Below are 57,671 nucleotides of genomic sequence, written 5' to 3' on the forward strand. Positions count from 1 at the left end.
AGAGCCTGAACATCTCTATCTTACATGGAAAGGTGATTTTTGGGTATAACCCTTTTGACCACCACCCGCATAGCAGGTGGTTTATTGTTTCGCCCGCTTTGCGTGCTCAACAGACTAAAGTCTAAAAAAAAACAGTTCAATGCTCTATTCGCATTGAACTGAATAAGACCAGGCACTCTTCAGCGCTTAGTCTCGCTTGCATCAGTCGATAATTTTTAGTAACAGACTAACGTTTTTTTAATTTTCTCAATCATACTGATCGGACTTTCTATACTTCCAGACTGACACCACTTCCCTGCGGATCCCGGGTAATAACGATCTTCTTGTCGATCTTTTCTTTGAGTTCATCCAGATGGGAAATGATTCCCACCAGGCGGTTTCCTTCTGTCAGGCCGGCCAGAATCTCCATTGCTTTTTCAAGGGATTCGCTGTCCAGGGAGCCGAATCCTTCGTCGATAAACATGGTGTCCAGCTGAACCCCGCCGGCGAAACTCTGGACGATATCAGAAAGGCCCAGGGCAAGCGCCAATGATGCCTTGAACGATTCGCCACCGGACAGGGATTTCACACTTCTTCTTTTTAACGTCCACTTGTCCTCGACATCGATCTCGAGGCCGGATTTGCTCTGGTTGTTGGCGCCGCCGTCTTTTCTCACCAGCGAATACCGGTTGTCTGTCATTGTCCCGAACCGTTTGTTGGCCTCTAAAAGCACCATGTCAAAATAGACACCCTGGACGTATTGCTCAAACGGCAGCTTCTGTTTTCCTCTCAAATCGCCATTGGCTGTATCCGACAGCCTTTTCATTTCGCCAAAGGCGCCTTCCGTTTCTGCCCTTTCTTGCTGCTTTGTTTTCAGGGATGCCAGAATTCCTTCGTTATTCTGGATAACATGTCCGCTTTTTTCCAGTTTATCCTGTATTTGTACCTGCTGTTGCTTCAGCGCTTTCTGATCCTCTTCCAGCGCGGCAATATCCACTTCGGCGCTGCCGTTGATCTGATCTTTCAGGTTTTGAATAGCCTGATTCACCCTGGTGCGTGCTTCGTGATATTGGCTGATCTCCGCTTCGATTCGGTTGATATCATCCGCCGCCAGAATCGCCTTTTCGAAATCGTTCAGATCAGCAAAGCCGCAGCTGGTCAAGCGCGTTTCCAATGCCTCTCTGGCAGCTTCCAGCAACCGGTTCGTTTCTTTTAATCGGTCAGTATCTGCCTTTGCCAGCGCCGATGCTTTGCCGATGCTGTCGCAGACCGACTGATATGCCTGTTGCGCCGCTTCCAATTGATCCTTCATTTTTTGAAGCGCGTCTTGCTTTTGCCCGATTGTCTGTTCGGCGGTCTTTTTGTTTTCATATTTCAGGTTTTCTTGCAGTCCCCTGATCTGGGTGTGCAGCGACGAAACCGCGATGTCGATTCGGGATAATTCTTCTCGGATCGTGTTTACTGCGGCTTCATCCCGATCGTTGCTTTTCTGCAACTTACTCTGTTCTTTCTCCAGATCCTGTTTTTGGGTGCAAAGATCCGTTGCTTTTTTGAGTTTCTTATCGGCCGATGCGATTGTTTTTTGCAATTCGGTTGCCCGGGTTGCAATCATCGTTTCAAGTTCGGACAGTTTTGACGGGATCTCAAGCTTCAATTTCCCGGCGTCTGTTTTAAGCTGTTCCACTTTTCCCTGGTATTCTGTCATTGCGTTATGGCTGGCAACACTGGATTCCTGCCATGCTTCTCTGATTTTTTCCAGTTCTTTTTTATCTTGATTGAGCTTTTCCTGGGACGGCGCAGCAACTGATAGTTGCGCCACATTCGGATGTACAAGTGATCCGCATACGGGGCAGGGGGCATTCTCAGTCAGCTTTTGCGCCAGAATGCCGGCCTGTTCCCCGTAAAAGAGACTTTCTGAACGATCATACGCCTGTTTGAACTGGTTGTACGTTTCTTCCTTATTCACAAAGTCCTTTTTAGTGGTCTTTTGTTTCTTTGAAAGATCGCGGCAGTTTCGCGTCAAATCGTCCAGTTCACCCAGCTTATCTTTTTCTTCCGTCAGCCCTTTTATTTCGTGTTCAAACCCGAGTTTTCTGGTTTCAATGTCTTGCAACTGTTTGAGTTGTTCACAAACAGCCTCCCGCCGTTCTTTATTGGCCTTTAACGAAGCGCTGATTTTAAGGTATTTTTCATCGGCTGCTTTTCTTTTATCTTCAAACCTTTTCAGCTCGGTATTGCTGTTTTCCAGGTTCTCGTAATCCGGCAGGCTTTTTTTAAGTGTCTGTATTTCCGTCGCCAACGCTTCCCGCTGCGGTTCTTCGCTTTTTTGCCGGTCCAATGCCTTTTCCCGATCCTGCTTTATCAGAGTATCGGCAATTATTTTTTCCTGATTTTCTTTAATGCTGCGGTCAAAATCCCGGCCCTGTTTTTCCAGTCGGATCCATTCATCGTGATGCGGTTTTACCTGATAAACCGCCCTTTTACCCAATTCCAGTTTTGTTTTTAAAGCTTCCACCACCTCGGCTTGGCTTGCAAGTTCCGCTGATCGTTCGGTCTCTATTTTAAGACTTCGGATCCACGCATTGATCTGTTTTCCCGTGGTAATTTTCTGGATTTGCTCATTGATCTGCTCGGAAATCCGCTTAACTTCTTCCGACTGCCCCTGTTTTTCCGCTTTGCCATTTGCGACGAGTGTCTCCAGCAGCAGAATGAGCTCAGATAAGCCATTGACGTTGTTTTTCAAATCCTGATACGCCGCATAGTTTTCATCTTCGGCAGCGCAGATAATCCCGTCATTGTACTGAATGATTGCCGCGTTGATCGCCTCCAGCTGCTTGCCCAGGCCGAGCATCTGGTTTTTCAGTTCGCGCTGAATTTTTTCATAAAGCTCAGTCCCGAAAACTTTTCTGAAAATCTCGCCTCTTTCTTTGCTGTCGGCAAACAGCAGTTTTAAGAATTCCCCCTGGGCGATCATCGAAATCTGCTTGAACTGTCGGTGATTGATGCCGAGGATGTCATTTACTTTCTCGGTCACTTCTTTCGTTCCCGCCACGATGCCGCCGTTTGGCAGCAAAATTTCAGCATCCGCATTCTGCGTGGTCGTTTTGCCGGAGTCGCCGCGTTTTACCGGGCGATTATATTTGGGATTTCGCCTGATTTCATAACGCTCGCCCCGATCTTCAAAAATAAGTTTCACGAAAGTCGGCGTTTCCGGCTTGGCAAAATCGCTTCTCAACATGTCTGCGCCGCGGTTCTCGCCACTGACTTCGCCAAACAACGCAAAAGAAATGCCGTCGAAAATCGTCGTTTTCCCGGCGCCGGTCTCCCCGGTTATTAAAAATAATCCGCTGCCATCGAAAGCATCAAAATCAATTTCGACTTCCTGCGAATAGGGGCAGAACGCGCTCATCGTCAGTTTTTTCGGTTTCACAGGCTTCTCCCCTCCATCCGCTCGGCAATTTCGGCAAACAGATTGCTCTGACTCTCTGTCATTTCGATATTATTCTGGTTGACGTAAAAATCGCCAAACAGTTCCAGTGGTGATTTCTGTTTCAAATCTTCCCCGGTCAGTTGGTTCAGATTCAAATTCTCCTGGGTACGCCGGTTGTCAAAATCGAGCAGCATCACAAACGGATAGATCTCGCGAACCTTGCCGATCGCATCGATAATTTCGTCTTCGTCGGTCAGAATGACATGGACATAACAGTCCGCGGATACCGTCTTCAGCGTCTTGCCAGCCATCAGTTCACTCAGTGAACAGCGAATCTCTTTCATGTCTCTCAGCGGATGCAGCTCGATCTGTTTATATGTGAGGTTTCCCTTTTCCTTCAGCTCGATGATGGTGACTGATTTTTTATGCCGGCACTCTGAAAATGAATATTTCAACGGCGACCCGCTGTAACGGACGGTCTCCCGGCCCATCTGCTGTGGCCCGTGGATATGACCCAACGCCACGTAATCAAACCCCGCAAAGGCGGAAACATCCACGTTGTCCATGCCGCCCAGTGACTTGCTTTCCGAATCCGAGCGTTCCGGCGCATTACCGCCGGCGGTAACGAACTGGTGGGCCACCAGAATATTTCTTTCTTCAAAATTTACTGCCGTTTTAGCTAATGCTGCTCTGACGCATTCATCAAAAGAGACACTTTCGATTGAAAGTTTTCGGTTTACAAGCGCCGGTTTTAAATATGGCATCAGGTAAATATGGATTTTTCCATCGTCATCATCCATGGTCACGGCTTTAATTTCTCCATCAAATTGACCGGCAATATGGACCTTGTGTTTTCCCATGATCCGGCTGCCGAAATCCAATCGCTCCGGACTGTCGTGGTTGCCGCTGATGATAAACAGAGGGATATCTTTTGAAGACAGCTCCGTAATGAAATCATCAAAGACGTCCACCGCCTCGGCCGACGGAACCGTTTTATCGTAAATGTCGCCCGCAATGATAACGCCGTTCACTTCCTGTTCTGTTGCGATCTCAATGATCTCACTTAAGATAACCTTTTGGTCTTCCAGCATCGAAAACTCGTTGACGCGTTTTCCAATATGCAGATCCGAAATATGCATGAATTTCATGATTGTCCTTTCTCTGTTGCAATTTTTCAATCTAGAAAAATAAATAAAAAAAAGCACCCTTCTCAAGGTGCTGATTGTATAATATAAAAAAATGGTCGGAGTGAGAGGATTTGAACCTCCGGCCTCATGGTCCCGAACCATGCGCTCTACCAAGCTGAGCCACACCCCGTTATTTTATATCGGCTGCAGTTTCGATTGCAATTCCGACTCATCTATTGTAAACTATAATTAAAAAAATATCAATCCCTTTGGAGGAAAAAAATTATGCACAAAAATAATAAATGGTTTCGTATTGGCGCCCTGGTTCTGGTCGGTGTAATTACAATCAGTATGCTTGCATTATATGCACTCTAAATGAACATTCGGATTATCTCTGTCGGGAAAATCAAAGAGAAATATCTTGAAGCGGCGATTAACGAGTATTCAAAGCGCTTAAGCGCCTATTGCCGGCTGGAAATAATTGCCGTCAAGGATGAAAAGATTCCTGAAAAATCAAGTGAAGCCCAGCTAAACAAGGCTCTGGAATTGGAAGGGAAACGGATTCTTCCCTATATTCGGGAAGATGATATTTTAATCACCCTTGAAATCCGCGGAAAACAGATGGATTCGGTCTCTTTCGCCAAAAAAATCGAGAACTATGGTATTCAGGGGAAAAGCCAGTTCACCTTTGTCATTGGCGGCTCCATCGGGCTCTCTCCCGATATTACCAGCCGCTCTAACTGGCAACTGTCTTTTTCAGAAATGACTTTTCCCCATCAGCTCTTTCGCGTTCTGCTGTTGGAACAAATCTATCGCGCATTCAAAATCATTCGTGGTGAAACCTATCATAAATAGACGTTTCACTTAGAAGTTGTCATAAAGCTCTACCTGTAGGGCGTTTGCAAAACTCCGATGTGATCGTCCGTTGCTGCTATTATCCATGACACGCATGAGATCGGACACTCTAACGAGTGTTCGCCTCAACGCGCATCATAGGATAATGAGCAGCCTCGGACAATTATTGAGATTTTAGTGAAACTATGAATGCGTTTCAAATATTTTTGCAAAAGCCCTTTCCTTAAATTAATTACAAATTCAAAATATAAAGAGGTAAAATATGCCAGATTATGTAGTAAAAGCCACCGCGGGAAACGGGCAGATCCGCGTATTTGCTGCCACAACCCGGGGCATTGTGGAAACTGCCCACACCCTTCATCAGACCAGTCCCGTTGTGACGCAAGCCCTGGGACGGCTTCTCACGGCCGGATCACTGATGGGTTCAATGATGAAAAATGCCGATGAAGTGATGACTTTAAAAATAGCCGGCGATGGACCGCTGAGCGGTCTGTTGGTTACTGCCGATGCCAAAGGCGATGTTAAGGGTTATCCGTATATCAGTGATTTAGCTGATTCATCCGCATCACCGATGTCTGTTTCAGAGGCGATCGGCAAAGGCGCCATCAATATCATGAAAGACATCGGCCTGAAAGAGCCCTACGTCGGTTATGCGCCGCTGGTAAGCGGCGAAATAGCCGAAGACTTAACCTATTATTATGCGCAGTCGGAACAGATTCCCACGTCGATTTCCCTGGGTGTTCTTTTAAATGAAGATGGTTCCGTTAAGCAGGCCGGGGGTTTTATTATTCAACTGATGCCGGACACGGATGATGAGACGATTGACGCCCTTGAACTGGCGCTGTCAAACACGCCTTCCATGACAAAACTCCTGGATGCCGGAAAATCACCGGAAGCAATTATCGAAGCGCTCTTTAAAAACATCGGCTTGAAAATCTCGCAAACCCAGGAGATTCGTTTTTTCTGTGATTGTTCCCGGGACCGTGTCATGAAAGCCCTGTCCGCCATCGGCAAAGCTGATCTGCTCGATATCATTGCCGATCAGGAGGATGTCGAAGTCAATTGTGATTTCTGCCGGGAGAAATATCATTTTTCGGCCGCTGATCTGCAGTCAATCATCGATCTGATTTCAGAGAAAGACATATAAGCGATAACAAAACGAACGTGAGCTTCGCTGCCGGTTTGCGCGAACCAATTTGTACACTGTACGGCGGACAGTCTATCGACTGTTCGCCTACACGTTACCAAATTGGTTGCGAAACCGGCCGTGAAGCAACTTCTGTTAGTATTTTAGCGTTACGTCTATTCCCTAGATAAATCAAGTAAAGAAAGAGGAATAAAATGCCGTTGACAAAACGTTCCAGTGGCGTTCTGATGCATATTTCATCGCTTCCGGGTGATTATGGCATCGGGACATTAGGTGAAGAAGCTCGAAATTTTATTGATCTTCTCGTTAATATGAATTGTACTTACTGGCAAATCCTTCCGACCGGACCAATCGACGACTGCTATTCACCATATAAAAGCACTTCTGCTTTTGCCGGCAATCCGCTCTTGATTGATCCGGCGCTTTTTTTTCAATGGGGTTTGTTATCAACAGAAGAGTTGCAAAACTGCCAGTCGGTTGATTTACCTTATTCCGTCAATTATCACGGTCTTATAAAAAATCGGGAAGCCATCTTCAAGCTCGCTTACGCTCGTCTGAAACCTGAACAGCATAAAAAAATCAGAAGTTATTGTGAAGCCAACGAAGCGTGGCTTCCCGATTTTTCTCTTTACACGGCGCTTGCCGATTTTTTTTCTGAAAACGATTGGACAAAATGGCCGGACCGCGATCTGGTGCTGCGCAAGCCATCGGCCCTTGCTGCTGCCCGGCTAAAATTAAGGGAAGCCATTAATTATCATACTTTTCTCCAGTACGTCTATGCCGAACAGTGGGGCACCCTGAAAGACTATGCCAGCTCAAAGGGGATAAGCATCATCGGCGACCTCCCCATCTATGTCGCGCATGAAAGCGCCGATGTCTGGAGTCATCCTGAACTTTTCCAATTGGACCCCAACGGACGTCCCCTTGCAGTGGCCGGGGTTCCGCCGGACTATTTCTCAAAAAACGGTCAGCTGTGGGGCAATCCACTTTATCGCTGGGACACCATGAAACAAAACGGCTACGCCTGGTGGATGAATCGCATAAAATGCGCATTCTCCGCTTTTGACTACATCCGGATTGATCATTTTCGCGCTTTTTCCGCCTACTGGTCGGTCCCCGCCTCTGAAACCACGGCGATCAAGGGGCGCTGGATCCCCGGTCCGGGGATTGATTTTTTCAAGGCCCTAACTCACCTCTGCCCCCATCCCCCCATTATTGCGGAAGATCTGGGCCTGCAGGATGACGCACTTACCCAGCTGCTTGACCAGACCGGTTTTCCCGGTATGCGGATCATGGCATTCGCCTTTATCGATGATGAAGACAACATCCATCTGCCCCATAACTACAAACCAAACATGGTTGCCTATTCCGGCACGCATGACAACAATCCCCTGTTCAGTTCGATCATCGAGTATACCCCGGAGCAACGAGATTACGCCTTTCGCTATTGCGGCTACACCGATCAATGGGAAAACCAATGGCAGACTGGCGGATTTCAGAGCCCCTCATGCCGGGCATTGATTCGCACGCTCTGGCAAAGTGTCGCCAATCTGGTGATTCTCCCCATCCAGGATATTTGCGGATTCGGCAAAGACACCCGCATGAATGAGCCGGGAACCACCGGTGGCAATTGGACATTTCGGATGACCCGCAAAAACATGTCGCTGATCGATGTCAACTGGATGCAAAAATTGAATGAAACCTACAAACGCAGCTAACAAATTCCCGTTCAAACACCTGTCTGTCTCTGGTAATCAAAATACAGGTAAAATATGGACAAGTGTCCGTAGTCTTCAAACATTTTTTCAATATAACCTTGCAATGAAAGATTGTATTTTGGTATAATAGCAACAGGTAAAAATTAGGAATGAAAAAAAGGAGGAATTTACCATGAAAAAAGCATTATCATTGCTGTTATGTCTGGCACTCGTTGCTACCATGACTGCAGGCTGTTCTGGATCATCTAGCAAATCAGACAGCGACGTTATCAAAGTAGGTGTATTTGAACCATTAACCGGTGCAAATGCTTCCGGCGGAGAATTGGAACTTGAAGGGGTTCAGTTGGCTAACAAAGCCCGCCCTGAAGTATTAGGAAAGAAAGTTGAGCTTGTCACTGCTGATAATAAATCAGACAAGGCTGAAGCGACAACTGCTGCCGCTCGTTTAATTGAGAAAGACAAAGTTTGTGCCATCCTGGGTTCTTGGGGATCTTCGCTTTCCATGGCTGCCGGCGACCTTGTAAAATCAAACAAAGTACCAGCTATTGCTCTTTCTGCAACCAACCCACAGGTTACATTAGGAAATGACTACTATTTCCGTGTTTGTTTCCTTGATCCTTTCCAGGGAACAGTAATGGCCAACTATGCTGCCAAAACTTTGGGTGCTAAAAAAGTTGCCATCGTTCAGGAAGTCTCCAATGACTATTCGGTTGGCTTAGCTAAATTCTTTACCGATGCCTTTACAAAATTAACTGGCGATTCCAGTGCTATTGTTGCTACCGGTAACTACAACACTGGCGACCAGGATTTCAACGGTATTTTAACAAACATCAAAGCAACGAATCCTGATGTCATCTTTGCCCCAGGCAACTACACCGAATCTGCTCTGCTGATCAAACAAGCGCGTGCCCTTGGCATTACCTGCCCAATCATCGGTGGCGATACATGGGAAACCAATGAATTCATCACTGTTGGTGGCGCTGATGTTGAAGGCGCTGTTATGTCAACATTCTTTGACGATACCAACCCACCAACTGAAGCAGGAAAAACAATGGTTACTGCTTACAAAGCTGAATATCCAGACCGCGCCAATGTACCAGCTGTAACCGCTCTTGGTTATGATGGATACATGCTGCTGCTTGATGCCATCGAACGTGCCGGATCTGCAGATCCGCAGGCAATTCGTGATGCTCTGGCTCAGACAAAAGATTTTGAAGGCGCTACCGGCATGATCACCATCAATGAAAACGGCGACGCTGAAAAAGACGGTGCAATTATCAAAGTTGTCAAAGACGGAAAATTCACCTACCTGGATAATGTCACCATTACAAAATAAAACAGAAATACAATGAGATAGTTAAACTTTGAGGGTATTTGTTTTCGGATACCCTCAATTCAATTCAAAAGATAAAATGAGGTTATAATTATGGTCGTCGGAATGACACTTTCAACATTCTTGCAGCAACTCATAAATGGATTATCCCTTGGAAGTTTATACGCCTTGATTGCTATCGGCTACACAATGGTTTATGGTATATTGAAGCTTATCAATTTCGCCCATGGTGATATATTCATGATGGCTGCCTATTTTGCATATTTTGGTATTGCAGTCTTTTTACTGCCCTGGTATGTCACATTTATTATTACAATTCTACTGACGATGGCATTGGGTGCCCTTATCGAGCGCACGGCCTATCGTCCGCTTCGGGAAGCGCCAAAGACATCGCTTTTGATCTCCGCCATCGGTGTTTCATTCTTACTGGAAAATTTAGCTACCTATCTTTTCTCGGGTAAACCTCAGGCTTTCCCTGAATTTCCAGCGATGACAACGCCTATCTTTGTCGGCGGAATATCCATTCAGCCGGTTTCCGTTGCTATCCCAATTGTTGCATTTGTGCTGATGACTGCAATACTCTTTATTATCAACAAAACAAAAGTTGGAATGGCAATGAGAGCTGTCTCTGTCGATTATGATACGGCAAAACTGATGGGTATTAAAATTGATAACGTTATTTCTTCAACCTTTGCATTGGGTTCCGGCCTTGCCGCTGTTGGCGCACTCCTGTGGTGTATGAAATATCCATCGGTACTGCCACTGATGGGCGTTGTACCGGGATTGAAATGCTTTATCGCCGCTGTAATCGGTGGTATCGGAAACGTCAAGGGTGCGGTTATCGGTGGTCTGATCCTCGGATTCTCTGAGGTTCTGATGGTCGCTTTCTTCCCTGCCATGACCGGATATCGGGATGCTGTCGCATTTATTATTCTAATCGTTATTCTTCTGTTTCTTCCCAACGGTATTCTTGGCAAGAAACAAGTCGAAAAGGTTTAAGGGGGGTACCAGAAATGAAAAATACACAAAACAGTTTAGGTACCTACTTAAAAACACACTGGAAAACAGTTGTTTTTTTAATCGTTGTTTTAATTGGCATCGGCATTGCCGACCAGATGGTCAATTCTTTCGTGCGAAGACTGCTTAATTTAAGCGCGATCTATACCATTGTGGCACTGTCGATGAATTTGATTAATGGTTTCACCGGACAGTTTTCTTTGGGCCAGGCCGGTTTTATGGCCATCGGGGCATACACCGTGGCGATCTTCACCGTGCCGGTCGGACTCCGCGCCACCATTTTTTACATGGCGCCGATGGCACCTTTCCTGGCTAATATCCAATTGCCGTTTGTTGTCGCGCTGCTGCTGGGTGGCGTTTTGACCACCATCGTCGCTTTCCTGATCGGTGCGCCCTGTCTTAGACTGCGTGGCGATTACCTGGCGATTGCAACGCTCGGTTTTTCAGAAATCATCCGAATTGTTTTCACGAATACCCAGACGATCACCAATGGTGCGCTTGGTATCAAAAGCATCCCCACCATCAGCAGTCTCTGGTGGACCTTCGGTACGGCAATCATCATCATTATTGCCTGTTTTCTGCTGATCAGTTCCTCCTACGGACGCGCATTCAAGTCCATCCGCGAAGATGAAATCGCTGCTGAAGCCATGGGTGTTGGCTTATTTAAAACGAAGATGACCTCGTTTTTAATCAGTGCCTTTTTCACCGGAATCGGCGGCGGATTATATGCAGCGCTGCTCGGCACCGTGGATCCAAAACAATTCTATTTCACTTTGACCTACAATTTCGTGCTGATTATCGTTCTTGGTGGTATGGGCAGTATTTCAGGAACCATTATTTCCAGTTTTATAGTCACTTTAGGTCAGGAAGCATTGCGTTTTCTTGACGAACCGATGGCCTTCGGCCTCGATCTGCCTATTTTCAAACCCGGTTTGAGAATGGTTGTTTTCTCATTCCTGTTGATGGTTGTTGTTCTCTTCTATCGAAAAGGTCTGATGGGCACCAACGAGCTGACCTGGGATTTCATCGGCCAAAAATACCAGTCCATCAAAGCACGTTTTACTAAAAAAGCGGCATCAACGCAAGGAGGTGACAAATAATGAGTGTTTTAAAAACTGAAAATGTCATCATGCAATTCGGTGGCGTTGTCGCTGTCAATGATCTGAATCTGGACATCCAGAAAGGTGAACTCGCCGCTCTGATCGGCCCTAACGGGGCCGGAAAAACGACGGCATTCAATGTCATCACCGGTGTTTATACGCCAACCAGCGGAACCGTTCATTTTTCACCTACTGATAAATCCGGCAGCGTCAAAGAAGTTGACATCAGCGGAAAACGACCTGATAAAATCACCGCTCTGGGGATTGCGCGAACCTTTCAAAACATTCGTTTGTTCAGCGATCTGTCGGTTCTGGAAAATGTCATGATTGCAACGCACCTGAACATTGATTACAGTTTCCTTTCAGCGATGCTGCGAATGCCAAAAGCACGTAAAGGCGAACGCCTGGCCAAAGAAAAATGCGAGTTTCTACTGGAACGAATGGGGCTGATTGATCTGAAAGCTGAAAAAGCGTCATCGCTTCCCTATGGTCAGCAACGGCATCTGGAAATCGCGCGGGCTCTGGCTACAGATCCACAGCTGTTACTCCTCGATGAGCCGGCAGCCGGAATGAATCCACAGGAAACGGATGAATTGACCGACTTGATATTTAAATTAAAAACCGATTTTGATCTGACTATTTTCATGATCGAACATCATATGGATCTGGTTATGGAGATTTCAGATCATATCTACGTATTGGATTTCGGATGCACCATCGCTCACGGAACACCAGATGAAATTCAGAATGATCAGAAGGTTATTGAAGCATATTTGGGGGTAGACGACGATGTTGAAAATTAGTAATTTAGAAGTCGCATATGGCGGCATTCAGGCCGTCAGGGGGATCGATCTAGAAGTTCCTGAAGGCAGTATCGTCACGCTGATTGGCGCCAATGGCGCCGGAAAAAGCACGACGCTGCGTTCCATCGTCAATCTTGTCAAACCCAAGGCCGGCAGTATCACCTATAATGGTGAAGAACTGATCGGAATGGATACGACTAAAATTGTCGACAAGGGCATCACGCTGGTACCGGAAGGACGTCATGTCTTTCCTGACCTGACGGTTCTTGAAAACCTCAGAATCGGCGCCTATATGCGAAAAGACAGTCTGAAGGAAGATATTCAAGAGATTTATCGTCTTTTCCCCCGTCTGGAAGAACGGTCCTGGCAGATGGCCGGCACCCTTTCCGGTGGTGAACAGCAGATGCTTGCTGTCGGCCGTGCCATGATGAGCCGACCGAAACTGCTGATGATGGATGAACCATCACTGGGACTGGCACCGCTTGTCGTCAAGGGCATTTTCGATATCATCCAAACCTTGAACAACGAAGGTATGACAATCCTCCTGATTGAACAGAACGCCAACTCTGCTTTGAAGATTGCAGATTATGCTTATGTCCTGGAAACTGGTAAAATCACCAAACAGGGCACCGGTAAAGAACTGCTCAATGATGAAAGCATCAAGGAAGCTTATCTCGGAAAAAGCCAACGAAATAAATAAGTCGTAATGATTGCGTTAGTAAAAGGCTCCGGTTATTCTTATGAATAACCGGAGCTTTTTTCATTTACTAAATAATAACTTCGTTCTTGATCGACAACGTGCGGTTAAATACCCGTTTGAATTTTTTCCCGCATTCACTGACGATCATGTTGTCAAACACCGAATGCCCGGTTGTTAACACATGCAGCTGAACTTCTTTGGCCAGGATCACGCAGTCCACTTCTTTGACAACCCCATCCATGCTTCGGTCCAGATATTCGGCAATCTGCAGAAAAAGACTGAGCTGATCGATCAATAAACGATCCGCTTCTTTCAACAGACCTACGTATTCATTGGAAATCTTGATCTTTTTATTGGTGCGGTGATTAAGTGCAATAAAGGCACTCATCAGGATTTCCTTTTGCTCAATCCCCAGCAAGCCGGCATTGAGGATAATATAGAAACTGTGCTCATGGTGGTTGCCGTATTGGATTTTTATGCCGGAATCATGCAGCATGGCACTGGCCTTTTGCATCTTTTCGACATCCTGGGTTATCCCATGCAGCGGTTTCAGCTGTTCAAACAACGATCTGGCAAGTCGCAGCACATGGTAGGCATGCGGAACATTGACATTATAATTCAGCACGATGTCCAGCAACGACAGTTCGAAGATATCATAAACCAGATTGTCCTCATTGTAGCCAAAATAGTCGAAAACTATGCCGTCGCGAATTCCCGCATTGCTGATGATCAGCTCCGGCGAGCCGATGTAGCCCATCACCCGTTCCAGCGTATGACTGGAACCCACAAAAATATCGGTTCTGCCCTTGGAAAGCCCCTTGAGGTTGCTGCGTTCCACTAAATTCATCCCTGCCGCCAGATCGCAGACCTGGCGAACCGCCTCGGCTTTCATGTGATAATTATGGGCAATTTCCATGGGATAATCAATGATATTGCGGTGAATCCGGCCGACATTTCGGATCGTTCCGCCGACTCCGATAACGGGAAATCCTTTTGCTTGCGATAAGATCGGCAATTTTTCAAAAAGTTTATTGAGATAGCGATCCACCGCGTCGATCTTTTCCCCGGTTATTTCATCCGCCAGGTCAAATTCTTCAGACAGATCAACGGAGCCGAATGGCAGGCTGATGGAATCAACTTTTCTGCGCTCCCTGATCAGTACAAATTCGGTGCTGCCGCCGCCGATGTCCATCAGCAAGGCGTCCTTGATCTCCAGCGTATTGACCGCGCCCAGATAATCCATGGCAGCTTCTTTGTCGCCGGAAATAATCTCAACATCCATGCCGATTTTTTCCTTTATTTCCGCCACATAGTCTTTTCCGTTCGCCGCTTTCCTGATCGCAGCCGTTGCCACGGTGATGACCTTTTCAATCCCGTATGCATCACACATGCTCTTAAACATGGCCAATGTTTCCAGGCCAAAATCCATTCGGTCCCGTTGCAGATGCCCGGTTTCCGCCATGCCTTCGCTGAGGCGGACATTGACCTTCACGTCATCAATGACCTGAAAATATTCATTGTTGAAATACTCGCCGATCACCAGATGCACACTATTTGAGCCAATGTCGATAACCCCGATGTTACGTCTTACCACGATTGTTTCCTCCACTATCATTTTTTAAGTCGTGCTGCCTTTTTCGCCGCTGCCAGTTCCGCTTCCGCTTCTTCACAAAAATACTTCTGGCAGGAAAGCAGTTCTTTTCCGCGTTTATCGATCCGCTGATATTCACCGGTTGCCGTCATCAGCCGCGTTTTAATGGTATCCCTTAACGTGATATCGATCACGTGTTTGATTTTATTCTTGAGTTCTTCATCTTCGACCGGGAAAAGCGTTTCAATGCGGCGGTTTAAATTACGTTCCATCCAATCCGCACTGGACAGGAAAATGTCCTCTTTTCCCTGATTGTAGAAATAATAAATACGGCTGTGTTCCAGATAGGTTCCGACGATGCTGTGAACGGTGATATGCTCACTGATCTTTGGAATTCCCGGTATCAGCGAACACATTCCCCGCACAATCAGCTGTATCTCGACGCCCGCCTGAGAGGCCTCATACAATTTGTTGATGATCCCTTCATCGATCAGGGCATTCATTTTGGCAATGATTTTTCCCTTTTCACCCATTTTCACATTTCCGATTTCGCGTTCAATCGCCAGGTAAAAGGCATTTCGCATGGTTTTTGGCGCCACTTCGATTTTTTTCCATAAAGTATAGTGGCTGTAGCCGGAAAGCACATTAAACAGGGTGGACACATCCGAAGCATAGCTTTCTTTGGCCGTGAACATGCCAAAATCCGCATACAGCGCGGCGGTAACATCATTGTAGTTGCCGGTTCCAAGGTGAACATAGCGCCTGATGCCGTCCGATTCTTTGCGGACAACCAGAATCATTTTGCAGTGAATTTTCAAGCCGGCCAATCCGTAAATGACGTGGCAGCCCGCCTTCTCCAGTTTTTTTGCCCAGACAATGTTGTTGGCCTCATCAAAACGGGCCTTGAGTTCGACCATCACCGTCACCTGTTTGCCGTTCTGAGCAGCCTTGATCAGCGCGGCTATAATCGGCGAATCGCCGCTGACGCGATAGAGGGTCTGCTTGATCGCCAGCACATCCGGATCGGATGCGGCGGTGCGGACAAAATCGATCACGGTGTCAAAAGACTGATACGGATGATGCAAAAGCCGGTCCTTTTCACGAATGACTTCAAAAATATCATCCACGCCATAGAATTCACCTGACATCAGGGGGGTATAAGGAGGTTCTCGCAGCTCCTCAAACTCCGGACGGCCATGAAACTTCATGAAGCAGGTCAGATCCAGATTGCCCTTCAGCTCATACAGTTCGTTCTCTTCGATTTCCAGTTCGCTCATCAGCCATTTTTTCATTTTTTTGCTCATGGTCTTTGATACTTCCAGCTTGATGCTGGCACCCCATTTACGCTGCTGAATCGATTTTTCAATTTCGATCAGCAGATCTTCCGCTTCATCCTCGTCAATGGCCAAATCCGCATTTCTGGTAATCCTGAATTCAGCCACCTGCCTGACATCGTATCCGGTAAAGAGCTCCTCGACAAAAGGACTGATTAAATCCTCAATAAAGATATAATACAATTTCTGCGACTCCTTGCTTCTCGGCAAGGCGATAATTCGGTCGAGCACTTTAGGAATTTCAAGTATGGCAATAAATTCTTTTTCTTCCTTATTCTTCATTTCAGTGTCGTGAAGCATGATGCAGAGATAGACCTGGTTGTTTTTGACCAACGGAAATGGCCGGCTGTTGTCAATGGCCTGTGGCGTCAAAACAGGATAGCATTCATGCCGGAAATATTGCAGCGCAAAATCCCGGCCTTCTTCGTCAAGTTCTCCATAATTCTGGAAAAACACATGATTCTGATTCAGTTCCGGCATCAGCGATTTTGACAGGCAGGTATACTGGCGGTCCATCATCTCCTGGGTAATTCTTCTAAGCTCCGCCAGCTGTTCTTTCGGGGTAAAACCATCGATACTTTTCTTGTTGTAACCGACATTGATCTGATCCATAATCCCCGCCATCCGCACCATAAAAAATTCGTCCAGGTTGGATGCGGTGATGGCCAGAAATTTCAGTCGGTCCATAATCAGATTGCCTTTATCGTAGGCCTCTTCCAAAACCCGGTAGTTAAAATCCAGCCAGCTGATCTCACGATTGATGTATAATCTATTCTTCATGACTCTACCCTCTTAATTTTCAAGATTGGCTTAATGCCATAGACTGCTTCCATTGTATTACGACTTACTTTAAAAAAATGCTCTTCCAGCTGGAAATTTTTCGCGGTTGTGACTTCAATCAGTAATTTTTCTTCTTTCAAGCGGCACTGCAGTTTCTGAATTTTCTGCTGGCTGCTTTTGTCCAAAGCAATCGCCAGCTTTAATATCGCGGCGAGTTTTGCAACGACCAACTGCTCCTGATCGTTTTTTAAATAAATGCTCTCCTCAATTGCAATAAAACTGACTCTCACCGCTTCTGCAACCTTCCCCATCAGATCTTTTTCCTTTTGAGTGACGCCGACGATTTCTGTCGTCTCAATAATATTGCAGCTCTGAATCTGATAGTTTTTCCGATTGATAAAAGTACCGACCTCGAGCAGATAACATACTATCGACAAAAGCTGCCGTTCCCGTTTCCCCAGCTGATGATATTTTTTTAGCGAATCAAATATTTTGAGGCTGATCTTTTCAATAAATTCTGAATGATTCGGATTGGTATGGTACTTCACGCCAATAGCCTTCGCCGAATAATAGCTGCCTTCATCGATCCACTCCAGCAGCTGTTGTTTTTTGGTAACCTGGAATTCAAAATCGAGATAGGCGTCACCGATCATCATCGGAATCAGAACAACGGTTTCAACACCGGTTTCCACCAGCAGTTTCAGATAGAGCGCCAGGGTATGATTCAGGGTTTCCGCTTCATACTGGTCCAGAAAAGGATTTTTTTTCATCAGCTGGTTGGCGGTCAGATCCGCTGTTGACTTCCATAATTTTCGGAATTCCCCGGCATTCACGACATAATACTCTTTTTGCTCAGTAAATCCGCACAGCTGAGCGATCACCCCCACCTCATGGGAAGAGATGAAGAGCCGTTTGATCTCTCTTTTTTTAATGTTTTCAACAATATTTTGGGTATAAGTCGAAATGAATTCCGTCAGCAGGGTCTCAAACCGTTCCGAGTTTTCTTCGATGGATTTGAGAATCTCCTTCATTTTCAGATAGCCAAGCTCGGCAGTCTGGTGATAGTCGATGACGCCATTTTTCAGCAACGCCACCGACACATTGCCGCTGGAAATCGCCGCCAGCATCTGCTCTTCCGTATCGTCTCCGGTAATATTAAATGCCGGATTGCATTTTAACACCATATGACGGTAAATCAAATGGATTTCTTCTTCTTTCTCCAGAATTTCGACTTCATAACCACCGGTATTGATCCGGATCTGCTCAAGAATATAAAGCTGATTTTTAGCTTCACGAAGCGCGGTGGTGCCAAATATTTTTATTGATTCCACGGCATAGGCATTGGACATTTCGATATAATCTTTAATCGTCTGGCACAATGCATAGGCTGATTTAAAACTGATCTCACCTTTTGCAAAACTCTGGCTGCCAAAACTGATGGGATAGATTGCCCGGTCCAAAATATTGATGCAGCCTTTTCCCCTTTGTCCAATGATCAGTTCACATCTGCTGGAACCGATATAGATAACTGAAAATCGTTTTATCATAAAATCCCTCCCCATGCTTTCTTTCATTTTATCATAATTCAGATGAAATGGATGTTAAAAGTCGGTGAAGTGATGATATTTTTGTTTTTTTTTTATAATGCAATTGTTATCAATTATTTGTTTCGTGCCTCCGGCGATTATTCTGTGTTACAATATGTTGAGAATTAACATCATCATCGGGAGGAAGAATCTTGTTCGGAACAATTATCAATGCCACCGCTATCGTCATCTGCGGCTTCATCGGACTTTTATTAAAGGAAGCATTGCCCTCGCGGCTCTGCGATACAATCACGCAGGGCCTGGGTCTCGGCGTCGTCATCATCGGTACAACGATGGCGCTGGAAACTGAAAATATTACGCTAATGCTCGTCAGCCTTCTGCTTGGCGCCATCGTCGGCGAACTCATCGATATTGAAAAACAGCTCAAACGCATCGGAGACGCGCTTGAATCACGACTGAAAAACAGCAGCAACAATGTTTCACTCGGTTTTGTCAGCGCATCCCTGCTTTTCTGCACCGGGTCCATGGCCATTATGGGCGCCCTGGAAAACGGCATCACCGGAACCTACAGTATTTTACTCAGCAAATCACTGCTGGACGGAATTTTTGCTATGATTCTTTCCTCAACCATGGGCATTGGCGTGCTGCTGTCGGCGATTCCCGTTTTTTTATATCAGGGCAGCATTGCTCTGCTGGCCACTTCAATCAAACCCTTCCTGTCAACCGCCATGATCACGGAAATGAACGCCGTCGGCGGCATTCTGATCATGGCCATCGGCATCAACATGCTCAAGATCAAGGAATTCAAAGTCGGCAATCTCCTGCCGGCCATCATCATGCCGATTCTGATCCTTTGGATGATGGGGCTGTGGGGCCTTTAAAACTGAATTTGCCATTTCTTTGCAAATAAAAAAAGAGCCGAAGCTCTTTTTTTAATATTAGTCTACTGGTGAAAAATCATCTTTGCCAACGCCACAGGTTGGGCACTCCCAGCTATCAGGAATATCGGCAAATGCCGTCCCAGGAGCGACTCCATTATCCGGATCCCCAAAAGCTGGATCATAAATATAACCGCATACATCACATTCAAATTTTTGCATTGTTATTTCCCCCATTTCTGAATTTTGTTTTTATATCTCTATTATAATTATTCTAACAAATATTTCAATCTATTTTATGAATTATTTCAAAATAAAATTCTGTTACCGGTATTTTCCCAGGTTTGCTGCACCAATCATTCCGGCTTCATTTCTGAACCTGGCCAGCACAATTTCAGGTATGGCATTGTGCGGATAGGTGAGACGCTTATGTGCCTCTATGCGAATTTTTTCCAGCAAAAAGCCGCCGGCATTCGACAAACCGCCTCCGATGGCATAGATCTCCGGGTCCACGATATCGCTGATATTGGCGATCGCCCAGCCCAGATATTTGGCCAGTCGATCAACCGCCTCCGTTGCCAGAGGATCGCCGGCTTTGGCCGCGTCGATGATTTTTTTTCCGTCCAGTTTTTTTTCAGCTATCAAAGGTGATGTGACGCCGTTCTGCAACCGCATTTTTACATACCGAACCAATGCGGTTGCTGAAGCAAACGTCTCCAGACAGCCGTTTTTTCCGCAGCCGCAGGAATAGAAGTTTTCCGCCATGATCATATGGCCGACTTCCGTTGCCACACCGTGGGCTCCGGTTATGATCCGGCCATTGAGAATCAGTCCCCCACCGACGCCCGTACCCAGCGTAATCATCATGGTATTGTCGCAGCCGGCCATGCTTCCAAATGTTGCTTCAGCGATACAAGCCGCTGTGGCATCATTGACCAGCTGCACCTCTTGGGTCAATCCGTCTTCCAGATCCTTTTTCAAGTCCACATTTTTCCAGCCCAGATTCGGACAGGATACCACCGTACTGCCATCCGCAGAGAGAATACCCGGAATCCCGATGCCGATCGCCTGCTCCGCCGGCGCCTGCAGAAGCAGCTCTTTAATCAGCGCCAGCAGATCATTTTTTACGTCAGCATACCCCCGGGCACTGTCCGTTTTTACAGAAAGCTCCCGCAGAATTTTTCCCTGTTCATCCACGATGCCGCCCTTGATATTCGTCCCACCTAAATCGATTCCGATTCCCATCCTGCACCTCGATTCATTTTTACTGCATTATAGCACGATTTTTCTTTTTTCGATAGAATTAGTCTGGCTTATTCATAGCGCAGCGCATCAATCGGATCCAGGTGGGCGGCCTTATTGGCCGGGTAATAGCCGAAGAAAACGCCGATCCCCATTGAGAAGCACAGGGCGATAATCATCGGGCCGAAAGGAGGTGTGGTCGGAAACTTAAGCAGCGAACTGCCGAAAATACCGAGCGCCGCGCCCAGAGCTACGCCGATCATTCCGCCGATCAGACAGATGATGATCGACTCGATGATAAACTGACTGCGGATGGCTGAATTTCTCGCGCCCAAAGCTTTGCGGATGCCGATTTCCTTCGTCCGTTCGGTTACCGAAACCAGCATGATATTCATTACACCAATCCCGCCAACCAGCAGCGATATCCCCGCAATGACTGAAATCCCGAGCGAAAGGGTACTCAACATACCGGTTGCTTCACTGACGATGGACTCCATGCTCTGGGACTCAATTGTATAGTCGGACAGCGGATCCAGACTCTTGAGGAAATAATCCTTGGCCGTTTTGGCAAAAGCGGTGGTGTCGCCATTGGCTGCTCCCATGATCGTCAAGCTGTCATACCCCGGGATGGTGGTTGCTTCCGAACCAAGCGCCATCGCCGTAGTGATCGGAATAAAGCACTCGACACGCGTATCGTCGCCCATATTAAAGAGCGGATTGTCAATTACCAGTTTTTCATAGACCCCGATGACGGTATAGGTTTCATTCGTGGTTTTGGTTTTCACGGTAATATCCATTCCCGTCGGATCGCCATCAACGCCGACCAGATTGTTTCTCAGGGTTGTATCGATGATGATGACATTCCGAGAACTTTGGATGTCCCGGTCGGAAACGAAACGCCCCTGAACCAGATTGATGTTGTTGACCAGACGATAGTCCGGATTGGCGCCGGTGATGCTGACGTCCTTATGAATATACCCGCTGTCGAGCTCACCGGAACCCATACTCTTGGACAGGCTGATGGCCTGAATCTGACTTGAATACATTGTTTTGAAGCTGTCAAGCTCATCCTGCGTGATGTAGTCTTCCGGCTGCATTGTCGGCTGGCTGTCATAATTCTTCGGCGTCAGGTACACCGAGATATTCTTGCTGCCGATTTTGTCCATTGTTTTTGAAACTGAGCCGGTCATGGCGGAACCAAGCGTCGAAATCGCCATAACGGAAGCGATCCCGATGATGATCCCAAGCATCGTCAGAAGGGCGCGCATTTTATTCGCTCTCAAACCTTCCAGAGCCAGCCGGGTATTTTCAAGCAGATTCATAGCGCCCCTCCAAATGAAATTTCTGATTTACATAGTTTTCCACGATGGAACCGTCCTTGAGACGAATGGTTCGCTGCGTTTCCTCGGCCAGCTCGGTGTTGTGGGTAATCAGGATAATTGTCTTGCCCTGTTCCTGATGGAGCTGGTGAAAAATATCCATGACCATCCGGCCCGTATGCGTATCCAGTGCCCCGGTCGGTTCATCCGCCAGAATGATGGCCGGGTCATTGGCCATCGCTCTGGCAATGGCGACACGCTGCTTTTGCCCACCGGACAATTCGTTCGGGCGATGATGGGAACGGGCACTCATCTCCACCATTTGCAGCAGCTCTTTGGCCCGTTGGGTCCGTTCACTTCGTGATTTTCCGCCATAGAGCATCGGGAGCGCCACATTATTCAGCGCCGAGGAACGGGGAATCAGATTGAAGGTCTGAAATACAAAGCCGATTTTCTGATTGCGAATTCTTGACAAACCTTCATCCTTGACATTTTCCATCGGCAGATCGTCCAGAAAATAGCTTCCGCGGGTGGGACGGTCCAGCGCCCCGAGAATGTTCATCAGGGTGGACTTGCCGGATCCGGAAGCCCCGACGATGGATAAAAATTCGCCTTCGTAAACGTCAAGATCTAAACCGTGAAGTATTTCCAGTTCGTTGGGCGTTCCGAGGTAATAGGATTTGACGATTCCTCTCATTTCAATGATTTTTTTTCTCATTTACACCGTTGCTCCTTCCTCAAGAGAAACCGAATCGCCAGGATGTACAGCCTGAGGCTGGCTAATGACGGCCATTCCAGCCGTCAGCTGATCGCCGGCTATTTCCACGAGTGAATCAGTTTCCATCCCGAGACTTACCGGAATGGCGGCAACCATCTGTGTTCCTGCTTTATCCGGATTCTCCTGGGCAATATAAATGCAGGTCTTGCCGGAATCATCCGTCACCAGGGCCTCGAAGGGAACGCTGAAGACATCATTTTTTTCTTCGCTGACGATGCTCAGCCGGGTGGTCATTCCAATTTTAAGTCCGGACACATCGGCCGGCAGATCAACCTCGATTTCAAACTCGGCATTTTTTGTCGTGGAATCTGCTGAAAGTTTTGTCTCCATTGCAGTTGGTGCGATTTTGGAAAGATTGCCCTGAAAAGTTGCGGCTCCGGTCGCATCGGATTTGATAGTTACCGGCATGTCAACATGAATCAGGTTCAAATTCGCCTCTTTGACTTTTCCGCGGACTTTCAGATCACTGGTATCTTCAATGGTGAACAGTTCGCCGCTTGCCATCGCGCCTTTGACCGCACTGACCGCTGTGATGGTACCGCTATTCCCGGCCTTGACATTGGTATAGGTATCCGTCTGCTTGTTGTAAAGCTGACACAACCAGTCGCCGTTGCTGACCGCGTCACCAACGGCGACATAGATTTTTTCGATCGTATCACCGCTGCTGTCACTGACTTTCACTTTCGTATTGCTTTCGACAATGCCGGTAGCCGATATGGAATTCTGAAGGTTTCCCTTCGCCAGTGCTGACGTCTTGACGGTGGCGGCAGCCGGTGTTTTTGTGCCGGCATAAACATAGGCGCCGCCGCCGATCACGATGGCTAACCCCAGCACGATACACAGTATGATTCCTTTTTTCTTCATTATTTTCCTGTATGGCCCCGATCTCTCAATCGGTCCATACCTCTCTCCCTCTTTAATTTTTTTGTTTATAAATTGCACAAAACACGAACAATTGTTGCTTTGCTGACGGTTTCGCAATCAATTTGGTAACGTGTAGGCGAACAGTTTGGAAAACTGTCCGCCGTACAGTGTACAGATTGATTCGCGCAAACCGTCAGTAAACATGGTAGTTCTGGAAATACCTATTTTTCTGGCGCTTACTCCAAATTCAGGTGTTTCTGCATGATGTACTGGGTGCCGAAATAGAACAGGACGCACAAGATCACATTGCAGATGGTCGTGCCATTGATCAACCACTGGATCGCATTCATTGCCTCAATACCTTCCATATATGCTTCCAGATTCGCTAAAGGTACGACTACCATGATGACTGACGCGATGATCTGCATCACGATGGTAATCACGATATAGGCTCCGAAAGCCGCAATAATCCGGTGCTGGTTGAACAACTGCCCGATAGCAATGGATACATAAATCATCAGAATCGATGCAACCCCGCCTACCAGCATGCCCAGGAACAGTTCAAACAGAATAACATTGAGGCTCATTCCAAATTGAGCATAAAAATCGGCGTAACCGGCACTGATCGCCTGAGAGACTTCCAGCATCGAAAAACTTCCCAGTGAGAGAATGAAGCCGGAGATAGCCAGCATTAAACCGCAGACCACCGACCACATCAATCCCACCACTAATTTCGAGAAAACCATTTCCCATGTTTTTACGGGCAGGGTGAACATCAGATAGCCTTCATCAGTAAAAAGATTCTTGTAAAACCGCTGGATAATCACCACCAGCGTCATCACACATAAGGCGACGACCAGAACAAAGTACAGGGTAAAGGCGATTCCCAGAATGATTTCAGCAATCGGACCGGTTGTAACATTGTCGCTGAAAAAATCCGGTGCCCCGATGGTCATGGCCACTTTTGTGAAAATTGTCAATATCAGTAAAGCACCATACAGCGGCAGAAACGTTCTCCCCGTCGCCTTTACTTCATGTTTAAGCAGTTTTCTTAACATTTGAATACCTCCCGGAACAGACCGTCTACCGATTTGTTGTACTTTTCCCTGATTTCATCAACAGTGGATGTCAGGGTTATTTCTCCTTTTGAAATGAAAATGATGTCATCCAACACCTGCTCGATATCTGCAATCAGGTGGGTTGAGATCACGACCGAGGCATTCTCTTTATAATTGTTGATGATGGTATTGAGAATGTAATCCCTGGCGGCCGGATCAACCCCGCCGATTGGTTCGTCGAGCAGATAAAGCTCTGCTTGCCGGCTCATGACCAAAATCAGCTGGACTTTCTCTTTGGTCCCCTTGGACATGGTTTTCAGCCGATCTCCGGGATTGATATTCAGATCGAGCAGCATGTTTTCAGCTTTGATACGGTTGAAGTCTTGATAAAAATCTTCAAAGAAAGCGATGATGTCTTCAACCCGCATCCAGCCGTTAAGATAAGTTCGCTCGGACAGGTAGGATACCTTTGCCTTCGTTTCAATACCGGGAGCAAGCCCATCGATGGTTATTTCTCCACCGGTTGGCACCAGCAAACCGGTGGCCAGTTTAATAAAAGTGCTTTTGCCGCTGCCGTTTGGCCCAAGCAGCCCAATGATCCGACCTCTCGGGATCTCGACATTGACGTCAGACAGGGCCACCTTTTTTCCGAAATTCTTGGTCAGGTTCTTAGCGCTGAGTATTGTCATTACCGTCTTCCCCCTCCTCAGCCTTTTCAATCAATGTCAGAATCTCTTCTTTGCCAAATCCCAGCTGCTTCATTCGGTCGAAAAACCGGTCAATCTCGGTTAATGCCAAAGCTTTCTTTACTTCCTCTATCACTTTCTTATCCTCCGTAATATATCGTCCACTTGTTCTCTGTGCAAAAACCAGGTTCTCTCGTTCCAGCTCTGCTAATGCTTTTTGCATTGTGTTTGGGTTAACACCAGCATCCGAAGCCAAATCTCTTACCGAAGCAAGTTTATCGCCTGGTGAATAAATTCCGGATACGATTCTAAGCTCAATCTGTTCCACCAACTGTTTGTAGATGGGTCGATCTGAATCAATGTACCATTTCATTGCTGTCCTCCTTTGTATTATTGTATTGTTGTACTAATTGATTAATACAGTAACTCAATAATACAATTCTGTCAAGACTTTTCTGCAAAAAAAATGCCGCATTTCTGCAGCAGTCAAGCTGTCGACCAGTCCCACCGTACCGACCAATTGTTAATCAGTCGTATGCTACAGAATCGGACACTCTTCGAGATGTCCGCTCTGATGCATACTACACGATATAACAATTGTCGGTACTACGTTAGAACGCTGTCTACAGTTTCACTGCCACAAAATGCAGCATTTTTTTCAATTTTATATTAACGTCTTTTTTTCATTTTGCGAATCGAGTACATCAGGCCGCCGCTGAGAATGATCGCGGTAATGTAGCCGATGGTTCCCAGAGCGGGGATTCCCAGCAGCTTTGGGGTCATATCTGTGGTGGCAATAAAGCTTGATCCGATCAGCAAAGCCGCGTTAATGACACAAATGACAATTTTGTTGACCATTTTATCAATTTCCGCCAGTGGCTCCTCCGATCCCATCAGCTCCAGATTGACCTTAACCTGCCCCTTGTTCGCAAGGGTCAGAAAATCCGCTACCTGTCCCGGTATGCCGATTGCCTTTTCGCTTGATATGGCAAATCTGCGACCGTTGGTCTCGATGATCTTGCTTAAATCAAAATCGCCAGCTTCCTGAACCGCGATGTGATCGCCCATGATCGTGACAATATTGGCTTCCGGGGATACTTCGGCAATGACCCCCTCGATGGTGATCATGCCGCGGCTCAGCATACTGATGCCTCTTGGCATCGCGATATGATTTTCGCCGGCAATCCGCAATATTTCTTCCAGCACTCTGCCCATATTGATATTGCTCAGCTCTTCGGTTCCGAATTCCTCCAGGATGCCGTTGATTGCTTCATACAATTGGGGATGGTTGATCCGCCGCTTGGGAACGCCCAATGCCAGCACGGCACCTTTTAACATCTCCACATCAACGGTGGCAATCGCCTTGACATAGCGCCGTAAAACGCTCATTTCGCGTTTGGATAATCTCCCCATCATCCCCAAATCGATCCAGATAATCTGGCCATTTCGAATGAAGATATTGCCCGGATGCGGATCGGCATGAAAAAAGCCATCGTCAATAATTTGCTTCACATAATTGTCCGCCAGCTTTCTGCCAATTTCCTGGAGATCATAGCCTTCCGACAGCAAGGAGTCCAGTTCATCGATTTCGATACCCTCGATCGCTTCCATCACCAGTACTTTTGAGGTGGTGAATGCATTGTAGATGCGCGGGCAGCTGACGTAGTTGATGTCTGCATTTAATTCATTGAACAGTTGGGCATTCTGAGCCTCAATCAGAAAATCCATTTCCTGTTGGGCCGTGCTCCACATTTCATCCACAATCATTTTAAAATCGACGATATCGCCCATTCCGCTGGCAACATTCAGAATTCCGGTTGCTTTGTGCAGGAGAACGACATCCTGAGCCATCACCCGATAAATTCCAACCCGCTGAACCTTGATGACCACCTTAGCGCCGTCATTCAGCTCGGCTTCATGCACCTGAGCGATCGAAGCGGAGCCCAATGGTTCCCTGTTGATCATGCGGAACACTTCATCTGCCGGGCGCTGATATTCTTCCTCAATGATCTTGATGACCGTTTCAAAGGGCATCGGTTTTACCTGTGATCTGAGTTTTTCCAGCTCCAGGCAGTAGTCAGATGGCAGAATATCACGTCTCATCGACATCATTTGACCGATCTTAATAAAGGTCGGCCCCAGATCCTCGATGATCAGTCTCAATTTCTCCGGGGTCAGCCCTTTCGTGATTTCGTGTTTGAGCAGAATGGCAATGATTTTCCCCATTCTCCTGCCATTGCTGTCCATCTGATTGCTGTTGTTCTGTTGATCCGCTATTTTTACGGGATCACTTTGATTCATCTGTTCCGCTTTTATCGGCCCTTTCTAAAGAAACAATTTCTTTAGCGGCTGGTTCTGCTTCCATCATCTCTATTTTTGCTTTGATTTTCTGAATTTCTTCCGCTGTCATTTTATCCATGTTTTCCACAACCGTGTCCGCCGTTGGTGGATTTTCATTTTTAGTGGCAGTCGCGTCCTTAAAGGATTCCTTGATGTTGTGTTTCAGCTCTTCATTCAGTATTTTTCCCTGTTCTACCGTCAGTTCCCCTTTTGCCACCAGCTCATCGATCAGTTCTTTCGATTTTTCAGCAGTAGTTGCCACGGCACCAATTCCAAACAAAAATATTTTTTTGATGTCTTCACTAATATTTTCCAACATTTTTCGTTCCTCCTCTTTTTGATTATATTTTTTATTATTATACCCAAATCTTTTGCATTTAATCCTGTAATTTAAATCCGCCTTCCATCAATGCTTTGCGGATTTCCAGAATATGTTCGTAATTTCTGGTTTCCAGTTCAATGCGCAGGAAACAGCCATTGATATCCGAACCTTCATTGCTGCGTTCATGGTGAATCGAAATAACATTGCCGCCGCAATCTGCGATGATTCGTGAAACGCCTTTCAATTGTCCGGGTTTGTCGACCAGTTCAATATTGAGTGAACAGATCCGCCCCGATGTCAGCAGTCCGCGTTTGATGATCCGTGATAGAATAGTCACATCGATATTCCCTCCCGAAACGAGACAGACGACTTTTTTGCCTTTGATCGGAAGTTTGCCAAACATCGCCGCCGCTACTGCCACCGCGCCGGCTCCTTCGGCAATCAGCTTCTGCTGCTCAATCAGCGTCAGAATAGCGGTTGAAATTTCATCTTCGGTGACGGTGACAATTTCGTCGACGTACTGACTGCACAGATCAAAGGTGATTTCCCCCGGCTGTTTGACAGCAATCCCATCGGCAATGGTATTGGCCTGTGACAGACAGCATACTTTTTTCGCTTTCAGCGACTGCTTCATGCTTGGCGCTCCGGCAGCCTGAACGCCGTAAACCTTCACTTCCGGCTTCAGCGACTTGATGACGTAGGCAATACCCGATATGAGCCCGCCGCCCCCCACCGGCACGATGACTGCATCGATATCCGGAAGGCTTTCGAGAATCTCCAATCCAATGGTGCCCTGTCCGGCGATGACATCATCGTCGTCAAAGGGATGAATAAAGGTATAGCCCATTTCCGCCTGAAGCTCGATGGCTTTGGCATAAGCCTCATCATAACCGCCTTCCACCAGACACACTTCGGCCCCGTAGGATTTGGTTGCTTCAACCTTGGAAATCGGTGCCCCATCCGGCAGACAGATCAGGGCTTTGATATTGTTGATGGCGGCCGCCATCGCAACGCCCTGAGCATGATTGCCGGCCGAACAGGCGATCACCCCTTTGGCCCGTTCGGCTTCGTTAAGCTGGGAAATCTTATAGCAGGCCCCGCGAACCTTGAAAGAACCGGTAATCTGCAGATTTTCTGTTTTCAGATAGATTTCACTGTCCGGACAGATTTTGGGCGCATGAATCAAATCCGTGGGACGGATGTATTTTTTCAATGTAAAAGATGCATGATAGATTTTATCGAGTGTCAACATTTAATTTCTCCTGTTTTTTTGATTTGTTTTTTATCAACTTATAAAAAAAAGGCTGACGCCTTTCTTGAGACTGTAGACAAAGGTATACAGTAGTACCGACAATTGTTACATCGTGTTGTTTGCCTCAGAGCGGACATCTCGAAGAGTGTCCGATTCTGCAGCAGACAACTGATTAACAATTGGTCGGTACGGGGGGGCTACTCCGGTTTTGCACACTGTTCCGGATACCATTCGATGAACCACATCGAAAAGAACACACCGGGAACCAGTAATGCCAGTGGAAATATCGCCGCCAAATGGACCATGAACGTCGTGTCAAGCCAGATGGCAATGCCGCCCTGCATGACGAAAATAACTGCCCAGACCAGCGTCAGAATCCGGTTTGTTTTTAGAAACAGCGCATTTTTGAGGGCGTTGTGCCCGTTGAAAAAGTGCAGGTAATCTGCCGTTAACGGGATTGTTTTGAGCACCGACGCCAGCCAGATCAGCGCCAGTCCAAAATATTCAATGATTGCAAATGTATTGCCGTCGAAAGTACTTCCAAATGTCATATAGATCAGCGTGACCAGCGAAAATGAGACCAGTGTCCCTTTTTCGAAATAGACCAAATCCGCCCCTCTTTTGATGGTGAATAAAATCCCGCTGATCACCAGCGGAATGACAATGCCGAATAACGGATTGTAATCCAGAACCAGCAGACTGACAATCCATGGCACCACGGTCAGGAAAAACCAGTAGGGCGTATTCTTAAAACTGACGGGAACGATTTTCTTTCTTTTTTCCGGATTCAGCAGAACATTTCCAAACAGCCCATCCATGAAAACATTCAGCAAATTCATATCCCCTTTTACCGAATATTTTTTTTCCAGCAACGAGTGGGCCGCATCGATTTTGCCTTCGCGGATCCGTTCCAGCGTTAATAAGCTGAGACTGATCGAGATTTCTTCCTCCTTAAAATCATTTTTCAGTAAGGTACACGCATCATCCTTTACCACCAGCTGGTAGCGTTCTTTAAGATCGGTGAAATCAAATTGATACACGGCATCGAGACCGGGACTTACTTTGGGATTGAAGTCGGCCTGTACCTGTTTCATATAGCCCCACGCCATCAGTCCGCCGTCCATATCTCTCATCCGGGTATCATCGATTCCCCAGCTCAGATTGGCTGTTTTTAAATAGGCGGGAATCTCGATGAATGGTTTTGCAAGGCCCGCTCTGATATTTTCCGGAATTTCTGAATGCTCGCGGTATTCTTTTCCTGCCGCCTTGACTAAATCAAGATAAGGTGCTGTCAGACCGTCAAGTTGGGTGATGCCCAAAAGCTCGCCCTCAATGCAGAATATTTTTTCCCATTTGCCTTCGCCAAACAGATTGTTGAATTGCGCCTCAACGCCCTCATAATTACGTTTGGTTGTCGGCAAACCGCAGGTGCTGATTAAGACATGCCTTTTGTTTCCCATTTTTTCAGGGTTCCGATAAGGACGTCCATACGTTCCCTTGCCCTCCGAATCAATAAACGGTAACAACGTGGGTGTCGTACGCTCCATAAATTTCTTCATAACACTTGAAATTCCGCATTGATAAAGAGGGGTCGCCCAGATGATGATTTCGGCTTCTTCATATTTTTGTAAAAGCTCCGCCATATCATCCTGAACGACACACTCACCCGGTGATGTTGTCCAGCAAGAAAAGCATCCGGTACAGGCATTGATGTTCTGCTCTGCCAGATGAACGATCTCAATTTCATAGTCATCCGCATCTGCCGATAATCCGGCTAAAAAACTTTCCGCTATTTTCAGCGTAAAGCTTTTGCTGCTTTTATGGCTGCCATTTAATACTAAAATTTTACTCATTATTCCCTCCTTCTTCGCAAAATGGTATTTTTTCGTCTATTTAAAGATTATATCAAAAATAACGCTGGCAGAATACCCCATAATTCGATTATAATGGAATAAACAATAATCCCATTTTGAAACACGAACCGTGTGTCATGTTTCAAAACGACACGTCAGCCCGTCTCTTTTTGCGACAGAGCTGATCCTGCTTTTCATTAAACTCTTCCAAAATGTGCTTCTAATGGGATTTCATCTTATGCTCTTCTTTTGGCATGATAATTGCTTCTTTAATAATCCATATCCATATGCGTGGATAAATATATGGTAAATGTACCAAATAAAGGAGCTTATCATGAGTAAACCAGTCATATCCGTTGTTAAAGTTGAAAAACCTGAAGGCAATGCCCAATTCATGGCCGGAAAATATGTCCGACTTGATGACGACATTAAAAAAATCAAAGCTGCTGTTGGTGAAGCAATTAAATTATCTATTGGATCCCTTGATAACATCATTAAAGAGGGCGATACCGTCTTGATCAAACCGAATCTGGCTTTCCAGGCGCCACCAGAAAGCTTTGCTGTCGTTGATCCGCGAACCATCGAAGCTGTTGTTTCTTATGTGAAAGAAAACTCCAAAGCCGGAAAAGTGGTCGTTGGCGATAATCCATCACTTGGCATGCATGTTGGTCGTGCTAAACCAGCCTTTAAAGATTCAAGAATGGAAGAAGCTGCTAAACTGGGCGGAGCTGATGAAGTCATCTATTTTGACGAACACGATGTCGTTCCGGTAGAAATTGAAGGGGCTAAAGTATTTAAACACGCAACGGTTTTTAAACCTTTCCTTGACGCCGACGTTGTCATCAACCTGCCAAAAATGAAAGTGCATTTGGCCGGAACCGTCACGCTGGGGCTTAAAAACTGGAATGGGATTATCCCGAACTGTCATCCCGATGCTCAGCAGCAAGGTGCTCACCGTATTGAATTAGGGCAGAAAATGGCTGACTTGTATCGCGTTCGACATGCCGATCTTGTCATCGTCGATGCAGTTATCGGGATGGAAGGCCAGGGGCCGCATGCCGGAACGCCGATCGAAATGAACCTGATTGTTGCCGGGACTGATACCGTTGCTGTGGATTCTGTTGCCTGTTCAATCATGGGCTTTGACCCGATGGAAATTCCAGCCGTTCGTTGTGCCGGTACTGAAGGCCAGGGTGAAATCGATTTAAATAAAATCGACGTTGTCGGCAACTCGATTGAATCCGTTATGAAACACTTCAAACGTCCCGGCGGCGACCCCATTGGCATGTATGCCGGTTTGACTTGTGTGATGCAGCAAACCTGTGGCGGTTGTCATGTTAATGTTCGTGGCGCTTTGGACTCGTTTGCCATCAGCGGCATTGACATGAAAAAATTCCTTGAAAAAAATGGTGAAATCATTGTCATCGCCGGCGGAGTTCCGGATTTCGACCCTGAAAGCTGTAGAGACAAAAATGTATTTATTTGCGGCGACTGCTGGGAACTTTTCCCATCGGTTGATAAAGTACGAGAAGGTGCAGCGCTTGCTAAAACAGTAACGTATTATCCAGGCTGTGCTCCAGTTTATATTTTTGCTCAACTTAATACTGATCTTCAGAAACTGGCAGCCGGTAAATAATTTTCATTGTTCACCGGGGGCTTTTCCCCCGGTGAATGACACTGTCTGGATGATTCATACTGTCACCTTCCCATTATTGATTAATTGAAAAGAAGGAGCGTGAACGCTTTGAAAATTCATTCAGATGTCGATATGATAAAAAAGACCTGGACTGATTTTGTGAATGATGGCATCATCGGTAATATTATTCGCAAACCCATTGTTGATTCCTGGATCCGCTGTCAAAAAGCAGGCATCGATCCGCGGACAGTCAATCGAACCCCTACGGTGAGTGAAGAAAATTTTCAAAAACGCCTGCAACTGAATCAGGTACTGCTGGATGTCAGCATTCCTTTCATGGTTGAATTGCAGGAATTCGTCAACAAATCGGGTTTTTCAACGACGCTGACGGATCCTAACGGGGTCATCCTCGAGCTGATTTGTGATCAATCAATTATTGAAGAAGCTTTCACCAAAAATCTGGTCCGCGGCAGTATCTGGAATGAAGCCATGGCCGGCACAAATGCGACCGGTCTAGCCATCGATCTGCTGCAGCCAATCCAGGTTATCGGCGCCGAGCATTATTACGAGTGCTACCATGATTTAACCTGTTCCGCGGCTCCGATTCTTGATGAAACAGGGAAATTACTCGGTATTCTTGACATGTCGGGTCCCCGGGAGCTGGCCTATCCTCATACCCTGGGGATGGTTGTGGCAAGCGCTCGAGCCATATCCCGGCAGCTTTGCATTGCTGAATCCAATCGTCAGGTTGATTTAACGAATCATTACCTCAGCACCCTGATTGATTCCATATCTGATGGTGTTGTTGCCGTGGATGTAAAAGGAAAAATAATCGGCATCAATTCTCATGGCGCTAAAATTCTTAAAACCACCACTTTTGAATCTTACGGCAAAAACATTCTGGATATTATGGATGGGGAAACCATTTTAGACCATACTGGCCAGCAGCCATCACCGGTTAATGAAAAAGAAAAACATGTCGTGACCAAAAGCAAAAAAATCAATTGCCTGGTCAACAGCAAATTAATACTCCATGATAACGGCACCGTCGTCGGCGCTGTTGCAACCCTCAAAGACGGAGCAATCAAAGCGATTGTTCCGGAGAAAAACAAAAGAAAAGGAACCCGGTTTACCTTTGATGATATTATCGGTGAAAGCTCAGAACTGCTGCGCTCTATTCATCTTTCGGAGATAGCCGCCAAAGGCAGTTCCACCGTATTATTGCAGGGCGAAAGCGGCACCGGCAAGGAAATGTTTGCCCAGGCTATTCATAATGCCAATCAGTCGGACAAACCTTTCATCGCCATCAACTGCGCCGGTATTCCGGAAGCCCTGATTGAAAGTGTTCTTTTTGGCTATGAGGAAGGTTCTTTCACCGGTGCCAGCAAACATGGGAAAATCGGCAAATTTGAATTGGCCAAAGACGGCACGATTTTTCTGGATGAAATCGGCGAAATGTCATTAAACACCCAAACCGTTCTGCTTCGTGTTTTACAGGAACGTTATATTCAGCGGATCGGGAGTTCAAAAGATATTCCGATCGACGTGCGGATCATCGCCGCCACCAATAAGAATCTTGCCGAAGAAGTGAAAAAGGGAAAGTTCCGACAGGATCTGTACTACCGACTCAACGTTTTGCAGATTGATATTCCACCTCTGCGCCGGCGAAAAAAAGATATCCCGATTCTCGCCAATTTTTTTCTTAATGAAATCACAACCGCCTGCGGGAAATTCATTGAGCCCCTGCACCCGTCAACCATCGCAACGATGCAGGAGTACGAGTGGCCGGGAAATGTGAGACAGTTCCAGAACGCCATTGAACAGGCGGTTAATTTTACTGAAACCAATCGAATCGACGACTACTTTATTGCCAATTATCTGCCAAATATCAATGAGCAATTAACTGCCGTCAGCATCGGATCACCGCCGCTTGAGGATACCAATGTGGATTTGAAAGAGCTTGAGCTGAGTACCATAAAAAAAGCACTGACGCTTTTTCCGGAACGTAAAAAAGCGGCTGAGTATCTGGGTATCTCACGCAGTACCCTCTATCGCAAGTTAAAACAGTACCATTTGGAGGATTAGCGCATGAAAAAGGACTTGAACTGGATTGATCTCGGACTGATTTCTTACGAACAGGCCTTTGAGCTCCAGGAAAGGATTCATCAAAAATGTGTGGAAGGTGCCGCAAAGGATACCCTTCTTTTCCAGGAGAACCCTGCGATCATCACCCTGGGGCGCGGCAGTCATGACAAAAACCTGTTGTATTCACCGGGTGAACTGGCTGCGATGGGAATCAACCTCAGTGCGGTGAGCCGGGGCGGCGATGTCTCCTATCACGGCCGAGGGCAACTGATCGTCTCCCCGATTCTTCACTTTGAACGTTATATCAAGGGCGCCCATCACTACGTCCGCTGTCTGGAGCAGGTGGTCATCAACGTTCTGGGTCACTACGGCTTGTCGGGAAAAAGAATAAAAGGACTAAGCGGCGTCTGGGTCAACGATCCCCGAACCGGCACAGAAAGCAAAATATCTGCGCTGGGAATTGCCATCTCGCATGGGGTCACCCTGCATGGCATGTCGATCAATGTCAATCCGAACCTCGCGCATTTTGCAACCATTATTCCCTGCGGGATCGAAGACCGAGATGTCACTTCCATGGCAGCATGCGGATTAATTCCACCACCACTGGCTGAAGTGCGTGATCAGTTTATCACCGCGTTCGATGCGATGTTCGGAACGCAGACAGCCAAACAGACCATTAATAAAATTTAAGGAGAATTAAAATGAAATATGAAATTATTATGCCTGAATTTGCTGAAGGCGCTGAAGAGATTAATTTAAGACAGTGGATGGTTGCCGTCGGCGATACCGTAAAAAAAGGTGACAACATTGCCGAAGCCGCCACCGATAAAATTTCCATCTATGTGGAAGCTCCAGCCGATGGAAAAATCACCGCAATTCTAGCCGCAGAAGGCGACCGCATTCTGGTCGGTCAAATCATCGGCGAAATAGAAGGTTAAGATCATGGCTAAAACACATCAAGATAAAGTGATCATCATCACGGGCTCCTCCCGGGGCATCGGCTATTCAATTGCCGAATACCTCAGCAATGAAGGCGCCAATATTGTTGTGATCGGCCGGTACCTTGAAACCGCGCAGGCGGCAGCTGACAAACTCCCCACCGACTCCATCGCCGTCCAGTGCGACATATCCTCCGAAGCGGATGTGAAAAGAATGGTTGATACCGTGATGGAAAAATACGGCAAAATTGATGTTCTGATCAACAATGCCGGTGTTTTCCCGGTCAAAACGTTCAGTGCGATGACCTTTGAAGACTGGCGTTCAGTCATGACCATCGATCTTGACGGTACATTCATTGCCACCCACGCCGTTTACAAAGTCCTGGAAAAACAGAAACGCGGAAAGATCATCAACATCGCTTCTGTCGCCGGACGCATCGGCGGCTTGGGCTTCACCCATTATTCAGCCGCCAAAGGCGGCGTCATCGCCTTCACTAAGGCGCTGGCACGCGAGGCGGCCCGACTGAATATCCAGGTCAATGCCATTGCCCCGGGGATTGTTGAAACCGACATGGCCAAATCAAATTTCCCCCAGTATGCGCTGAGCGAAGCCACCAAAAACACGCCCGCTGGCCGACTGGGAACGGAAGCTGATCTGTTCGGGATCATCTCCTTCCTCTGCTCACCAGGCAGCGACTATATTATCGGTCAGACCATTTCCGTTGATGGCGGCTACACCATGATTTAACAGAAATCTGACAGAAATGCTGAGGAGTACGCCGATGAATATTCAAGACGCTTTTATCCAGCTGAAAAAAAGCAGCGAAACCATCACCTATCTTGAGGCAAACGGTCGGGAATCAACCGAAACCTATGCCGCTCTTTTTGAAAACGCCATGAAAATACTGAGTGGGTTACAGTCCCGAGGCCTTAACAAGGGCGCCATTCTCGTCTTTCAATTAAAAAGCATTCAAGCCCAGATCACCGCATTCTGGGCCGGTATTCTCGGCGGCATGGTTCCGGTGCTTCTTCCACCCGCCCAGGATGAAAAATCCAGAGCCGCCCTTGAGCTTGTGCTGGAATCCCTGGCGTCCCCCGTCATCATCAGTGACCGGGAAGGCTTCGCGGCGCTTGCCGGGAACGATCAGCTGATATACCGGGCCTTGTCCGAATCGCCAATCGGTAGCATCACTGCAGTTGAAGACGCCGAACCGGGCATGATCCAATTCACTTCCGGCACTTCATCCGCTCCCAAAGGTGCCGTTCTCACCTATAAAAACCTCTATGAAGGCGGGCTTGCGAGCAGCATTATCGTCCGGGAAAATACGTCTGAGCGCTATTTAAGCTGGCTTCCGCTTTCTCACTGCTTTGGTTTTGTGGGCTATCATCTGGTGCCCATCGTCAATAATTTCTCGCAGTACCAGATGAGCCCCGTCCAGTTTGTCCGCGACCCGAACCGCTGGCTGGAAAAGCTTTCCGATTTTTCCGCCACGGTTACCGGAGCGGCGCTTTTCGGAATCGAACACCTGCTGAAAGTCGGTCTGAAAACAGATAAGGCCATCGATCTCGCCGCTGTTTATATCTGTTTTTGCGGTGGCGAAGATGTCAATCCCCTGTCCCTCTCTGCCTTTGAATCCCAGGCTGCGCCGCTGGGCTGGGCCAAGAACACCTTAAAGCCGGCTTACGGCCTCAGCGAAACCACCATGGGTGTCGCCTATACACCTTACGGTTGTGAATTCCGGGTGAATCATTTTCTTGGCAGCGGGATCGCTGTCGGGGAGAAACTGTTCTTCTGCGATCCCGACGACGACACCATCAGCCGGGTCGCAGTCGGCGTATTGGATGAATGTAATGAGGTCGTCATCCGGGATCTTTCCGGCAATGTCCTTGATCCCGAATATCTCGGTCTGATCCATATCCGGGGAACCAATGTTATGAAGGGTTATTATACAAAAACCGATGATGGCATTGCTTCAGTCGATCAAGACGGCTGGTTCAATACCGGGGATCTCGGATTCTTCCGCAATGGCTGGCTGACCGTTTTCGGCCGATACAAAGATATCATCATCGTCAACGGTGAAAACTATCTTGTTTCCGATCTGGAAAAAACCGGCCGGCAGGTCTTACCTGAAGGCATCAGCCTGATTCTGGTTCAGGGAAAAGACCGGGAGAATCATGAGAATTGCCTCATTCTCTTTAGCGACAGCAAAGATCCGGAGATTCTGATCACAGCCGGCCAAGCCATTGCTGATACCTGGCATATTCCCATTTCGTGGGGCGTTCTGATTGATTCCATTTTGCAGACGGCCTCCAGCAAAACCGATCGACTTTCCCTGTCTCTTGCCTGGGAAAATGGGACGTTTCAGAATGACGCCATTCCTTTGATGGACTGCTCAGCCACCACACTGACCGGCGATTACAAGGAAATGGCAGAATACTGGGCGAAAACATTAAAAATACCACTGTCCGCGATTTCCCTCAACAGCCATTTTGTATTCGATCTCGGCGGCGATTCGCTGGGGCTGATTGATCTGGTCTGCCAGTTGGAAACTGCCTTTGGCAAAGCCATTGAACCCGAGATCATCCGCCATCGGCTGACCCTGAAAGAAATGGTTGATTATCTGCAGACAGTCCGGTAGAATTTTAGGTAGTATTAAATGCTAATAGCAGGAACACATATTGTTTTGATGTCGGTTTGCGCAAACCGGCAGCGAAACTTGCGATTGAGCTGAATAAACACAGCAGTTATGGAGAAAACTATGAATGTTGATCAATTGACAAAATTGTTGGAAGATGTTAAAAACAACGAATGCGACGTGAACACCGCACTTGAACTGCTAAAAACGCTTCCCTATGAGGACCTTTCCTACGCCAAGGTGGATCACCATCGTGAACTGAGAAATGGCTATCCTGAAGTGATTTACAGTCCGGGGAAAACCCTGGATCAGATCAAGGGCATTGTTGAAAATATGATGAAGCGCTCCAAAGGTAATATCCTGGCTTCACGAGCGGATCGGGATGTTTTCGAAGCCATAAAATCAGTCACATCCGATGCGATCTATTATGAGGCAGCCCGTTCTGTTGTCGTCAAGCGTGAGGAATACAAAACGACGGATGACTACATTCTGGTTGTCACTGCCGGTACCGCCGATATTCCCGTGGCCGAAGAAACGGCCGTCACTGCCACGGTCATGGGCAATCAGGTCAAACGCCTTTACGATGTCGGCGTGGCTGGTATCCATCGGCTTTTGGACAATGTTGCCATTATCAACCACGCCAAAACTGTTATTGTCGTCGCCGGCATGGAAGGGGCCCTGGCATCTGTCGTCGGCGGACTTTGCGATAAACCCATCATCGCCGTTCCCACCAGCATCGGTTACGGTGCCAACTTTGGCGGCATTTCCGCCTTGCTGGGGATGCTGACTTCCTGCGCCAGCGGCATCGCCGTCGTCAACATCGACAATGGCTTCGGCGCCGCCTGCATGGCTTCAAAAATCAACAAACTGTAACAATTACATCAGGGCCTGGCCCAATTAAGGAGAGTTTACCAATGAAGGTTTTATATTTCGATTGTTTTTCCGGCATCAGCGGCGATATGGTATTGGGGGCTTTCATCGACCTGGGTATTGACCCCGTATTTTTAGAAAAGGAACTGAAAAAGCTCAATCTTTCTGGCTTCAGCATTGAAGCGGAAAGGACCATGAAAAAGGGGATCGCCGGCACGCGCTGCCATGTGATCCTAAGCGAGGACGGTCACCATCACCGGCATTTTGAAGATATCCGGAATATCATCGCAAACTCAACGCTTTCGGATGAGGTGAAAGAAACAGCACTGGCAATTTTTATGCGCGTCGCCGTTGCGGAAGCTACAGTTCATAACGTGCCGGTGGATCGGGTCCATTTTCATGAAGTCGGCGCGCTTGATTCGATCGTTGATATTGTCGGGGCGGCCATCTGCTACCATGCGATGAAACCGGATCTGGTTTATGGTTCAAAGATCAATGTGGGCTGCGGCTGGGTGCGCTGCGCTCATGGGCTCCTGCCCGTTCCGGCTCCGGCAACGGCCGAAATTCTGTGTAATTCCAACTTCGAAATGTACTCCAAGTGCATCGACGGTGAATCCGCAACGCCAACCGGTGTTGCCATTCTGTCCGAACTGGGAACCTACTCTCCCACGACGCCGAGTTTTATTCCGGAAAAAACCGGATACGGATTTGGTGGAAAAGATTTCGGCATTTTGAATGCCTTACGGATTATTCAGGGCCGAAAGAACGAGTCACAGGAAACCATGGTGGTGGAAACCAATGTCGACGATATGACCGGGGAAATGGCCGGTTATGTTCTTGAAGTTTTATTGCAGAAGGGCGCACTGGATGCATTCTATACCCCTGTCTATATGAAGAAAAACCGTCCAGGCATCCACCTCACCGTATTATGCAATGAAAAAGATCTGCCCGTCATCGAAGAAATTATTCTCCGGGAAACATCCACGCTTGGGATCCGGAAATACCCCGTGGTCCGGACCTGCATGCACCGCCATTTCCGGACGATCACCACACCCTTAGGCGATGTGACGATCAAAATTTCCGAACACGGCAGTATTCACAAAGAAACCCCGGAATATGAGGATGTGAAAAAATTGGCTCAGAGTTCCGGCCAATCCTTATGGGAAGTCCTCGAGCTGATTGAAAAATACAAATAGAAGAGGAACAAAATGATTCTACAAAAAGAACGGGAAGACGTGGTACGCTATTGCCAAAAGCTGATTCAGGCGGGTTTGACAAAAGGAACCGGCGGAAACATCAGCATCTATCAAAGAAGCCAGCAGTTGCTGGCCATCAGCCCCAGCGGGATTGACTATTTTGAAACCGAACCGGCGGATGTGGTTGTGCTTGACCTCGATGGCAACATCGTCGATGGCAGCAGAAAGCCATCCAGTGAGCATGAATTGCACCGGATTTTCTACGCCGAGCGGGATGACATTGATGCCATCGTTCACACCCATTCGGTCTATGCAACAGTTCTTGCAACATTGCGAGAGGGCCTGCCGGCATCGAATTACCTGATTGCCCTGGCCGGATTGGATGTCCGTTGCGCCGATTACGCATCCTTCGGAACCATCGCGCTGGCAGAAGCGGCCTTTGACGCCATGAAAGACCGCAAAGCCGTTCTCATGGCCAATCACGGTCTGTTGGCCGGTGGGAATGATATTCTCAACGCATTCAATATTGCCCAAGAAATTGAACATTGTGCCGAAGTTTATGTGAAGGCACGCTCCATCGGCACGCCGGTTTTGCTCAGCGAAGAAGAAATGACGAAAATGATCAACATCTTCAATGAGTCCTACGGACAGAAGAAGGCCAAGGCTGATCTGGTCTGAATGGGCTGTCCCCAAAAATACTAAATAAAAAACGGCTGGGAAAGAGTAGTGTGAATACTCTCCCAGCCGTTTTTTTGTCACAAAAATAATGCGGTCTTTATTGTCTTTGCGGTTCAGCTGGCATTTTTCTGAAAAAGATCATGCTTTGATTTCAAAGGCTTCAACCATTTGTTTAAGGAGCTGGGCCTGTCCGGAGAGTTCTTCACTGGCGGCTGCACTTTGTTCGGCGGTGGCGGAATTGGTTTGTACCACCACGGACACCTGCTCAATGCCCTGATTGATCAGCTCGATCTGCAGGGCCTGATCGTTGGACGCTTTGGCAATATTTCCGACCAGACCCGCTACTTTCTCGATCTCGTCCAGGATTTCTCTCAGACTTTCAGCCGTGTCATCCGCAATCCGGGTTCCGGCTTCCACCTTATTCATAGAGCCTTCAATAAGATCGGTGGTTTCTTTCACCGCTTTGGCACTTCTAGCTGCCAGACTTCTCACTTCCTGAGCCACTACCGCAAATCCTTTGCCATGTTCTCCGGCTCGCGCCGCTTCCACTGCGGCATTCAGCGCCAGAATATTCGTCTGAAAAGCAATGTCATCAATGACCTTGATGATTTTTGAAATATCATTGGATGATTCATTGATTTCCACCATGGCACTCGTCATTTCTGCCATTTGCAGGTTACCAACTCTGGCATTTTTACCGACTGCAATTGCCCGTCCATTTGCTTCATCCGCCCTGATGGCATTTTGTCTGGTTTCATCTGCCACTTCTTCAATGGATGCTGTCAGTTCCTGAATGGAACACGCCTGTTCAGTTGTGCCCTGGGCCAGGGCCTGTCCGCTGTCTGATATCTGAATGGCGCCCATTTCTACCTGAGCAGAAACCCCATCGATATCTGAAAGGGTGTTGCTCAACCGGGTATTGATATCATTCAGGGCGCTTTTAATAGGCAGAAAATTGCCTCTGAATTCAAAATCAATTTCCTGATTGAGATTTCCTCGTCCCATTGCTTCAAGGGTGCCGGTAATTTCACTGACGTAGCTTGCCAGAGACATGATGGTCTCGTTGAGATCATTTTTATTTTTTGCGTGATCTCCCCGGTATTCTCCCTTAACCATGGTATGTAGATTTCCCCGGGCCAGTTGCTGTAAGACCGTTGAAGCTTCTTTGACCGGCTCAATGACTGCATCCAGCGTTTGATTGAAACCTTCAATGACCTGGGCGTACTCCCCTTTGAACTTATTGCAGTTTCCCCGGTAACTGAGATCTCCTTCCACCGCAATTCGAGCCATGGTTTCTGTTTCCTCCACCAGCATAAAAATATTCTCCATCATCGCGACCAGGGTGGGCATCAGTCGGTCATTTTCACTTCGTTTTCCCTCGAGCTGAAGCTTTGGCAAATCGTTGAGATTTCCCTCCCGGATGTTGCCGGCAATCCGAGTAATCGTGAGCAGCAGCCGCCGTATGCCATTGATGGATTCTGCAATTTCTGCGTAGATCCCCAGATAACTGCCCTTGATCGGTTGGCTAAAATCATTGCTGTTCATCATACCCAGCACGCGGTTGCCTTCCTCCAATGCGGCAAGCCCGTCGATACAGGCATTGATACTGTTTTTGAAGGTATCAAAATCGCCGTAATAGGTGGCGGTTATTCTTTGGGGAATTACCCCATTGCCAATTTGTCCGACACAGTCCGCCGCCACATTGAGCGGCGTTATCAGTGCATCCAGAGTCGTGTTGAAACCCTCGAGAATCTCCTTGAAGCCACCCTGAAAGCCATCGGCGTTTCCGCGAAACGAAAGCCGCCCTTCAACCGCCGCCTGGGACATCAGAACAGACTCTGCAATAAGACCTCGGACCGTTACAATGGTCTGTTTAAGGGCCGGCGAAATCTCGTCATCTTCGTCTTTGGGTTCAATATCAGCTGACACATCTCCCGCAGAAATCTGGTGCATGGTTTCAATCACCATATGTTGAAGATCATCGGCAAAACGGTCCATTACTTCGGCCATTTCCCCCACCTCATCCCGACAGTCCATATTCAGACGCATCCCCAGATGCCCCATGCTCATTTCTTTGATCATCGCTCTGATTTTTGAAATGGGTTTAGTGATGGTGGATGCAATAAAAACACCCAATATCAATGAAAGAAGTACACCCGCGGTCACGAGAACAACGGTCATGATCGTCGCGTTTTCAGCGATTGCCACATTGCTTTTGGCCGTATCTTTGACAATCTTCAGCTTCAACTCCATCATTTCCCGATAATTGCTTTCAATCTGGGTGTGGACGGTTTCAAAGTCACTGCTTTTGGCGATGGCCGCCGCCCCCGCATTGTTCCCCTGACGCGCCAAAACAATCATCTCTGAGACCATCGCATCAAACCGGTCTTTAATCAGATAAGTTTCATCCGCAATTTTCACGGCCTCCGGTGAGGTCAATGTGGCCTGAAATGTCTTGAGATTTGCGTCGAATCTGGAATTACATTTAAGTATATCCTTCTCAATGGCATCAATTTCTTCCGATGTTGCTGCCCCCTGCAAATCCTGCAAATCACCAAGTATGCTCTGAAACGAGTCCACGATATAAACCAGTTCACCCAGTGGTTTTGCCATTTTTTCATAAAGATAAACATCTTTTTCGCTGATTTGCCTGATTCCGGTTAATCCCATGACTCCAATCCCGACGGCGATTGCACCAATCATCAAGTATCCCAGAATCAGTTTTTTTCCTGTTTTTAAATTGTAAAACCATTTCATCTTCTTATCTCCCCATCTCACGCTGATTGCTCCTGTTAGTCCATTAAACAAAAAACAACAGCCATAAAGATCACCAAATGCTCCGGTTATCCTGATCGCTGTTAAAAGTCTAACATGACCATCAGCACCGTATGTTAACGGTCTGGGAAGTTTATATTAAGGGGATGTAAATTCATTTAAAATGTGATCCTCTGAATTCTTCCATTGACGAACCCTTTTAGCTGGCTTTTGTGGGAGTCGACACCTCCCCCTTTGGTCTTTCCTATTATTCCCCGACGGACCGGTTCTGGGTGCGACAGGTGGAATGGATGGCCCGATGCTATCCCCATGACAAACTGCTGACGGGCATTGCCAAAGGAGCCACCCATACCAGCAGGGGCTATGACAACATGATGGCCATGCTGGCATCTTATCGGAAGGCGGAGCTCTGCCGGATCATGGGCATTTGCTATGCCAGCTTTCTCAGAGAAAACCGGGATGCGACGTTTGACTTTCCGGTGCTGCTGATTCTGGGAGAATACGACAAATTCGGCAAGGTGCCCCAGTACAATTATGCCTGGGCAACCAAAACCGGCTATCCCCTCGAGATCATCCCCCTTGCCGGCCATAATTCCAATATGGACAACCCGCTGGTTTTCAATGCGGTGGTCGCGGTTTTTCTGGATGCGTTATAGGATGTTTTTTTAATTTTAAAAAAGCCATCCGCAGATGATCTGCGAATGGCTTTATTATACGATAAATGGTGCGCCCGGCGGGATTCGAACCCACGGCCTCTCGGTTCGTAGCCGAACACTCTATCCAGCTGAGCTACGGGCGCATATTCAGTCGTGGCCAGGGATACTTCCGTTGGCCACGAAACATATTATAGCATAGCAAGAATTTATTTGTAAAGCTTTTTATTTATTTTTTAAATGATGCTGCATTTCGCTGCGTTCGCGCTCTTCTTCTATTTCTTGTTCGGTTTTGCGCCGCGGCATAAACCGCTTCGCAAAATTCCCATTGCTGCGGTTACTGATATAGAAGTAACCGATGGTCGAGAAAATCGCCGCTCCGATAAAGTTGACAAACAGATCGTTCATCGTGTCATGCAGACCAACATCGATGTATCCTCCGTAATTCCAGGTGACCCCGTTCACCATGATGTCGTGAATGGGAAGCACGACGGCCACATTTGCTCCCGTCGGATTTAAGATGACCGAGCTGATGGACGAAAGAATGGTGTCTTTTTGCATATCCGTATGAAACAGCATATCCATGCCAAACTCGAAGAATTCCCAGACCACTCCGACCGTCATTGAAAAGCAGAATGCCACCGAAGCCACAAAAATGGGAGAAAGCGAAAAGGTGACTTTTTCATTCCGATTCAGAATATCGATCAGGGAAAAACCAATGGCCGCACAGAGAAATCCGTTGATGGTGTGAAGCATATCATCCCAGCGGTCAAAAATGAGGTAATACTCATTAATTTCTCCGAGGATTTCAGCGCCGAAAATAAACAGCAGCACGATGATCTCGAGTGTACCCGGCAGTACAATGTTCAGCCGTTTATTCAAAACTGAAGGGATCATAAACAGCAAAAGAGTCAGAACACAGAGAAAAACATTGTTGTAATTGTGATTGAACACCTCTGCAATGAGGACGACGACCACAAGAATTCTCAGGGCGATATAAACAAAAGCTTTGATTTTGTTTTCGCGCGCCTCTTCCCAGAATTCGCTGAAGTACTGTTCAATCCAATTTTTGTAGTCAGTCCCCTTTTTCTTCATGGCATATCTCTTTCACTTTATTTATTTTGCTTCAGGAATTATACCATTAATCATGACTGGTTTACAATCACAATTAATTATTCACGCGACACCTGGGCTTCGGCTGTCATGATCGCCGTCCTACCGCACCGAATGCCAATCGAATTTTTATCCTGACGCCGCCCGTTTGCTTACACGGTTTACATACAATGCACTCATTTTAGACGAAAAGCATCATATTCCCGGGGGAATGTTTGAATCTTTGATATAATTGTGACCAAAGCGTGATTGATATTCCGTGAAAATTATTATAAAATAGAGTCATACAGAAAGCGGGAGATAAGCATGTCAAAAAAAACACTTTTAGTTATCACAATTATCACTTTTGTTGTTTTATTTTTTACCGGTTGCACGAAAGATGACGGTACCAAAACCTATATCACTCTGATGACCGTTCCGATAGAAGCAACCATACCAAATGGGCTCCATCTCGACGCTATCCTGAACATCACCAATACTGATCCCAACAATCCCGAAGCTGTAACAAATGCCCAGTTCGGCATTTTCGGTTTTACAAACACGCAGGGAGAAGTTGAATACTACGCTTACGGAAAAAAAGAATCCGTTCTGAATGACCAGATACACCTGATCGAACAAGGTTTTTATCATGTCAATTACGTTTATGACGGACAGACTGTCAGCCTGTCGCTGAAGAACGGCAGTTCCTCGCTCGATAAAGTTAATTACGGCACGGGAACACCAGCGAATTATGAAGGTGATTTGCCCTTCGCCTTTTATACTCCAACTGAACAAACCGGTGTCTATACCTTCACCGATGTTACCGGAACAACTGTCTTCCGGGTTTATGAAACGTTTGCCGGAAAGAACGGCAATTTCTTCCCGGCCAACACAGATGGGACCATCGTTCCCGGTTCGCTTCCGGTTAACGCGGCGAATGAGGCCATGCTTCAGAGCCAGGGCACCAAGGCTGCCGCCCGACTGCTCACAACACCGATTAACTGTCAGAATATTCCGTTCACTTTTGAAGTTTAATCCTCTTGTATTCAGATAAAAAATCAAGGCTGACATTGTCGTTTCGAAAACGATGATGGCAGCCTTAATTTTTTCTTTCAATTTACTTGATTTGATTTAGAAGTAGGGTCAGTTTTCAGTCGTAGATCGGATAGAATGCCGGGTTTTGATGCGCTTTGAAGAAAAGCGCCAGCTGTTCTTCGGTTGTCCGTCCCAGAGACAGCGGTGGCAGACTGTCCATCGAGAAAAACCCGCTTTCAACGGTCTCCGTGTTGTTTTTAAATTCGCCTTCGAGCAAATCGCAGAGCATCAGTATTTTATAGATGGTATACGGGCAGGCATCCTCCACCCATTTGCTGCGATCCAACAAGCCCACCAACCGGGTCGGTTTGACCAGCACCCCGGCTTCTTCAAAGGCTTCCTTGATGACATTTTCCTGGGGGGTTCTGTTCACATCCGCCCAGCCGCCGGGCAGAGACCAGCACCCGTCTACTTTCTCTCTGACCAGAAGAATCTTGTTATCGACGATGACCCCACCGCGGACATCAACCTTCGGTGTTAAATAGCCGTCTTCATTCTGATAATAGGTTTCAATCACTTCTTTCGGGACTTCGGTGTGTTTCTCAATGATTTCCCGTGATAACCGCTCAATTTCCCGGTAGCGATCTAAATCATAATCGTTTTTGCAGTATGTTAAACCCGACTGTGATATCGATTGTAACTCTCTTGCCCATACGATCCATTGTTTTTCCATTTTTTTCTCGAAGCTACGCTTCTCTCCTTTCAAACTTTCAAAACTTTCAAAACTTTCAAAAAGAGTCTTCTCTTTTTGAAATATTATGCTATAATATAGATTAGAATTAATCTAATCTGTTGATGTTTAATTCCTGATTTTTGGGGAATAATACATAAAATATCAATTATGACTCAGGAGGTCTATTATGTGTAAAGAACCTAAGTTTTATGTCTGTAAACATTGTGGTAATTTTGTCGGTATGATCCATGCATCTGGTGTTCAAATGATTTGCTGCGGCGATCCCATGACTGAAGTTGTTCCCAACACGACGGATGCTGCACAGGAAAAACATGTTCCTGTCATCGCAGTTGACGGAAACAAAGTCACTATCGATATCGGAAGCGTTCCGCATCCGATGACACCGGAACATCACATTGCCTGGGTTTATCTTGAAACCGAACAGGGCGGACAGCGAAAATGCCTGGCCGTTGATGGCGCACCGCATATGGAATTCGCGCTGACTCCTGGCGATAAAGCCGTTGCTGCTTATGCTTATTGTAACCTTCACGGTTTATGGAAAGCAAGTCTATAATTTAAATTCTCTTCAACTTTTAAAGAAGCTGCCTTTTCAGGCAGCTTCAGATTGTCGACAAACCCCGTACCGACCAATTGTTAATCAGTTGTCTGCTTGCAATTCGTACAGGCTATCGCCTGTTCGCCTTGATGCAGACAACACGATGTAACAATTGTCGGTACTACGTTAGTACTTTGTCTGTAGTCTCAAGCTGCCTCTGCTGGCAGCTTCTTTTATTGTCTGATCATTTCCAGATTTAAAAAAATTCTTTCAGGAATTCATCGTAGGTACCTTTGTAGAGGTCCATATCAATGAAGGTTTCATTTCCGTTATAGCCATCTAAAATGCCCCGCTGGGTATACTGCCAGAACGTGAACTCGGTGCCATTGGGCAGTTTTTCCGGCCAGCTGTTGTCCAGATCGACGATCCATACTTTGTAGTCCTTGTAATCCGTTCCGATATACATATTGAAAACGCGCTGGGATGTATAAATGATCGGTTTAACACCGTAATGCTCTTCGATTGTTTTCAGGAACTCATCCAGGATCACCTTGACCTGTTCTTTCGGAAGGGCGTTCTCCTCATACTGACCATACAATTCCAGATCGAGTACCGGCGGCAGATTATCCTTGGAGACCGGTACATTGGCGATGAAATTCTCAGCCTGCGATTTCCCGGTGGTATCATAATTGAGGAAATGATAGGCTCCGACTTTGATATCGGTATCCTGACTTTTTTCCCAGTTGGTTTTAAACTGACTGTCCACATAATCATGGCCTTCCGTTGCCTTGATATAGGCAAAATCTATATTCTGTTCGGCGAGTGTCTGCCAGTCAATTTCACCCTGGTAGGCTGACAAATCCACCCCCCTCACGTAGCGCTCTTCGCTTTGCGTATTGTTATACATATTCGTGCATCCATAAATGACGGCAACGATCAGAACCAGTATTCCGATGCCTGCAGCCAGAGGGATCCATTTTTTATTGACCATGCTCTTCCTCCCTTTCATTCATTCTAAAAATCATTATACCAAAATAATAAGTGGCAGGAAACCCATTTAAGGAGTTATAATATAACGAAAGACGGCGGACTAAGCGATTTAGTCAAAGCCGTCATTCTATAAAAGGAGATTTCCATGGCTAATCAAACAATCTTATCCCCTGAACTAAACGCCAAACTCGACCAGCTGAAAGTTTCTCTGAAAGATTTCTCAAAGGTCAGCATCGCCTTTTCCGGCGGTGTGGACAGCACGCTGCTGCTGAAAGTCGCGGTTGACGTTCTCGGTGAAAATGTCCTGCCGATTACCGTCAACGGCGCCATGCTTCCCGGCTCCGAATTTGCCGAGGCTCAAGCACTTGCCAAAGAAATCGGCGTACCTCCCCTCGTCATTGAAGCCGATGTTTTCGCACTGGATGACTTCGTCAGAAATTCTTCCGACCGCTGCTATCACTGCAAAAAATTCATTTTCACCCAGATCAAAAACGCTGCCATCGAAAATGGATACCGCGTCATTCTCGACGGATCAAATCTTGATGACATGAAGGATTACCGGCCCGGAATCAAAGCCTTGGGTGAGTTAAACGTCATGAGTCCGTTGAAAGCCGCCGGCCTGACCAAGCAGGACATCCGCGATCTATCGGCTTATTATGGTCTGCCCACCGCCACCAAACCGGCCATGGCCTGCCTGGCGACCCGCATTCCGACCAATACCCGGATTACGCCCGAAGCGCTCAAAGCGGTGGAAGCCGGCGAAGATTATCTGAAATCAATCGGACTCCACCAGTACCGTCTGCGGCTGATCGGCGACACCGCCAAAATCGAATGCGATCCTGCGGATTTCGAAACCATCATCGAAAACCGTCTAGTTCTGGTAGCCACCCTGAAAGACCTCGGCATCCGAACCGTCACCCTGGATCTGGCCGGCTACGGCTGCGGCAATATGAACAGTTAGAATTCCCCGTTTACGCCATCGAGATCCCGGTACATCTGGTAGAGGTCATAATAAACGCCTTCTTTTCTGATCAGCGTCTCGTGCGGTCCCTGCTCCACAATGCCTTCTTCGGTCAGAACCAGAATGATGTCAGCATTGCGGATGGTGGTCAGCCGATGGGCAATCGTGAAGGTGGTTCGGCCTTTGGTCAGCTCCCGCAGTGATTCCTGAACGATGCGTTCACTTTCATTATCCAGCGCCGAGGTGGCTTCATCGAGAATCAGGATCGGCGGATTCTTCAGAAAAACCCGGGCGATGCTGATGCGCTGCTTCTGCCCACCGGACAGCTTGACGCCGCGTTCGCCCACGTAGGTGTCGTACTGCTGCGGCAGCTTCATGATAAAATCATGGGCACCCGCCTGTCTGGCGGCGAGCTCGACCTGCTCGAGGGGAGCATCCGGCCGGCCGTAGGCGATGTTTTCACGGATCGTGCCGGAAAACAGATAAACGTCCTGCTGGACGATCCCAATCCGGGACCGCAGCGAATGCAGGGTCAGATCCTTGATGTCCTGACCGTCGATGCAGATGCGCCCGGAGGTCACATCGTAAAACCGCGGAATCAGATGGCAGAGGGTGCTCTTTCCGCTCCCCGACGGGCCGACGATGGCGATATTCTGACCGTGGGTCACATTGAGATCGATGTCGGAAAGGACCTCATCGGTACCGTCCGAATACTGAAAGCTCACCTTTTCAAAGGAAATATCCCCAACCACCTGCTTCAATTCTTGTGCATTTTCGGCTTCGTAGACTTCAGCCGGTTCATCCATGACTTCAATAAACCGTTCGATTCCCGTCATCCCCTTCTGAAACTGTTCGGCAAATTCGACAATCCGCCGGATCGATGCCAGCAGCGTCGTGACATAAAGCAGATAGGCCATCAGGTCGCCGGCATTGATCGCGCCGTTGATCATAAACAGCGATCCGCACACCACCACCATGATCAGCATGAATCCGTCGAACACCCGGGTGGTCGCCTGGAATCCGGCCATGTAGCGGTAGGACTGCTTCTTGATCGCCAGAAACAGCCGATTACCGATGTCGAACTTTTCTTCTTCCATTTCTTCGTTGGCAAAGGATTTTACCACCCGAATCCCCAGCAGATTGTCTTCAACCTGGGCATTGATTTCCCCGGTCTGCACTCGGGCGCGCTTAAAGGCTTCCCGCATTTTTTTCCTGAAATAGCCCGTTGAAATCAGCATCAGCGGAAATCCGATGAAAATAATCAGCGTCAGCCAGATATTGATATTTCCCAGAATCACAAAAGAAACCGTGATCTTGAGTGCTGCGATGAAGAATTCTTCGGGGCAGTGATGCGCAAATTCAGTGATATCGAAAAGATCGGTAGTGATGCGTGAAATCAGCTGCCCGATTTTCGTATTGCTGTAAAAGGAATAGGAGAGTTTCTGAAGATGACAGAAAAGATCCCGCCGCATGTCGGTTTCAATTTTTGTTCCCATCAAATGACCGATGTACGCCGTAAAATAATTGGCGGCCGCATCCATGGCCAGCAGGAGCAAATAGAACAAACCAAGTGACAGGATGATTTTGACGGTCAACCCTTCGATATCAGTCATTCCCATATTGGTGAGATACCGGACAATCAGCGGCAGCACCAGGTCGCAGACCGTCGTCAGCATGGCGCAGAAAAGATCCAGCACCAGAATCCATCGGTATTTTCGGTAGTAGGGTAAAAAGCGTTTTAACAGGTATGTGTTTTTGTGTTCTTTTTCCAAATTTTCGTTTCCTTTCATCATTTTCAGCTGTGAAACAGTGCGGTGAGTTTCGCTGCCGGTTTGCGCGAACCAATTTGTACACTGTACGGCGGACAGTCTATCGACTGTTCGCCTACACGTTACCAAATTGGTTGCGGAAACCGGCAGCGAAACAACTTACGTTGATGTCTTGAAATTACTTCAGTTTGCAATTTCGTTACAGCTTCCTGTTATCAATTATACCACAGTTTTTGCGCATACAAAAAACCTCCATCGAATATTCTCCGATGAAGGTCTTTACTATAACAATTGGTCGGTACGGGGTTTAAGACAACCTTGATTACTCAGGCTGTGGTGCTACTGCTTCTTTTGGTTTGATCAACAGGTAAGCGATGGTAGCGACTGCGAAAACGCTCATTGACACATAGAACGGGAATTTGATGCTTTCTGTCATCCCCGCAATTCCGGCGATGAAAGCAAACATATAGGCCGAGCAGAATCCGCCGATGTTCAGGCAGGCCATGATGATTCCGGAAGCGGTTGGCATCTGACTGGGATGAACAGCAGTACCCAGATCCATGAAGACCGTCGGCATGATGAAGCTGAAACCAATTCCGGCAACCGTAGTTCCGATGTACATGAATGCGATGGAATTACCAAAACCAATGCTGGCCATAGCAAGTGTCAGCATCGCAAGGCCCAGCGTCAGCGAATTTTTCTTGAAGATGCCGAATACTTTGGCAAAAATAAATCCGCCCAGCATCCCGCCGACAGTAAACATGGTCAGAACCAGAGCTGCGTCGCCGGCGCCGCCCATACCAGATCCTGCGATAATTGAAGACATATTAACCAGCATCGGATAGATCAAAGCCATAATAAAGAAAATTGCAGCGGCAAAGCCGTATACCGAAGCCGGCATTTTTGGTTTGGCTTCACCAGCGGCCTGAACCGGTACTTTGGCTGGTTCTGGCAAAAACAGCACAAAGATCAGTGTGATGATACCAAGACCATGAACGAGGAAGGCCAATTCCCAGGATGCGGTCGCGGCAAAGCCACCGAGCAATTGGAACAGAATCCCGCCAACGTTGGCAATAACGTTGCTCAAACCCATCATCTGAGCGCGTTCTTCGCCGTCAAAGAAGGCGATAATTAGAGCAGCGCCAAGCGGCACGGTAATTCCCAGGCCGATACCAAAGATGGCACGAACGATCAGAATGGCTGTGAAGGATGAGGTAGCCATGAAATAAGGGGCCACGCCACCACCCAGGAAGAGGATCATACCAACGATCAACAGGGTCTTATAGCTAACAACAGAACCTGCCAGTCGGCCGGAAATCAGGGTTGCCGGCACGGACATCAGGACTGCCAGGGTTGATACCAGCAGCAGGGTTGTAAATGGTATATCCGGGAACGCCGCAGCGATGTTGGCGAGGGCCGGTGTAATGGTCCCCACGCCCATCTGCACAAAGAAAACGGAAAGAACCGCAATTTTCAGAAACTTATTATTTTTCATCTTTTCCTCCTAATTTTTAAACGATTTCGATATTTGCAAAAGTGCCGTGTGCTTCGAGCTGATTTTTTTAGTAACACATCCTTTCTCGCCGCTGTCGCATCTGGCAATCGTTTTCATTTTATCCCATTAATAAATTCATAATAATTTCTCTTGCTTCAATGTTATTTGATGACTGGGATTTTTTTTAATCAAAACGATGCAAATTTATATGCGTACAGTTTTTGTTGTTTTGTATATCTTAAGGCTTTTCTGAAAATATGGCAATGTAGAATTGCACAAAACCAACGGGGAAGATTGTTCAAAACACACAAAGATCCGATCGCAGCGCCACTGGTAGTTTTATTCAAACGTCTTTATAATGCCGTTTATCAGTCATTTATTATATTCGTAAATAATTAACAAAATAAACAGCGGCTTCTCTCTGTCGACTTCAAAAAATCATACTGATCTATGTTTTCCATCTATTTTTCCAAAAACATCCATTTGTTTTTAAATGCAACTAACACGCAACGCGCGAGAAAAAGTCCATAAAAAAAGACCTGATGAACCAGCTGATCCATCAAGTCCTGCGAATATCGACAACAGTACCGACAATTGTTACTTAAAGGTCATTTTTCAGCAACTTATTTTTCTGAAAACACCGCCTGATATTCCAGATACGTCAGCTGGAACAGCAGCTGTTCTCTGAGTTGCCAGTCGTCAAAATTTCTTTCCAGCAGCTGTTCGATGCGGTTGATCCGATACTGCAACGAATTTCTGTGCATGTGCAACAAGCTGGCAGTCACTGAAATGCTGCTTTCATTTCTGAGATACACTTTCAGTGTTTCAAGATAATCCGAATGATGCTCTGCATCGTAATCAATCAGCTTCTGAATCATCGGATGCACCATCCGTTTTCCGGGCATCTCATCGGCGAGAAGCTTCATACTGTAGAGATCGGCAAATTCATAAAAATGATAGAGCCGATCCCCTCTGCCCTGGTTTTTGATAAAACCGAGAACCGCCGCAAACATCGGCTTGAACTTATGCAGGTTCAGGAACGATTCAAAAGGAGGACTCAATACGCACAGGCAATGATGAATACCGAGAAATTCCGCCAGGATTTTCTGGTTCTCATCGGACAGATACTCGTTCCCGTCAATCGGAATGATGATATAAATAAACAGATCCATTGCAATGCATTTTGAATCCGGTATCAGTTTTTCCAGGAAATCCATCATCGTAAAATACAAATCCGCCTTGACGTCACTGTCCCGGAATGAAATCAGACCCATCTGATAGCTGACCCCGGGATTGAAACCAAGCTTCAGCAAGAACACATCGATTTCATCTGAATCTTTGAATTTCTGATCGAACAGATTGTGCAAGAACTCCTCATATAACAAACCCCGGTCGGCTTTTATCGCAAAATACTGACCCGCATTCCGGTTGATTTTTCTGAAAAGGTACTCGTAGAGCTGAAGTGTATGCTTTTCGAAGGGTTTCTGCGTTTCATAGAATTTATGCATCCCGAAATAGGCAATCGGGCGGCCGCCGCTTCTCAGCAGCGAGATCTGGACGTGATGTCCGCTGATACTCGACGTAATCTCGATCGAATTTCCCTTCGCCCTGATGATATCGCCCATCGTCGGTGAAGTGTTCAGAATATTCTCGTAATATTCACTCATATAGCCCAATTTCAGTGATTTCCAGATTGGATCATCCGGCGCGTCCATTTCTGAACTGATGGCCAGAACCTTGTGATTCAAATCCAGAATATTGATTGGCATTTCCACCATTTGTGTCGCCAGATCGATGATTTCCTGCAGCGGGGCATTTTCGAGAATCAGTGAATTCAGCCGCTCGTCAAAGGAATTGTAGCGATGAAAAATACTGATGATCAGATTCATGTTTTTTTCCGGCGTAATCCCTTCGATGATCAGGAGATTGATATGCTGGTATTTTTCGATATCAAATCCATCCGGTTTTCCCGAGCAGACCAGATTCAGTCCATCCGGAAACCCTTCCGAATCTGTCAGCCCTTCCGGCCGCAACAGATACAGACAGTTTTCCTTAAATGCCGCATGATTGGGATCATAGACTTCATACGTATCAATCGTCATATCCGCATCGTCACGGATGTTTTTTAGGACAACATGATTTCGCATAACTTTTTCGATAATATTGATGCTGATTTTCATCGTCATCACCTCCTTGATAAGCAACATTATACCACATTTTTCATTTTTTTCTTGCGCATTCCGTTTTTACGTGTATAATTAAAAACAAGTGAATAAAAGAAGCGAACATATGGTGCCTTGAATTCAAGGAGAATAGGGAATCAGGTGAAAATCCTGAACGAACCCATCACTGTAAGGGCGGAGTAGACTACGACAACCACTGTTTTATAATGGGAAGGTGTGGCCTGTGTTGATTCCCAAGTCAGGAGACCTGCCTATGTACGGTTTGCATGAATGAAGGTAAAGTTCATCGTTATTATTAGTTTAATGACGATGGACTTTTTTATTTTCCCGATGGTAAAGGGTCAAACGCTTATCTTTCTTTATTGACACAAAAACAAAATTTTCAAACCAGGAGGAAAATAATGACCATTCTAGAAAAAGCCAGAGCCGGTGAAATCACAGGGGAAATGATTTTCACGGCCGAAAAAGAAGGAATTGAACCTGAAATCATTCGCCAGGGTGTAGCATCCGGTGAAATCGTTATTTTAAAAAGCACCCGGAAAAACATCAGTCCGGTCGCCGTCGGAAAAGGCCTTTTCACCAAGGTATCTGCCAGCGTCGGGATGTATGAAGATGCGGACACCATTGATGGTGAAATGAAAAAGATCGCGGCCGCTGTCAAAGCCCATGCCGATACGCTGATGGATTTGAGCGTCCGGGGTCCCATCGATGCCATGCGTGAGCAAGTGCTGTCAACCGTTGACCGCCCGGTGGGTACCCTGCCGCTTTACCAGACGCTGGCTGTTGCCCAGGAAAAATACGGCACCGCGCTGGATATGACGGCCGACGATATGTTTGAGGTCATGGAGAAGCAAGCCGCTGAAGGAGTGAGTTTTCTGGCGCTGCACTGCGGCACCACGATGGATGTGATCAACCGGGCCAAAGAGGAAGGCCGAATCGATCCGCTCGTCAGCTATGGCGGCTCCCATCTGATCGGTTGGATGGTTCACAATCACTGCGAAAACCCGTTCTTCACCCAATACGACCGGGTGCTTGACATCTGCCATAAATACGACGTGGTCCTGAGTTTCGCTGACGGCATGCGCCCCGGCTGCATTGCCGATTCACTGGACGGCGCTCAGGTTCAGGAGCTGGTCATTCTCGGTGGACTCGTCAAAAGAGCCCGGGCAGCCGGCGTTCAGGTCATGGTCAAGGGACCCGGACATGTGCCGCTGGATCAGATCCAGACCACTGTCAAACTGCAGAAACGCCTCTGCGGCGGTGCTCCCTACTTTGTGTTCGGATGCCTGCCCACCGATACCGGCGTCGGCATGGACCATGTCACCGGTGCCATCGGTGGCGCCATCGCTTCCTACTACGGCGCTGATTTTCTCTGTTACGTCACCCCAGCCGAACATATCGGCATGCCCAGCGTCGATGATGTCTACATGGGCGTCATGGCCAGCCGCATTGCGGCGCACGCCGGCGATGTCGGTAAAGGCCATCCCGCTGCCGTTGCCTGGGATCATGACATGTCCGTGGCGCGTCGGGAACTCAACTGGAACCGACAGATGGAACTGGCCATCGACCCGGAAACCGCGACAAGAACCTGGAAGGAACGCAGTACCGATTTTTCTTCTGAATGCACCATGTGCGGCGACTTTTGCGCGATGAAAGTGATTGGCAAATACTTGAGAAACGAAAATCAGGAAGCGAGGAACTAATAATGACACAGATGATCAAAGCCCGGGCTGGGAAAATAACCGAAGAAATGGAAATGGTCGCCCTACAGGAAGGTGTGACTCCGGAATTCGTGCGGGATGGCGTTGCCGCCGGCCGGATTGTTATTCCGAAGAACAAGAACCGGAACCGTTCAAAAATATGCGGCATCGGCGGCGGACTGGACATCAAAATCAACGGCCTGATGGGAACCTCCAGCGACCGTGACGACATGGAAATGGAAGTTAGAAAAATTCAGGCGATGGAAGAGGAAGGCGCCAGTGCCTTTATGGATTTGAGCATGGGCGACCATATCAATGAAATGCGGAAGCTCAGCCTGACGATGTCAAACATCGCCGTGGGCTGCGTGCCGGTCTATCAGGCCAGTGTGGAAGCCGTTGAAAAAAGAGGCCTGATGGTCAACATGACTTCGGATGATCTTTTTTCCGTCATCGAACAGCAATGTGAGGAAGGCATGGATTTCATGGCCGTTCACAGTGCCTTGAACATGGATCTGCTGAAGATCCTGAAGAAGACCGGCCGGACGGCTGACATCGTCAGCCGCGGCGGTTCGCTGATGACCGGCTGGATGTTTCACAATGACAAGGAAAATCCACTTTACGCAGAGTTTGACCGCCT

Annotated in this window: 48 protein-coding genes, 2 tRNA genes and 1 riboswitch (1 of these 51 running past the window's edge); of the genes, 24 read left to right on the top strand and 26 right to left on the bottom strand. The window is 47.2% G+C overall.

What is annotated here, in order from left to right; genetic code table 11:
* Positions 1-268: 268 nt before the first annotated feature.
* The 3 genes from GH808_RS06350 to GH808_RS06360 form a co-directional block, all read right to left on the bottom strand.
* Positions 269-3,409, bottom strand: a complete 3,141-nt coding sequence (locus GH808_RS06350) for an AAA family ATPase (protein WP_186841946.1) — start codon at positions 3,407-3,409, stop codon at positions 269-271.
* Complete coding sequence (locus GH808_RS06355; protein WP_186841947.1) at positions 3,406-4,557, bottom strand: exonuclease SbcCD subunit D; 1,152 nt, start codon at positions 4,555-4,557, stop codon at positions 3,406-3,408. The genes GH808_RS06350 and GH808_RS06355 overlap by 4 nt, the downstream gene beginning before the upstream one ends.
* Positions 4,558-4,649: 92 nt before the next feature.
* Positions 4,650-4,726 (bottom strand) — tRNA-Pro (locus GH808_RS06360).
* 185 nt (positions 4,727-4,911) lie between these two features.
* On the opposite strand from GH808_RS06360, the gene rlmH reads away from it, so the two are divergent.
* The 8 genes from rlmH (at position 4,912) to GH808_RS06400 (ending at position 13,209) form a co-directional block, all read left to right on the top strand.
* On the top strand, positions 4,912-5,391 hold the full coding sequence (gene rlmH, locus GH808_RS06365) for a 23S rRNA (pseudouridine(1915)-N(3))-methyltransferase RlmH (protein ID WP_186841948.1): 480 nt from the start codon (positions 4,912-4,914) through the stop codon (positions 5,389-5,391).
* A gap of 262 nt (positions 5,392-5,653) precedes the next feature.
* A complete protein-coding gene (hslO, locus tag GH808_RS06370; protein WP_186841949.1) occupies positions 5,654-6,538 on the top strand; it encodes an Hsp33 family molecular chaperone HslO in 885 nt (294 codons plus the stop codon).
* 194 nt (positions 6,539-6,732) lie between these two features.
* Positions 6,733-8,256, top strand: coding sequence for a 4-alpha-glucanotransferase (gene malQ / locus GH808_RS06375; protein WP_186841950.1), 1,524 nt, complete (start codon positions 6,733-6,735; stop codon positions 8,254-8,256).
* Positions 8,257-8,428: 172 nt separating this feature from the next.
* Positions 8,429-9,592, top strand: coding sequence for an ABC transporter substrate-binding protein (locus tag GH808_RS06380; RefSeq protein WP_186841951.1), 1,164 nt, complete (start codon positions 8,429-8,431; stop codon positions 9,590-9,592).
* A gap of 102 nt (positions 9,593-9,694) precedes the next feature.
* On the top strand, positions 9,695-10,588 hold the full coding sequence (locus GH808_RS06385; RefSeq protein ID WP_186842056.1) for a branched-chain amino acid ABC transporter permease: 894 nt from the start codon (positions 9,695-9,697) through the stop codon (positions 10,586-10,588).
* Between the two features lie 14 nt (positions 10,589-10,602).
* A complete protein-coding gene (locus GH808_RS06390) occupies positions 10,603-11,706 on the top strand; it encodes a branched-chain amino acid ABC transporter permease (RefSeq protein WP_186841952.1) in 1,104 nt (367 codons plus the stop codon).
* Positions 11,706-12,509, top strand: a complete 804-nt coding sequence (locus tag GH808_RS06395) for an ABC transporter ATP-binding protein (protein WP_186841953.1) — start codon at positions 11,706-11,708, stop codon at positions 12,507-12,509. The genes GH808_RS06390 and GH808_RS06395 overlap by 1 nt, the downstream gene beginning before the upstream one ends.
* Positions 12,496-13,209 carry an ABC transporter ATP-binding protein gene (locus tag GH808_RS06400; protein WP_186841954.1) on the top strand — a complete coding sequence of 238 codons (714 nt, stop codon included), beginning with the start codon at positions 12,496-12,498 and terminating at the stop codon, positions 13,207-13,209. Before GH808_RS06395 ends, GH808_RS06400 begins: the two co-directional genes overlap by 14 nt.
* 67 nt (positions 13,210-13,276) lie before the next feature.
* Here the strand turns inward: GH808_RS06400 and GH808_RS06405 are convergent, their stop codons facing one another.
* The 3 genes from GH808_RS06405 to GH808_RS06415 are packed head-to-tail and all read right to left on the bottom strand — an operon-like array spanning position 13,277 to position 18,461.
* Complete coding sequence (locus GH808_RS06405; protein WP_186841955.1) at positions 13,277-14,803, bottom strand: Ppx/GppA phosphatase family protein; 1,527 nt, start codon at positions 14,801-14,803, stop codon at positions 13,277-13,279.
* Positions 14,804-14,820: 17 nt separating this feature from the next.
* Positions 14,821-16,914, bottom strand: a complete 2,094-nt coding sequence (locus GH808_RS06410) for an RNA degradosome polyphosphate kinase (RefSeq protein WP_186841956.1) — start codon at positions 16,912-16,914, stop codon at positions 14,821-14,823.
* Positions 16,911-18,461: a Ppx/GppA phosphatase family protein gene (locus GH808_RS06415; RefSeq protein ID WP_186841957.1), complete on the bottom strand. Its 1,551-nt coding sequence runs from the start codon at positions 18,459-18,461 to the stop codon at positions 16,911-16,913. The genes GH808_RS06410 and GH808_RS06415 overlap by 4 nt, the downstream gene beginning before the upstream one ends.
* Positions 18,462-18,652: 191 nt before the next feature.
* Here GH808_RS06415 and GH808_RS06420 point away from each other — a divergent pair, with 191 nt between their 5' ends.
* Positions 18,653-19,342 carry a DUF554 domain-containing protein gene (locus tag GH808_RS06420; protein ID WP_186841958.1) on the top strand — a complete coding sequence of 230 codons (690 nt, stop codon included), beginning with the start codon at positions 18,653-18,655 and terminating at the stop codon, positions 19,340-19,342.
* A 57-nt stretch (positions 19,343-19,399) separates the two neighbouring features.
* Here GH808_RS06420 and rd read toward each other — a convergent pair whose 3' ends face one another.
* The 12 genes from rd to GH808_RS06480 all read right to left on the bottom strand — a co-directional run bounded on the left by rd (position 19,400) and on the right by GH808_RS06480 (position 31,053).
* Positions 19,400-19,561: a rubredoxin gene (gene rd, locus GH808_RS06425; RefSeq protein ID WP_186841959.1), complete on the bottom strand. Its 162-nt coding sequence runs from the start codon at positions 19,559-19,561 to the stop codon at positions 19,400-19,402.
* Between the two features lie 102 nt (positions 19,562-19,663).
* Positions 19,664-20,584 carry an ROK family protein gene (locus tag GH808_RS06430; protein ID WP_186841960.1) on the bottom strand — a complete coding sequence of 307 codons (921 nt, stop codon included), beginning with the start codon at positions 20,582-20,584 and terminating at the stop codon, positions 19,664-19,666.
* Between the two features lie 68 nt (positions 20,585-20,652).
* The gene (locus GH808_RS06435; protein WP_186841961.1) at positions 20,653-21,903 is read right to left on the bottom strand and encodes an ABC transporter permease; all 1,251 of its coding nucleotides are present in this window, start codon (positions 21,901-21,903) and stop codon (positions 20,653-20,655) included.
* Positions 21,890-22,618, bottom strand: coding sequence for an ABC transporter ATP-binding protein (locus GH808_RS06440; protein ID WP_207722273.1), 729 nt, complete (start codon positions 22,616-22,618; stop codon positions 21,890-21,892). The genes GH808_RS06435 and GH808_RS06440 overlap by 14 nt, the downstream gene beginning before the upstream one ends.
* A complete protein-coding gene (locus GH808_RS06445) occupies positions 22,619-23,542 on the bottom strand; it encodes an efflux RND transporter periplasmic adaptor subunit (RefSeq protein ID WP_186841962.1) in 924 nt (307 codons plus the stop codon).
* Positions 23,543-23,778: 236 nt separating this feature from the next.
* Positions 23,779-24,600 (bottom strand): ABC transporter permease, encoded by an 822-nt coding sequence (locus GH808_RS06450; protein WP_186841963.1) that lies wholly within the window; start codon positions 24,598-24,600, stop codon positions 23,779-23,781.
* On the bottom strand, positions 24,594-25,289 hold the full coding sequence (locus GH808_RS06455) for an ABC transporter ATP-binding protein (protein WP_186841964.1): 696 nt from the start codon (positions 25,287-25,289) through the stop codon (positions 24,594-24,596). The genes GH808_RS06450 and GH808_RS06455 overlap by 7 nt, the downstream gene beginning before the upstream one ends.
* Complete coding sequence (locus GH808_RS06460) at positions 25,270-25,659, bottom strand: GntR family transcriptional regulator (protein WP_186841965.1); 390 nt, start codon at positions 25,657-25,659, stop codon at positions 25,270-25,272. The genes GH808_RS06455 and GH808_RS06460 overlap by 20 nt, the downstream gene beginning before the upstream one ends.
* A gap of 296 nt (positions 25,660-25,955) precedes the next feature.
* Positions 25,956-27,587 (bottom strand): ABC1 kinase family protein, encoded by a 1,632-nt coding sequence (locus tag GH808_RS06465; protein ID WP_186841966.1) that lies wholly within the window; start codon positions 27,585-27,587, stop codon positions 25,956-25,958.
* Positions 27,574-27,942 (bottom strand): phasin family protein, encoded by a 369-nt coding sequence (locus GH808_RS06470; protein ID WP_420797522.1) that lies wholly within the window; start codon positions 27,940-27,942, stop codon positions 27,574-27,576. The genes GH808_RS06465 and GH808_RS06470 overlap by 14 nt, the downstream gene beginning before the upstream one ends.
* Positions 27,943-28,003: 61 nt before the next feature.
* On the bottom strand, positions 28,004-29,200 hold the full coding sequence (gene ilvA, locus GH808_RS06475; protein WP_186841968.1) for a threonine ammonia-lyase: 1,197 nt from the start codon (positions 29,198-29,200) through the stop codon (positions 28,004-28,006).
* Positions 29,201-29,397: 197 nt separating this feature from the next.
* Complete coding sequence (locus GH808_RS06480; protein WP_186841969.1) at positions 29,398-31,053, bottom strand: NAD(P)H-dependent oxidoreductase; 1,656 nt, start codon at positions 31,051-31,053, stop codon at positions 29,398-29,400.
* A 334-nt stretch (positions 31,054-31,387) separates the two neighbouring features.
* Here GH808_RS06480 and GH808_RS06485 point away from each other — a divergent pair, with 334 nt between their 5' ends.
* The 9 genes from GH808_RS06485 (at position 31,388) to GH808_RS06525 (ending at position 41,092) form a co-directional block, all read left to right on the top strand.
* On the top strand, positions 31,388-32,689 hold the full coding sequence (locus tag GH808_RS06485) for a DUF362 domain-containing protein (protein WP_186841970.1): 1,302 nt from the start codon (positions 31,388-31,390) through the stop codon (positions 32,687-32,689).
* A 108-nt stretch (positions 32,690-32,797) separates the two neighbouring features.
* The gene (locus GH808_RS06490; RefSeq protein WP_186841971.1) at positions 32,798-34,774 is read left to right on the top strand and encodes a sigma-54-dependent Fis family transcriptional regulator; all 1,977 of its coding nucleotides are present in this window, start codon (positions 32,798-32,800) and stop codon (positions 34,772-34,774) included.
* 3 nt (positions 34,775-34,777) lie between these two features.
* On the top strand, positions 34,778-35,464 hold the full coding sequence (lipB, locus tag GH808_RS06495) for a lipoyl(octanoyl) transferase LipB (protein WP_186841972.1): 687 nt from the start codon (positions 34,778-34,780) through the stop codon (positions 35,462-35,464).
* An 11-nt stretch (positions 35,465-35,475) separates the two neighbouring features.
* Positions 35,476-35,712, top strand: a complete 237-nt coding sequence (locus tag GH808_RS06500; RefSeq protein ID WP_186841973.1) for a biotin/lipoyl-containing protein — start codon at positions 35,476-35,478, stop codon at positions 35,710-35,712.
* 4 nt (positions 35,713-35,716) lie between these two features.
* Positions 35,717-36,460 (top strand): SDR family NAD(P)-dependent oxidoreductase, encoded by a 744-nt coding sequence (locus GH808_RS06505; RefSeq protein ID WP_186841974.1) that lies wholly within the window; start codon positions 35,717-35,719, stop codon positions 36,458-36,460.
* A 34-nt stretch (positions 36,461-36,494) separates the two neighbouring features.
* Positions 36,495-38,351 (top strand): non-ribosomal peptide synthetase, encoded by a 1,857-nt coding sequence (locus GH808_RS06510; RefSeq protein ID WP_186841975.1) that lies wholly within the window; start codon positions 36,495-36,497, stop codon positions 38,349-38,351.
* A gap of 120 nt (positions 38,352-38,471) precedes the next feature.
* Entirely contained in the window at positions 38,472-39,221 is a 750-nt protein-coding gene (larB, locus tag GH808_RS06515; RefSeq protein ID WP_186841976.1) for a nickel pincer cofactor biosynthesis protein LarB, read from the top strand.
* Between the two features lie 41 nt (positions 39,222-39,262).
* Positions 39,263-40,414 (top strand): nickel pincer cofactor biosynthesis protein LarC, encoded by a 1,152-nt coding sequence (gene larC / locus GH808_RS06520; protein ID WP_186841977.1) that lies wholly within the window; start codon positions 39,263-39,265, stop codon positions 40,412-40,414.
* A 12-nt stretch (positions 40,415-40,426) separates the two neighbouring features.
* A complete protein-coding gene (locus tag GH808_RS06525) occupies positions 40,427-41,092 on the top strand; it encodes an L-fuculose-phosphate aldolase (protein WP_186841978.1) in 666 nt (221 codons plus the stop codon).
* A 138-nt stretch (positions 41,093-41,230) separates the two neighbouring features.
* On the opposite strand, the gene GH808_RS06530 is transcribed toward GH808_RS06525, so the two are convergent.
* The gene (locus GH808_RS06530) at positions 41,231-43,849 is read right to left on the bottom strand and encodes a methyl-accepting chemotaxis protein (RefSeq protein ID WP_186841979.1); all 2,619 of its coding nucleotides are present in this window, start codon (positions 43,847-43,849) and stop codon (positions 41,231-41,233) included.
* Between the two features lie 230 nt (positions 43,850-44,079).
* Here GH808_RS06530 and GH808_RS06535 point away from each other — a divergent pair, with 230 nt between their 5' ends.
* The gene (locus tag GH808_RS06535; RefSeq protein WP_186841980.1) at positions 44,080-44,523 is read left to right on the top strand and encodes an alpha/beta hydrolase family protein; all 444 of its coding nucleotides are present in this window, start codon (positions 44,080-44,082) and stop codon (positions 44,521-44,523) included.
* 66 nt (positions 44,524-44,589) lie between these two features.
* Here GH808_RS06535 and GH808_RS06540 read toward each other — a convergent pair.
* Together GH808_RS06540 and GH808_RS15805 are read right to left on the bottom strand one after the other, a co-directional pair.
* Positions 44,590-44,666, bottom strand: a tRNA-Arg gene (locus tag GH808_RS06540).
* 79 nt (positions 44,667-44,745) lie between these two features.
* Positions 44,746-45,615 (bottom strand): DUF2238 domain-containing protein, encoded by an 870-nt coding sequence (locus tag GH808_RS15805; protein WP_243166136.1) that lies wholly within the window; start codon positions 45,613-45,615, stop codon positions 44,746-44,748.
* A gap of 324 nt (positions 45,616-45,939) precedes the next feature.
* Between GH808_RS15805 and GH808_RS06555 the strand changes: the two genes are divergently transcribed.
* Positions 45,940-46,647: a hypothetical protein gene (locus GH808_RS06555; RefSeq protein WP_186841983.1), complete on the top strand. Its 708-nt coding sequence runs from the start codon at positions 45,940-45,942 to the stop codon at positions 46,645-46,647.
* Between the two features lie 115 nt (positions 46,648-46,762).
* Here GH808_RS06555 and GH808_RS06560 read toward each other — a convergent pair whose 3' ends face one another.
* Positions 46,763-47,380 (bottom strand): NUDIX hydrolase, encoded by a 618-nt coding sequence (locus tag GH808_RS06560; RefSeq protein ID WP_186841984.1) that lies wholly within the window; start codon positions 47,378-47,380, stop codon positions 46,763-46,765.
* A 187-nt stretch (positions 47,381-47,567) separates the two neighbouring features.
* Here GH808_RS06560 and GH808_RS06565 point away from each other — a divergent pair, with 187 nt between their 5' ends.
* The gene (locus GH808_RS06565) at positions 47,568-47,954 is read left to right on the top strand and encodes a desulfoferrodoxin family protein (protein ID WP_186841985.1); all 387 of its coding nucleotides are present in this window, start codon (positions 47,568-47,570) and stop codon (positions 47,952-47,954) included.
* 238 nt (positions 47,955-48,192) lie between these two features.
* On the opposite strand, the gene GH808_RS06570 is transcribed toward GH808_RS06565, so the two are convergent.
* Positions 48,193-48,927, bottom strand: a complete 735-nt coding sequence (locus tag GH808_RS06570) for a glycoside hydrolase family 25 protein (protein ID WP_186841986.1) — start codon at positions 48,925-48,927, stop codon at positions 48,193-48,195.
* A 144-nt stretch (positions 48,928-49,071) separates the two neighbouring features.
* Between GH808_RS06570 and larE the strand changes: the two genes are divergently transcribed.
* On the top strand, positions 49,072-49,887 hold the full coding sequence (gene larE / locus GH808_RS06575; RefSeq protein WP_186841987.1) for an ATP-dependent sacrificial sulfur transferase LarE: 816 nt from the start codon (positions 49,072-49,074) through the stop codon (positions 49,885-49,887).
* Here the strand turns inward: larE and GH808_RS06580 are convergent.
* The 3 genes from GH808_RS06580 to GH808_RS06590 all read right to left on the bottom strand — a co-directional run bounded on the left by GH808_RS06580 (position 49,884) and on the right by GH808_RS06590 (position 55,331).
* Positions 49,884-51,677, bottom strand: coding sequence for an ABC transporter ATP-binding protein (locus GH808_RS06580; protein WP_186842058.1), 1,794 nt, complete (start codon positions 51,675-51,677; stop codon positions 49,884-49,886). The genes larE and GH808_RS06580 overlap by 4 nt on opposite strands.
* A gap of 301 nt (positions 51,678-51,978) precedes the next feature.
* Positions 51,979-53,151, bottom strand: a complete 1,173-nt coding sequence (locus GH808_RS06585; protein WP_186841988.1) for an MFS transporter — start codon at positions 53,149-53,151, stop codon at positions 51,979-51,981.
* 623 nt (positions 53,152-53,774) lie between these two features.
* Positions 53,775-55,331 carry a PucR family transcriptional regulator gene (locus GH808_RS06590; protein WP_186841989.1) on the bottom strand — a complete coding sequence of 519 codons (1,557 nt, stop codon included), beginning with the start codon at positions 55,329-55,331 and terminating at the stop codon, positions 53,775-53,777.
* A gap of 92 nt (positions 55,332-55,423) precedes the next feature.
* A riboswitch (cobalamin riboswitch) is annotated at positions 55,424-55,603 on the top strand.
* A 132-nt stretch (positions 55,604-55,735) separates the two neighbouring features.
* On the opposite strand from GH808_RS06590, the gene thiC reads away from it, so the two are divergent.
* Positions 55,736-57,037 carry a phosphomethylpyrimidine synthase ThiC gene (thiC, locus tag GH808_RS06595; protein WP_186841990.1) on the top strand — a complete coding sequence of 434 codons (1,302 nt, stop codon included), beginning with the start codon at positions 55,736-55,738 and terminating at the stop codon, positions 57,035-57,037.
* 2 nt (positions 57,038-57,039) lie between these two features.
* Positions 57,040-57,671 carry the beginning of a B12 lower ligand biosynthesis ThiC-like protein BzaB gene (gene bzaB / locus GH808_RS06600; protein ID WP_186841991.1) on the top strand. Its footprint extends 646 nt past the window's final position, so 632 of the gene's 1,278 nt are visible here — the first part of the coding sequence; it begins with the start codon at positions 57,040-57,042; the stop codon falls past the right edge of the window.

The organism is Acetobacterium fimetarium, from assembly GCF_014284475.1.
GTDB classification, from domain to species: Bacteria; Bacillota; Clostridia; order Eubacteriales; family Eubacteriaceae; genus Acetobacterium; species Acetobacterium fimetarium.

Coding starts and splice junctions, on each gene's coding strand:
- GH808_RS06415 (WP_186841957.1), bottom strand. CDS start 18,461: ATGATAAAACGATTTTCAGTTATCTATATCGGTTCCAGCAGATGTGAA.
- larE (WP_186841987.1), top strand. CDS start 49,072: ATGGCTAATCAAACAATCTTATCCCCTGAACTAAACGCCAAACTCGAC.
- GH808_RS06525 (WP_186841978.1), top strand. CDS start 40,427: ATGATTCTACAAAAAGAACGGGAAGACGTGGTACGCTATTGCCAAAAG.
- ilvA (WP_186841968.1), bottom strand. CDS start 29,200: ATGTTGACACTCGATAAAATCTATCATGCATCTTTTACATTGAAAAAA.
- GH808_RS06585 (WP_186841988.1), bottom strand. CDS start 53,151: ATGAAAAATAATAAGTTTCTGAAAATTGCGGTTCTTTCCGTTTTCTTT.
- malQ (WP_186841950.1), top strand. CDS start 6,733: ATGCCGTTGACAAAACGTTCCAGTGGCGTTCTGATGCATATTTCATCG.
- GH808_RS06395 (WP_186841953.1), top strand. CDS start 11,706: ATGAGTGTTTTAAAAACTGAAAATGTCATCATGCAATTCGGTGGCGTT.
- GH808_RS06505 (WP_186841974.1), top strand. CDS start 35,717: ATGGCTAAAACACATCAAGATAAAGTGATCATCATCACGGGCTCCTCC.
- GH808_RS06385 (WP_186842056.1), top strand. CDS start 9,695: ATGACACTTTCAACATTCTTGCAGCAACTCATAAATGGATTATCCCTT.
- thiC (WP_186841990.1), top strand. CDS start 55,736: ATGACCATTCTAGAAAAAGCCAGAGCCGGTGAAATCACAGGGGAAATG.
- GH808_RS06500 (WP_186841973.1), top strand. CDS start 35,476: ATGAAATATGAAATTATTATGCCTGAATTTGCTGAAGGCGCTGAAGAG.
- GH808_RS06430 (WP_186841960.1), bottom strand. CDS start 20,584: ATGGGAATCGGAATCGATTTAGGTGGGACGAATATCAAGGGCGGCATC.
- GH808_RS06390 (WP_186841952.1), top strand. CDS start 10,603: ATGAAAAATACACAAAACAGTTTAGGTACCTACTTAAAAACACACTGG.
- GH808_RS06580 (WP_186842058.1), bottom strand. CDS start 51,677: ATGAAAGGAAACGAAAATTTGGAAAAAGAACACAAAAACACATACCTG.
- GH808_RS06410 (WP_186841956.1), bottom strand. CDS start 16,914: ATGAAGAATAGATTATACATCAATCGTGAGATCAGCTGGCTGGATTTT.
- GH808_RS06355 (WP_186841947.1), bottom strand. CDS start 4,557: ATGAAATTCATGCATATTTCGGATCTGCATATTGGAAAACGCGTCAAC.
- GH808_RS06380 (WP_186841951.1), top strand. CDS start 8,429: ATGAAAAAAGCATTATCATTGCTGTTATGTCTGGCACTCGTTGCTACC.
- GH808_RS06560 (WP_186841984.1), bottom strand. CDS start 47,380: ATGGAAAAACAATGGATCGTATGGGCAAGAGAGTTACAATCGATATCA.
- lipB (WP_186841972.1), top strand. CDS start 34,778: ATGAAAAAGGACTTGAACTGGATTGATCTCGGACTGATTTCTTACGAA.
- hslO (WP_186841949.1), top strand. CDS start 5,654: ATGCCAGATTATGTAGTAAAAGCCACCGCGGGAAACGGGCAGATCCGC.
- GH808_RS06570 (WP_186841986.1), bottom strand. CDS start 48,927: ATGGTCAATAAAAAATGGATCCCTCTGGCTGCAGGCATCGGAATACTG.
- GH808_RS06460 (WP_186841965.1), bottom strand. CDS start 25,659: ATGAAATGGTACATTGATTCAGATCGACCCATCTACAAACAGTTGGTG.
- GH808_RS15805 (WP_243166136.1), bottom strand. CDS start 45,615: ATGAAGAAAAAGGGGACTGACTACAAAAATTGGATTGAACAGTACTTC.
- GH808_RS06510 (WP_186841975.1), top strand. CDS start 36,495: ATGAATATTCAAGACGCTTTTATCCAGCTGAAAAAAAGCAGCGAAACC.
- larC (WP_186841977.1), top strand. CDS start 39,263: ATGAAGGTTTTATATTTCGATTGTTTTTCCGGCATCAGCGGCGATATG.
- GH808_RS06435 (WP_186841961.1), bottom strand. CDS start 21,903: ATGAATCTGCTTGAAAATACCCGGCTGGCTCTGGAAGGTTTGAGAGCG.
- GH808_RS06480 (WP_186841969.1), bottom strand. CDS start 31,053: ATGAGTAAAATTTTAGTATTAAATGGCAGCCATAAAAGCAGCAAAAGC.
- GH808_RS06450 (WP_186841963.1), bottom strand. CDS start 24,600: ATGTTAAGAAAACTGCTTAAACATGAAGTAAAGGCGACGGGGAGAACG.
- rlmH (WP_186841948.1), top strand. CDS start 4,912: ATGAACATTCGGATTATCTCTGTCGGGAAAATCAAAGAGAAATATCTT.
- GH808_RS06455 (WP_186841964.1), bottom strand. CDS start 25,289: ATGACAATACTCAGCGCTAAGAACCTGACCAAGAATTTCGGAAAAAAG.
- GH808_RS06555 (WP_186841983.1), top strand. CDS start 45,940: ATGTCAAAAAAAACACTTTTAGTTATCACAATTATCACTTTTGTTGTT.
- GH808_RS06530 (WP_186841979.1), bottom strand. CDS start 43,849: ATGAAATGGTTTTACAATTTAAAAACAGGAAAAAAACTGATTCTGGGA.
- GH808_RS06400 (WP_186841954.1), top strand. CDS start 12,496: ATGTTGAAAATTAGTAATTTAGAAGTCGCATATGGCGGCATTCAGGCC.
- rd (WP_186841959.1), bottom strand. CDS start 19,561: ATGCAAAAATTTGAATGTGATGTATGCGGTTATATTTATGATCCAGCT.
- GH808_RS06465 (WP_186841966.1), bottom strand. CDS start 27,587: ATGAATCAAAGTGATCCCGTAAAAATAGCGGATCAACAGAACAACAGC.
- GH808_RS06485 (WP_186841970.1), top strand. CDS start 31,388: ATGAGTAAACCAGTCATATCCGTTGTTAAAGTTGAAAAACCTGAAGGC.
- GH808_RS06440 (WP_207722273.1), bottom strand. CDS start 22,618: ATGAGAAAAAAAATCATTGAAATGAGAGGAATCGTCAAATCCTATTAC.
- GH808_RS06565 (WP_186841985.1), top strand. CDS start 47,568: ATGTGTAAAGAACCTAAGTTTTATGTCTGTAAACATTGTGGTAATTTT.
- GH808_RS06445 (WP_186841962.1), bottom strand. CDS start 23,542: ATGAAGAAAAAAGGAATCATACTGTGTATCGTGCTGGGGTTAGCCATC.
- GH808_RS06590 (WP_186841989.1), bottom strand. CDS start 55,331: ATGAAAATCAGCATCAATATTATCGAAAAAGTTATGCGAAATCATGTT.
- larB (WP_186841976.1), top strand. CDS start 38,472: ATGAATGTTGATCAATTGACAAAATTGTTGGAAGATGTTAAAAACAAC.